The sequence below is a fragment of the Brevibacterium oceani genome (assembly GCF_013623835.1).
In the GTDB taxonomy this organism is placed as follows: Bacteria; Actinomycetota; Actinomycetes; order Actinomycetales; family Brevibacteriaceae; genus Brevibacterium; species Brevibacterium oceani.
Genome location: NZ_JABKDE010000015.1, coordinates 268 through 45,228 on the forward strand (window position 1 = coordinate 268; position 44,961 = coordinate 45,228).

46 protein-coding genes are annotated in these 44,961 nt (G+C 59.1%); 25 read left to right on the forward strand and 21 right to left on the reverse strand.

Annotation, left to right across the window (positions count from 1 at the left end):
• The 10 genes from HK401_RS20030 to HK401_RS20075 all read left to right on the forward strand — a co-directional run.
• A partial coding sequence (locus HK401_RS20030; RefSeq protein WP_181276445.1) for an LAVTG motif-containing sortase-dependent surface protein occupies positions 1–795 on the forward strand: 795 nt, incomplete at its 5' end.
• A 147-nt stretch (positions 796–942) separates the two neighbouring features.
• On the forward strand, positions 943–1,506 hold the full coding sequence (locus HK401_RS20035) for a hypothetical protein (protein ID WP_181276446.1): 564 nt from the start codon (positions 943–945) through the stop codon (positions 1,504–1,506).
• Positions 1,503–2,222: a hypothetical protein gene (locus tag HK401_RS20040; protein ID WP_181276447.1), complete on the forward strand. Its 720-nt coding sequence runs from the start codon at positions 1,503–1,505 to the stop codon at positions 2,220–2,222. Before HK401_RS20035 ends, HK401_RS20040 begins: the two co-directional genes overlap by 4 nt.
• A gap of 1,721 nt (positions 2,223–3,943) precedes the next feature.
• On the forward strand, positions 3,944–4,738 hold the full coding sequence (locus HK401_RS20045) for an alpha/beta fold hydrolase (RefSeq protein ID WP_181276448.1): 795 nt from the start codon (positions 3,944–3,946) through the stop codon (positions 4,736–4,738).
• Between the two features lie 267 nt (positions 4,739–5,005).
• Positions 5,006–5,176 (forward strand): antitoxin VbhA family protein, encoded by a 171-nt coding sequence (locus HK401_RS20050; RefSeq protein WP_258234376.1) that lies wholly within the window; start codon positions 5,006–5,008, stop codon positions 5,174–5,176.
• A 3-nt stretch (positions 5,177–5,179) separates the two neighbouring features.
• Positions 5,180–6,025 carry a Fic/DOC family protein gene (locus HK401_RS20055; protein ID WP_181276449.1) on the forward strand — a complete coding sequence of 282 codons (846 nt, stop codon included), beginning with the start codon at positions 5,180–5,182 and terminating at the stop codon, positions 6,023–6,025.
• A 564-nt stretch (positions 6,026–6,589) separates the two neighbouring features.
• On the forward strand, positions 6,590–8,038 hold the full coding sequence (locus HK401_RS20060) for an ATP-binding protein (RefSeq protein WP_181276487.1): 1,449 nt from the start codon (positions 6,590–6,592) through the stop codon (positions 8,036–8,038).
• 10 nt (positions 8,039–8,048) lie between these two features.
• Entirely contained in the window at positions 8,049–9,056 is a 1,008-nt protein-coding gene (locus tag HK401_RS20065; RefSeq protein ID WP_181276450.1) for a hypothetical protein, read from the forward strand.
• A 204-nt stretch (positions 9,057–9,260) separates the two neighbouring features.
• A complete protein-coding gene (locus HK401_RS20070) occupies positions 9,261–9,860 on the forward strand; it encodes a recombinase family protein (RefSeq protein WP_309136061.1) in 600 nt (199 codons plus the stop codon).
• A 278-nt stretch (positions 9,861–10,138) separates the two neighbouring features.
• Positions 10,139–10,363 carry a glutaredoxin domain-containing protein gene (locus HK401_RS20075; RefSeq protein ID WP_181276451.1) on the forward strand — a complete coding sequence of 75 codons (225 nt, stop codon included), beginning with the start codon at positions 10,139–10,141 and terminating at the stop codon, positions 10,361–10,363.
• A 59-nt stretch (positions 10,364–10,422) separates the two neighbouring features.
• Here HK401_RS20075 and HK401_RS20080 read toward each other — a convergent pair whose 3' ends face one another.
• A complete protein-coding gene (locus HK401_RS20080) occupies positions 10,423–10,719 on the reverse strand; it encodes a hypothetical protein (protein ID WP_181276452.1) in 297 nt (98 codons plus the stop codon).
• 250 nt (positions 10,720–10,969) lie between these two features.
• Here HK401_RS20080 and HK401_RS20085 point away from each other — a divergent pair, with 250 nt between their 5' ends.
• The 3 genes from HK401_RS20085 to HK401_RS20095 are packed head-to-tail and all read left to right on the forward strand — an operon-like array spanning position 10,970 to position 14,040.
• A complete protein-coding gene (locus HK401_RS20085; protein WP_181276453.1) occupies positions 10,970–11,353 on the forward strand; it encodes a MobC family plasmid mobilization relaxosome protein in 384 nt (127 codons plus the stop codon).
• Positions 11,353–12,969 carry a relaxase/mobilization nuclease domain-containing protein gene (locus HK401_RS20090; RefSeq protein ID WP_181276454.1) on the forward strand — a complete coding sequence of 539 codons (1,617 nt, stop codon included), beginning with the start codon at positions 11,353–11,355 and terminating at the stop codon, positions 12,967–12,969. The genes HK401_RS20085 and HK401_RS20090 overlap by 1 nt, the downstream gene beginning before the upstream one ends.
• Before the next feature lie 15 nt (positions 12,970–12,984).
• On the forward strand, positions 12,985–14,040 hold the full coding sequence (locus HK401_RS20095) for a hypothetical protein (protein WP_181276455.1): 1,056 nt from the start codon (positions 12,985–12,987) through the stop codon (positions 14,038–14,040).
• Positions 14,041–14,047: 7 nt separating this feature from the next.
• Here the strand turns inward: HK401_RS20095 and HK401_RS20100 are convergent, their stop codons facing one another.
• From HK401_RS20100 to HK401_RS20145, 10 genes are all read right to left on the reverse strand, one after another.
• The gene (locus HK401_RS20100; protein ID WP_181276456.1) at positions 14,048–15,268 is read right to left on the reverse strand and encodes a hypothetical protein; all 1,221 of its coding nucleotides are present in this window, start codon (positions 15,266–15,268) and stop codon (positions 14,048–14,050) included.
• A gap of 93 nt (positions 15,269–15,361) precedes the next feature.
• On the reverse strand, positions 15,362–15,964 hold the full coding sequence (locus HK401_RS20105; RefSeq protein WP_181276457.1) for a hypothetical protein: 603 nt from the start codon (positions 15,962–15,964) through the stop codon (positions 15,362–15,364).
• A 167-nt stretch (positions 15,965–16,131) separates the two neighbouring features.
• A complete protein-coding gene (locus HK401_RS20110; RefSeq protein ID WP_181276458.1) occupies positions 16,132–16,545 on the reverse strand; it encodes a DUF4913 domain-containing protein in 414 nt (137 codons plus the stop codon).
• The gene (locus tag HK401_RS20115; protein WP_181276459.1) at positions 16,538–18,265 is read right to left on the reverse strand and encodes a type IV secretory system conjugative DNA transfer family protein; all 1,728 of its coding nucleotides are present in this window, start codon (positions 18,263–18,265) and stop codon (positions 16,538–16,540) included. Before HK401_RS20115 ends, HK401_RS20110 begins: the two co-directional genes overlap by 8 nt.
• 2 nt (positions 18,266–18,267) lie before the next feature.
• Positions 18,268–19,899: a putative type IV secretion/conjugal transfer ATPase gene (locus HK401_RS20120; protein WP_181276460.1), complete on the reverse strand. Its 1,632-nt coding sequence runs from the start codon at positions 19,897–19,899 to the stop codon at positions 18,268–18,270.
• 7 nt (positions 19,900–19,906) lie between these two features.
• Positions 19,907–21,424, reverse strand: a complete 1,518-nt coding sequence (locus tag HK401_RS20125; protein ID WP_181276461.1) for an SCO6880 family protein — start codon at positions 21,422–21,424, stop codon at positions 19,907–19,909.
• 5 nt (positions 21,425–21,429) lie between these two features.
• The gene (locus HK401_RS20130; RefSeq protein WP_181276462.1) at positions 21,430–22,914 is read right to left on the reverse strand and encodes a hypothetical protein; all 1,485 of its coding nucleotides are present in this window, start codon (positions 22,912–22,914) and stop codon (positions 21,430–21,432) included.
• Positions 22,907–23,608 (reverse strand): DUF8175 domain-containg protein, encoded by a 702-nt coding sequence (locus HK401_RS20135; RefSeq protein ID WP_181276463.1) that lies wholly within the window; start codon positions 23,606–23,608, stop codon positions 22,907–22,909. Before HK401_RS20135 ends, HK401_RS20130 begins: the two co-directional genes overlap by 8 nt.
• Before the next feature lie 31 nt (positions 23,609–23,639).
• On the reverse strand, positions 23,640–23,918 hold the full coding sequence (locus HK401_RS20140; protein WP_181276464.1) for a hypothetical protein: 279 nt from the start codon (positions 23,916–23,918) through the stop codon (positions 23,640–23,642).
• Positions 23,918–24,538, reverse strand: coding sequence for a DUF6668 family protein (locus tag HK401_RS20145; protein ID WP_181276465.1), 621 nt, complete (start codon positions 24,536–24,538; stop codon positions 23,918–23,920). Before HK401_RS20145 ends, HK401_RS20140 begins: the two co-directional genes overlap by 1 nt.
• A gap of 263 nt (positions 24,539–24,801) precedes the next feature.
• Here HK401_RS20145 and HK401_RS20150 point away from each other — a divergent pair, with 263 nt between their 5' ends.
• The 5 genes from HK401_RS20150 to HK401_RS20170 all read left to right on the forward strand — a co-directional run bounded on the left by HK401_RS20150 (position 24,802) and on the right by HK401_RS20170 (position 29,998).
• Positions 24,802–25,173: a hypothetical protein gene (locus HK401_RS20150; RefSeq protein WP_181276466.1), complete on the forward strand. Its 372-nt coding sequence runs from the start codon at positions 24,802–24,804 to the stop codon at positions 25,171–25,173.
• Between the two features lie 179 nt (positions 25,174–25,352).
• Positions 25,353–26,783: a VldE C-terminal domain-containing protein gene (locus HK401_RS20155; RefSeq protein WP_181276467.1), complete on the forward strand. Its 1,431-nt coding sequence runs from the start codon at positions 25,353–25,355 to the stop codon at positions 26,781–26,783.
• Positions 26,780–28,240: a hypothetical protein gene (locus tag HK401_RS20160; protein ID WP_181276468.1), complete on the forward strand. Its 1,461-nt coding sequence runs from the start codon at positions 26,780–26,782 to the stop codon at positions 28,238–28,240. The genes HK401_RS20155 and HK401_RS20160 overlap by 4 nt, the downstream gene beginning before the upstream one ends.
• Entirely contained in the window at positions 28,237–29,664 is a 1,428-nt protein-coding gene (locus HK401_RS20500) for a MinD/ParA family ATP-binding protein (RefSeq protein ID WP_219922107.1), read from the forward strand. The genes HK401_RS20160 and HK401_RS20500 overlap by 4 nt, the downstream gene beginning before the upstream one ends.
• A gap of 31 nt (positions 29,665–29,695) precedes the next feature.
• On the forward strand, positions 29,696–29,998 hold the full coding sequence (locus HK401_RS20170; RefSeq protein WP_181276469.1) for an ArsR/SmtB family transcription factor: 303 nt from the start codon (positions 29,696–29,698) through the stop codon (positions 29,996–29,998).
• A gap of 197 nt (positions 29,999–30,195) precedes the next feature.
• Here the strand turns inward: HK401_RS20170 and HK401_RS20920 are convergent, their stop codons facing one another.
• On the reverse strand, positions 30,196–30,366 hold the full coding sequence (locus HK401_RS20920) for a hypothetical protein (RefSeq protein ID WP_258234374.1): 171 nt from the start codon (positions 30,364–30,366) through the stop codon (positions 30,196–30,198).
• On the opposite strand from HK401_RS20920, the gene HK401_RS21220 reads away from it, so the two are divergent.
• Positions 30,295–30,492, forward strand: a complete 198-nt coding sequence (locus tag HK401_RS21220) for a hypothetical protein (RefSeq protein WP_373563667.1) — start codon at positions 30,295–30,297, stop codon at positions 30,490–30,492. The two genes, HK401_RS20920 and HK401_RS21220, sit on opposite strands and share 72 nt — an antisense overlap.
• Before the next feature lie 354 nt (positions 30,493–30,846).
• Complete coding sequence (locus HK401_RS20180) at positions 30,847–32,700, forward strand: hypothetical protein (RefSeq protein WP_181276471.1); 1,854 nt, start codon at positions 30,847–30,849, stop codon at positions 32,698–32,700.
• A gap of 7 nt (positions 32,701–32,707) precedes the next feature.
• On the opposite strand, the gene HK401_RS20185 is transcribed toward HK401_RS20180, so the two are convergent.
• Positions 32,708–33,298 carry a hypothetical protein gene (locus HK401_RS20185; RefSeq protein WP_181276472.1) on the reverse strand — a complete coding sequence of 197 codons (591 nt, stop codon included), beginning with the start codon at positions 33,296–33,298 and terminating at the stop codon, positions 32,708–32,710.
• Positions 33,299–33,710: 412 nt separating this feature from the next.
• On the opposite strand from HK401_RS20185, the gene HK401_RS20190 reads away from it, so the two are divergent.
• From HK401_RS20190 to HK401_RS20210, 5 genes are all read left to right on the forward strand, one after another.
• Positions 33,711–34,346, forward strand: coding sequence for a nucleotide-binding protein (locus tag HK401_RS20190; protein WP_181276473.1), 636 nt, complete (start codon positions 33,711–33,713; stop codon positions 34,344–34,346).
• A complete protein-coding gene (locus HK401_RS20195; RefSeq protein ID WP_181276474.1) occupies positions 34,346–34,672 on the forward strand; it encodes a hypothetical protein in 327 nt (108 codons plus the stop codon). Before HK401_RS20190 ends, HK401_RS20195 begins: the two co-directional genes overlap by 1 nt.
• Positions 34,673–35,377: 705 nt before the next feature.
• Entirely contained in the window at positions 35,378–35,587 is a 210-nt protein-coding gene (locus HK401_RS20200; protein ID WP_181276475.1) for a type II toxin-antitoxin system HicA family toxin, read from the forward strand.
• Positions 35,587–35,994 carry an antitoxin HicB gene (locus tag HK401_RS20205; protein ID WP_181276476.1) on the forward strand — a complete coding sequence of 136 codons (408 nt, stop codon included), beginning with the start codon at positions 35,587–35,589 and terminating at the stop codon, positions 35,992–35,994. Before HK401_RS20200 ends, HK401_RS20205 begins: the two co-directional genes overlap by 1 nt.
• 19 nt (positions 35,995–36,013) lie before the next feature.
• Positions 36,014–36,460, forward strand: coding sequence for a hypothetical protein (locus HK401_RS20210; RefSeq protein WP_181276477.1), 447 nt, complete (start codon positions 36,014–36,016; stop codon positions 36,458–36,460).
• A 92-nt stretch (positions 36,461–36,552) separates the two neighbouring features.
• Here the strand turns inward: HK401_RS20210 and HK401_RS20215 are convergent, their stop codons facing one another.
• The 8 genes from HK401_RS20215 to HK401_RS20250 form a co-directional block, all read right to left on the reverse strand.
• Complete coding sequence (locus HK401_RS20215; protein ID WP_181276478.1) at positions 36,553–37,734, reverse strand: FAD-dependent monooxygenase; 1,182 nt, start codon at positions 37,732–37,734, stop codon at positions 36,553–36,555.
• Between the two features lie 379 nt (positions 37,735–38,113).
• A complete protein-coding gene (gene idi, locus HK401_RS20220; RefSeq protein WP_181276479.1) occupies positions 38,114–39,745 on the reverse strand; it encodes an isopentenyl-diphosphate Delta-isomerase in 1,632 nt (543 codons plus the stop codon).
• Entirely contained in the window at positions 39,732–39,911 is a 180-nt protein-coding gene (locus tag HK401_RS20225) for a hypothetical protein (RefSeq protein WP_181276480.1), read from the reverse strand. Before HK401_RS20225 ends, idi begins: the two co-directional genes overlap by 14 nt.
• 43 nt (positions 39,912–39,954) lie before the next feature.
• On the reverse strand, positions 39,955–41,007 hold the full coding sequence (locus HK401_RS20230; RefSeq protein WP_181276481.1) for a polyprenyl synthetase family protein: 1,053 nt from the start codon (positions 41,005–41,007) through the stop codon (positions 39,955–39,957).
• A gap of 46 nt (positions 41,008–41,053) precedes the next feature.
• Positions 41,054–41,974 carry a UbiA family prenyltransferase gene (locus HK401_RS20235; protein ID WP_181276482.1) on the reverse strand — a complete coding sequence of 307 codons (921 nt, stop codon included), beginning with the start codon at positions 41,972–41,974 and terminating at the stop codon, positions 41,054–41,056.
• 168 nt (positions 41,975–42,142) lie between these two features.
• The gene (locus tag HK401_RS20240; RefSeq protein ID WP_181276483.1) at positions 42,143–42,862 is read right to left on the reverse strand and encodes a hypothetical protein; all 720 of its coding nucleotides are present in this window, start codon (positions 42,860–42,862) and stop codon (positions 42,143–42,145) included.
• Positions 42,859–43,437 (reverse strand): hypothetical protein, encoded by a 579-nt coding sequence (locus tag HK401_RS20245; RefSeq protein WP_181276484.1) that lies wholly within the window; start codon positions 43,435–43,437, stop codon positions 42,859–42,861. Before HK401_RS20245 ends, HK401_RS20240 begins: the two co-directional genes overlap by 4 nt.
• Positions 43,438–43,618: 181 nt before the next feature.
• Positions 43,619–44,961: LPXTG cell wall anchor domain-containing protein (locus HK401_RS20250; RefSeq protein WP_219922108.1), on the reverse strand; the 1,343-nt coding region annotated here is incomplete at its 5' end.

A 44,961-nucleotide genomic window follows, 5' to 3' on the forward strand; every position in this document is an offset into this window, starting at 1 on the left:
GACTCGGCTACCGCTGATGACAACGGAACCGACACCGCGACTGCTGATGACTCGGCTACCGCTGATGACAACGGAACCGACACCGCGACTGCTGATGACTCGGCTACCGCTGATGACAACGGAACCGACACCGCGACTGCTGATGACTCGGCTACCGCTGATGACAACGCCGCGGGATCGGCCGACGATAACGGCAACGAGAATGTGAACGCTGCCGCCTCGGCCTCCGCCTCGGCAAATGCCGATGACGACTCGAACCCGGCTGCCCAGGCTGCTGCTCAGGCTGCTGCTGATGACGACGGAAACAACTCGACTTCAGCCAGTGCGAACGACAACGCCGAAGCTGCCGCGCAGTCGGCGGCCAACGAGAATGCATCCTCGGAGACATCGGCCGATGCCACCTCGGAGGCGAACGCTTCGGCCCAGCAGGCAGCGAACGCTGCCGCCAACGCTGACAATTCGGCTTCGACGAACGCTGACGCGTCGGCTGCTGCCGACGCTGATTCCGAAGCGGCTGCATCGTCGGCAGCTACTGCCGACTCTTCGGCCTCAGCCTCCTCGGAAGCCGATAACTCCGCATCCGGAAGCGCTGATAACAGTGGTTCAGACAATGGCAGTGCCAATGGCTCTGGCGCCTCGGCAAACGCCTCGGGTGATAGCGATGATAACAACGCTGGTGGGAACCTTCCGCGAACTGGTTCCGACGCCTCGGTGCCGTTGATCGGAGTTGGTGTAGCACTGCTGGCCGCTGGTGCGGCAGCTGTCTACTTCACCCGCCGACGCAGCTCGATCTGAGACTGCGCAGCCAGTAGACAAATCACACATTAGCGTGGTGGGAGCAAGTAGTGAGAACTACTTGCTCCCACCACGAATGTGTTCCTGCGCTGCACTGAACTGCGCACGAACAAGCCACGCCAGACTCTCGTTCGAGGGGAAGAACTTATGAAGCTCGCATCAATCAAACGACTCCTCGCCACCGTAGCCGTCTCCGCCATCTTTTTGACTGGTTGTCAGGCCAACCAACGACCTACCGCGGACTCATCGCCGGCACCCACAGATGCCGACATTGATGTACCCACTCAAACCGAACAGCCGCCTTCGTCACCAGCTACACCGACCTATACTGATCCATCACAAGCTGATACCTACTGTGATGCCATCAACGGCCTGGTGAAGTTGAGTGATGAAGCCAGCAAAGACGATGAGGAAACGACAGTCAACCAGATGGGTACAAGACTCGACCTCTTAGTCACAGGGACTTCACGAATCGGAGAGCTTGCACCCGATACGAAGACCGCCAAAGAATGGAAGAGGGTCAGTAACGGCTACAACGAAGCGACCGACCTTTTTAAAAGCAGCGGTGGTCAAGTTTCGAACACGGACTTTCTTCTGCTCTTGTCCGAAGCAACACAGACTGCGAACGAAACCTACAGGAGCCAATCCGACGCAGTTGATGAAGAGTGTGGGGTCGATATCACCAAACTCATCGCAGAGGAGAAGAAATGAAGCGCCTCACGCTGACCGCGACCATCACCGCACTCGCGCTGACGCTTGGCGCCTGTAGCTCTTCTGGAAGCGCTGACGCGCCCGTCAAGCCACTCGATGATGCCGGCGAAAAATTAGCAATGGAACGGTTCTCGACTTTCAAAGATGACCTGAAGTCACTTCGCTCTTACCACGCAACCGGGACCGTTGATGCTGACGACGGTACACAGACAACTGATTTCACCTTCGACCGTCAGAAGGACGCTTTCAAAGGTGCGGCCTCAATCGACTCTGGTTCTCTAGACCTCAGCATCGAACTGATCAGAACCTCAGGGCTCCTCTGGATCAAAGGCCCGGAAGAGTACTGGGAGTCATTCGGCTACGACGCAACGCCTGCCCTTGGAAAGTACGTAGTCTTCCAAGCCGCACAGGGGGACCAGATCGCAAAAACCTACGATTACGACCGGCTAGTCTCCACCGTGGAATCAATGAGCACAGGAGAAGTGACCGTGGAAGGTGAAGTCGAGGTCAAAGACAGTGAATCGATCCGATACATGCTCGGAGAGGAAGGCAGATCAACCCTTCTTGATCTTCCTGCAGGAGGAGATATCAGCACTGCGACGCTCGTCAGTCGTGCCGACGATGTGGACGCCACCATCGTCATCGATGAGTTCGACGTCGAAACAGACGTTTCGGCCCCGGACCCTGATGAAGTCACCCAACCTCAAGGGTCGTAAGCGACGACGTTTGGATTCCAGAAACAATGACCGACTTTCACGAACCGTTTGCACACGCCCCGCGTCCCCACACCCTCGCCCTTACCGACGATGAGCTTCTCATCCTGATCAACGCAGGGACAACCGGCGCATTCACCACCTTCTACGTCCGCCACGCCAGTGACGTCCAAAGCCGCGTTGCCGAGAGATTCGACTACCTTGCGCGGCACCAGGCTCAACATGTCACGGCTTCAGCATTCCTCGTTGTGTTGAAGGTTCTCATCGCTGGTACGGAAAAACTCGCCGCCGGCGATGTCTTGGACCTCGTAGACAGAGTCGCTGGCGAGGTCGCAACAGGTGAGAGCTGCGTTGAAGACGACGACGCTTACTTAGTGGCTGATCAGGGGTGGGGCCATTCGACGAGCCATGTAGGGAATACTCAAAACCTGGCCGAGGCTTTTGCTTCACTGCCTAATCACTGGCAACGAATCCTGTGGCTTAAGCATGTTGAAGGATTGCCTGTGGCTAGGGTCGCGTCGCAACTCGGGAACGAAACCCGTCAGGTCGAGCGATTAGCGCGACGCGCTACACGGGAGCTTTCTCAGCGTCGGCGTTCCCGAGTCGGACATGAGGGCCGTCGTACTCCTGGCGGTCTAAGCCTTGCAGAGCAAGCGCGCTCAACGAGTTTATCAGGCAGGGCTGATGTCATGCGCGCAAATCTGGGAACTGGTCTTATCCACATCGTCCTCAGTTCCCCAACTCTCCTCGAGCAACACGTAGATTTGATTACCGGAGGGCCGACGCTCGGCACGAGCGCTGGGGCAAATATGACAGCCACCGCCTCCACCCCGACTCACAAAGAAGAACCTGCTGGTGACGAGCGTGAAGACCACACGGTCCAGGCGAGTCATGTGAGGTTGGACAGTGCAACTGCGGGCCGAACTCGCAGGGGCGTGCCTGGCCCCGCCCTGGTGGCTGTATCGATTGCAGGAGCTGCTTTATGCACATGCGTGATCGGACTGATCTTTTCTCCGTGGAACACGTCTCAAGCGCCTATGAGCCCGGCAGGAACGCCCATTGGAGAGTCCTCTTCATCGTCCGAATCGTCTCATATTGAGAAACGCGGCACAGGTGCCGACTCGAGCACTGGGAACGAATCGGGGGCTACGCCGTCCGATGATGCGACGACTAACCACCAGGAGCCGGCGGAGGAGCATGCGTCTGAAAAGAACAGCAGGGGTTCAGCGACGGCTCCGCCGACAGATGCCAGTACCCCGTCGCAATCTCACCCCGATAGGCCAGCTTCAACGTCAACGAGCGAGCCATCACATCCAGTCTCGACAAGTCCCGCGGATCCTGACCCCACCTTGAGTGACGGCCCTGCCCCGTCTGCGCCAGAGAGCCCGGCGCCGCCAGAGACTCCCTCGGCGCCTACTACCCAAGACCCCAAACCGACTGATCCGCCAGATGATACGGGCAACCCGCAGTCTCCTTCGGCGGATGCGAATGATGATAGCGAATAATGCCCATGTATAGTGTGCCTCTGCCGTCCTAGATGTCATTGTTTTTTGTCATGAGTTGAGTCTCGCCGCTCGCTGCGACAACTGTGTGTCGGAGTTCGCCGCTGTTTTGCATGTCGACCGTTGTGCGCGGTCGGCCGTAAACGATCGATTACGGCGAGGGCCCAGGTTGATCAGTGAGGTCGTGAGTGCTGTCCCGCAGCTCGCTTGTATCTTTGACGGATGGATGAGCAACGACGATCAGTGGCAGCCTCGGACGGCACGAAGATCTCATATCTGGTTTGCGACGGCGCAGAACCGGCGGTTGTAATCCTGCACGGATTGGCTGGCAGTGGCCGCGAGATGATTCCGACAGCCCGTGCACTTTCTCCTCGAAAAGTGGTTCTGATCGATCAACGGGGGCACGGTCTCAGCACGACTGAGCCCGAAGACGTTTCGCGTGAAGCGTTCGTGAGTGACGTGGCCCGAGTTGCCGAGGCAGAAGAGGTGCAAACGGTGGACCTTGTCGGCCAGTCGATGGGAGCACACACCGCAATGCTCGTTGCCGCCGCATACCCACAGATGGTTCGTCGTCTCGTTCTACTCGAAGGCAACGAGGGCAGTGGCTCGGCAGAGGAACACGAAGCTCTCGGTAACTACTTCCGGTCTTGGGAAGCGCCCTTTGTTACTCGGCAAAGAGCACGAGAATACCTCGGCGATGGCCCCCTTGAGCAAGCATGGATCGCCGATCTGGAGGAGCGCGAAGACGGCTTCTATCCACGGTTCGATGCCGACACGATGGTCCGTACGATCTCAGCAGTTGCTGAGCCGCGATGGTCCGAATGGGAAAGTGTCATCGCGCCGACGCTCGTGCTCTACGCGGACGACGGCATGTTCACCGAAGAGCAAAAGACAGAGTTCGTAGCTCGCGGGAAAAACGTTAAGCGGGGCGACCTCATCAACGCATCCCACGATGCTCACCTAGACGCCTTCGCGCAATGGACCTGCGAGCTACGCGATTTTCTCCTGCAAGACTGAGCCCACGCAAGCCGCGCCGGAAACGAACGTCTACGGGACACTATGCGCGAGGGCGACTGTTCTGTGCCGAAATTAGTGTCCCGAATGGACTGTCCCGTATTCGCGTTTCCGCTGTCTATTTCGGCACATCGGCGGTAAAATAGTACTAATAGTACTAATAGTACTAACAGGTAGAACCGTTGAGAGAGGGTGTCGATCATGGCAATAACCCACGCCCCAGCGAAGGCGCTTGACCTCGAGGCGAAATGGCCGGAAATTTTCGAGGGCATGACTGCAAGTCAGGTGAGCGATGTCGTGGAGACCGTTGCGTCGAGCTGGCATGAGGGGCGGGAACCGGAGCGTGAACACACTGCTCGCTTGGCTGCCCTTGTCCGGGGGGATCTGTCCAGAGCAGAGTACCGCCGCCTCGAGGGACTGCCGCCGTCCCGCTCCCTCTGACGCATGTCGCCACTCACGCCCGAGGAGCAGGCCCGCTGGGATTCGTACTTCTCCTACGAAGACCGGCGGGTTCTGTCTAACATTCCGGGAATCACTGACTTTGAGGAGTGGAAGCGGGCGGAGTATTCGCACGTCGAGCAGAGGTTCTTCGATCTGAGATCCGGTGAAATCTCGGTCCCTGCGACTTTCGACGTTGATCATGCGCGGGCAGTGCATGGGGCATTGTTCGAAGGGTTCTATGAGTGGGCGGGGGAGTGCCGGCAGGTGCCCCTCAGCGACGGACTCATCGACTTCGCCCCGTATGACCAGATCGCGTTAACACTGTCTGAGGCAGGGGACTACTTCAAGCAGTATTTGGAGAGCGGAGGGGACCGCGAGGCATTCGTTACCGCGGCCTGCGAAGCGACGTCCCGATGGAACTACGCCCATCCGTTCCGGGAGGGCAACGGGCGGACCATGAAAGTTGTTCTCAATCAGTTCGCGGAGTCGACACCGTGGAAGTTCGAGTTTTCGAGAGTGACACCGGACCAGTGGAATACTGCCTCAATGTTGTCGATGCCGGCGGCGGATACGCAATGGCAGCCACAGCCACAGAACCTCTTCGCGGTGTTTGACCGGATCACTGTGGACCGAGTGCAGGAGAATCACACTGGTGGTGGTGACAGTCGTGAGGCTCGATTGGAGGCTTTGCGGGAGGTGGATCCACAAGCGGCCGAGGTGATCGACCAGGCAGCGAAAAATCGCGTTGTCGGGGCCCGTCGGCGGCACGGATACACGCCGCCAGAAGCGGCGGCGACACGTTACCGGCCACCACAGCAACGTTCAACCGACCGCGGGATGGAACGATAGATGCGTCAAAAAGGGCTCTATAAACTCTATAAACTGCTATAAACCGTGTTTGAGATTCCGAAAATGTGTTATCGGTGACCACCGGGGAGGCGGGCAGTGTGAGCGTGGATAGGCATCGGCAACGTGTCCGGTTCAGAGATTTGAAGCCATACGATGTCGTGGCGAGCCTCGACGAGTTGCGTGGGCCTGCACGAGGTCTCATCAGTCTTCCTCGGTGGGTTCGATGGCAGTCCGATGGGGACGTCGACGTCGGCGATCCGGGTGGGCTGCGTATGGCCTATCAGGCGCTGCTTTCAGAGGGTACTGCTGAAGTCCAAACTCGGCTATTGAACAGGAAGTTACTCATTGCTGTGTGGCCGGAACTGTCTCTCGAAGGCCGAGTCCGTGATTTATGGGAGAGCCGATTCGGTGAACTCCGACCCGCCGATGTCTAGCGACGAGCAGATGCAGCGCGCGGCCAGAGGTGGCCGGCCATGGGCAACAGAAATAATTCACTTTATAAACCTCTATAAACTCTATAAACTTGTATAAACAGTATTCATGAGTTTCAGGGAGTGATTGTTGATGAGTCTTCCGTTTGAGATCCCGCCGGTGCCTGACGAGTCTGCCAAGAAGTCACCGTTTACGCCGACGTTCGGTGCGATCCCGCCGTTGCTGGCTGACCGGCAGAGTCTGATCAACGACTTCGCTTATGCCCTTGATAGTGGACCTGGTGCGCGGGGGAGGGCAACCCTGGTGACCGGCACTCGTGGTGTGGGCAAGTCGGTGATGCTTCGCGTCTTCCGCGACGTCGCGGATTCCAGGCAGTGGCTGACGGTGAGTGCACGGGCCACTGCCGGCTTTGTCGATCGGCTCACGACTGCTCGCCTGCCGGAGGCTCTTACGCAGCTGGATACCGCGAATACGACGCGCACCCGTGTCAAGGGCGGCAGCTTCTCGGCGTTGGGGTTCGGTGGCAGTGTGGATACGGAGACGGAGAACACGGCTCCGGTGAAGCCGGATTTCCACCATCAGCTCATGCGCACTCTCGAGATCCTTGATGAGCACGGGACGGGGCTGTTGCTGACCTTGGATGAAGTGCACCGGTCGCACTTGGAAGAGCTGCAGGAAGTCACTGATGCTCTCTCCACTGCCGTCGCTGACGGTGCACCATTCGCATTCGCGGCTGCCGGATTGCCAGAGACGATCAACGGTCTCGTCAACGATGATGTCTCGACGTTCCTCCGCCGTGCCGAGAGGGTCAACCTTGGCAACCTCTCGCCCGAGGGTGCCGCTGCGGGTCTACGAGCTCCGATCGAGGCGGCCGGTAAGCATATTGGTGATGAAGCGTTGTCGGCGGCTGTGGAGTCGTCGTCGAACTACCCGTACCTGGTGCAGCTGATCGGTGACAATTCATGGCGGGCGGCGGGATCGGCGGAAGAGATCACGCTTGATCATGTGCGTGAGGCGGCAGCGTCGGCGACGGAGACAATGTTTCGCCAGATCCACGAACCGACGCTGGCGAACCTGCCGGAACGTGAGCGGGAGTATGTGGCGGCGATGGGTACCAGCGGCGGGCCGGTGAAGACTGCGACGGTGGCCGACCAAATGGGTGTCCCGACGTCTCATGCTGGTGTGTTCCGCGACAGTCTGATCAATCGAGGTGTGATCGTGTCACCGCGCCGCGGTGAGGTCGAGTTCAACATCCCCTACACCGCGGACTTCCTGGAAGCCGAGCAGACGAAAGCGCTCGAGACGTCGACGCGCGGGTTATGGTACTCGACCCAGTCGGAGCGTGCGTCCGCGATCGCTGAAACCCCGACACAAGATCGTGAGAGCACACGTGGTGGGCAGTCCTCGGCGGCCGCCGGCAGTGTCGATGATGCTCAAGCTGTCGAAGCGATCACTCACGCTCGGAAGAACCATGCTCCCGGCTCCGCCAACTCGGCGGCGCCGGCCACGCCGGAGACGCCATCGTCGTCGGCGTATCGACCACCACAGCAACGCTCAACCGATCAAGGCATTGAACGTTAGGAGCACGATCATGATCAGTCCGAGGACTCTTCATATTTTTGAGCTCGAGGCCGATGAGCTTCCGGTGGGGGACTGGACAGCTCACCGTGGCTTGGCGCAAGAAGCCGTGGAGTATGGTTATGCCGCTGAGCTGACTCAGGAGTATGACAACGACGCTGCCACCGAGACTCCGTTGACTCATTCTCTGCGGTTCCTGCCCCCGGAGGATGTGGAGGCCTTCGACGAGGGTATTGACGAGCAGGAGTCTCCGATGGGTGGGTCGGTGACGGTCGAGCAGTTCACTCTTAACCGGCCGCATGGGTTCTATGGGCAGCGCACACCGTTGGAGCATTCCCCGGTTGCTGCGGGTGGTCCAGGTGGCGTGTACCTCGATCATGGTGGGTGGCAGTCGGTGCACTCGACGTTGACGCAGGCGCTCGAGACTGTGCTCCACGAGCAGAATGATCTTGCGTGGATGCCGCCGAAGCATCATTCGGTGTTCAATGCTGATGGTGGTCTGTGTGCAGACAATGATGCGCCGCTTCTGCTCAATGTTGATGGTTCGGTTGCTGCTGAGCACGTTCTCGACGCGTTCCGGGCAGCCGCGGTCGCCGATGGGCGGCACATTAGTGTTGCGACGGGGCGTGAGGATCTTGGGTCTGTGTTCAAAGCGAATTTCACTCCGGATGGTCAGTGGAGTCTCGGCTCCTACAACGCCACGAGTCGCAACGAGGTTGAGGGCCGTGGACCAGTGCCGGCGAGCCAGGTGACCCAGGAGATTTCGGATGCGTTCGAGACGCATGTCGAACGTGTTGATCGAGAGTCACGCGGCGAGGAGCGACGAGCTTTTGGGCAGTCGCGTCCAGATGATCAGGCCTTGGGTGCTCTTGGTCAGGCGATGAAGAATCGGCCGCCGGGTGGGGTGAAGTCTGGTTTGAATGCCCGTACGCAGTCCGGGGGCAGCGCTGCAGACGCGGCGGGTGGGTTCTCTCGTGGCCATGATTCCGGGGTGCAACGCGAAACCAGATCCGATTGGTGACGATCAGCACCTCACTGCTGCTGATCGATGAAGAGTCGTCCCAACTGGGGGTAAGGACAGCTATCACGCGGATAGTTCACGGGCATGTGCAACTTGAGTGGATCGGTTGCCCCGTGACTGTCCGCGGTAGTTTTTCTTGTGAGGGCAACTGGATTCTAGCGAAGCGAATCCAGGCGGCAGATTGTTACGAGAGGGAGTGGCTTGGTGACGGCCTATGGTTACGTTCGGGTGTCCACGGTGGATCAGAATCCGGGGTTGCAGTTTGACGCGCTGCGCGCGTTAGGGATTGATGATGACCACATGTTCGTCGATCATATTTCCGGGTCGACGAAGACCCGTCCCGCTCTTGATCGACTTCTGGAGACGATCACCGAGGGTGATGAAGTTGTCGTGTGGAAGCTCGACCGGTTGGGTCGGTCGACTCAGCATCTGATCGAGACGATCGAGATGTTTAAGACCAGGGGAGTGGCGTTTAAGTCGGTGACTGATCCGGTCGATACGACGACGCCGGCAGGCAATCTCGTGTTCCAGATCTTCGCCGCTCTGGCGGAGTTTGAGCGTGCGCTCATCGTTGAGCGCACCCAGGCCGGCCTGGAGGCCGCGCGGGCCAATGGTCGGCACGGTGGCCGAAAGTCCAACATCAGTCCGGAGGCTGCCGAGCACATTCGTAAGCTTCGCGCAGAGCAGTGGACGGTCCGGCAGATCGCGAAAGTTGTGCGTGTGAGTCCGTCAGCGGTGAGCCGTTTGTTGCGTGGCGAGATCGAACCGAATCCCGAGGTGGGGAAGAAGAAACGTTCCGCCTAGTTCCCGTAGTTGTGGTGTTTACGCTGCGGCTGTCTTGGTCTTGATGTGGCTGAGACTCCTGTGCTGCGGGTGATTTCTTCCACGATGCTGAGGTAGGCGTGCCGGTGGTGTCAATGTCGGCACTGGGTGCCCTCCTACGCCGAGAACTTTTCTCCTTCACGCTCGTTCCTCGCTAGAGAAAACTTTTCGTCTCCGTCGGGTTCCCTCGGTGACACCACCGGCACGCCTACCTCCGGGCGCTTCGTGCAATCACCCACTTTGAAGCACAGGAGGACATCATGAACATCGAATTCTGGACCAAAACGAACTGCCCAAGGTGCCGAACCACCGAACGAGTTCTCGCCGGTCGGGACGTGACGATCACCTACCGTAGCTTCGATGACGAGCCCGGTCTCGTCGACGAGGCGAAGGCCCGAGGCTTCTTCGAAGCTCCCGTCGTCATTACTCCTGATGACGCTTGGTCAGGGCACCGGCCCGACAAACTGATCGGGCTGCCGAAGTGATTCGGCACCACGAAGGCCCGCACCAACTGGTGCGGGCCTTCGTGGTGTGAGGGTGTCGTCTACGCCGACACTTCTTGACCGTCGATCGGTGTCACCGACGCCGAGGTGTCCGACTTGGTCTTGGACTTGCGGGGACCACTCTTGCGAGTGAAGCCCATCTTCTTCAACTCCGATTGCGACCAACCGGAGGCCAATGCCAGTTCGTACGCGTCCGATTCCTGCTGCTCGATCTCGCTGATCTTCGTCTGCAGTGTCGCTTTCTCGTCACCGAGCTTCGCCAACGACTTCACCGTGTCGCGGCGTTCTTTCATCATTGCTTCGGCGACTGCCAACGGATCAGTCGTGTCGGTGCTCATGATCAACTCCTTCGGTGTTTGCTCAATGATCCCAGTGTCTCATGTGGTCAGAATCGTTTCAACGGAATCCGGAAGACCGAATCCTCGATTTACCCGGCTGAGCGAAAGCTCCGCCTCACCACCGAAAGGTGCCCCAGGCGGAGCGAGCTATACACTTATCCCGGGATAAGTAGCTCGGACCCTTGCGCTGCGCTTGGGCCGCTGTCACACTGAAAGTGTGTCGTTGCACTAGGCCAGGGAGGTGAAGTCAATGTCAGAGCGCAAGCGCCAAGCAAACGTGACCGGCGGCCGGCAGGTGCGCCGTGAGGTGACATTGACTCCCGTCCAGGATGGGCAGCTCGTCGTGGCCGCCGAGCGTGCCGGACGGACGGTGCCGGCGTTCCTGGTCGAGGCCGGCTTAAAGGCCGGCGGCTACCAGACGGAGACTGAACGACGCGAGAACATTTTCGCTTTGTTCCAGCTGCGCGAACAACTCGCCCGGATCGGTAACAACGTCAACCAGATGGCGAAGCTGCTCAACGCGGAGGGTGAAGTCGACACTGATCTGCGTGCGACTCTGGCCGCTGTGCGGGAGAAGATCAGCGCCGTCGACGAGGTTGTCACCTTGTTCGCTGCGGAGGCTGAAGAAGCATGATGCCCAACATCACCCGTGGCGGGAAGATGCCCGGACTCATCATGTACCTGGCCGGTCCGGGGCGGGCGAACGAGCACACGAACCCGCACATCGTGGCAGGGTCCGATCACGTGGCCGTGATGGTTGACGCTGGTGTGGAGCTCTCCCACGATGATGCCCTCGATATTGCCCGGACTCTCGACCAGCCGAGAAAGGCATTCGGGACGAAGGTGACCTCTCCGGTGAAGGAGTGGAACGAGGAAACGGGTAAGCGGGAGACGGTGGGTCGGAAGGACTCACACGTGTGGCACTGCTCCCTGTCACTGCGAGCCGATGAAGGTCAGCTGACTGATGCCGGGTGGGAGACGATCGCGAACGAGTTCGCAACCCGCATGGGCTTCGTCGACCCCGATGGGGCGAAGTCCTCCCGGTGGGTGGCCATCCACCATGGTGCGTCGAAGAACGGTAATGACCACATCCACTTCGTGGCGCAAATGGTCACCGAGGACGGGTCGAAGGCGCGGACTCACAACGACTTCAAACGCGCCCAGAAGATCTGCGGCGAGTTGGAGAAGGAACACGGCCTGGCAATCACTGAGGGCCGCGAGACCGGGCAGGTTCTCTCGGCCGAGAAGCCAGGAGAGAAGCGCCGGGCTGAGCGTGAGCAGGCGCCGTGGGTTGAGAAGATCGAGCTGCGCCGCCGACTCCGTGCCGCTCTGGCTGGGTCCAAGTCCGAGGCGAACTTCGTGGCCCGTGTGTATGAGGCGGGTGTGATCATCCGTCCCCGTTTCGCTGAGGGTCGCACGAACGAAGTCACCGGCTACAGTGTGGCCCTGCCGTCACCAGAGGGCAGCGACCGGGCACCGATCTTCTACGCACCCTCGAAGCTCGATAAGTCACTGTCACTACCGAAGGTCCGCGAGACTCTGGGTACCTATTCGAATGGTGACCCGCAGGCTCTGGGTGTGTGGCAAGAACACCATCGGTCAGCCCGTGCCTCCTCGAGCCCACGTATGGGGGCGATGGATCAGGGTCTACGCGAACGTGTGCAGGAAGGCCGGGTCACGCACGCCGATCTCGCGAAGATCTTCGCGGCTGGGTCGATGAAGTACGAGATCGACAAGCCGGGACCATTGGCGCAGATGAGTGAGACACACGCACAGGTCGCTGCGAATCCGCCGGCCTATGGATACATGGCCCGACAGATCAACCGCGCCGGATCGAAGAACGCCTCGGAAGGGTGGAACGCCATCCTCATGCAAGCAGCCAGGCTGTCTCGGGTCATGGCTGACACCCAGTTCGGTGGCGATCGCCCCCAGCTGGCGGCGACGAGTGTCGCACTCGGGGCCATGGTCGTCGCCGAAGCCCAGACCCGCCTCGATGAGGCAGCGGCACGCGGTGCCGCCAGACGTGAAGCCATGGCGGCGACGGAGTCTCAGACACAGGGCACTGGGGTGCCGGCGTCTGGTGGTGGCAGTGGCATGACCCAGCAGGAGCTGGATCGGATGCAGTCACTGTTGCGGGCCCAACGCGGGAACAAACCAACACCGAGCACCGGGCAGGCACCACCCGTAACACCGAAGCCGTACCAGCCACCGGGGCGAGATCGTGGACATGATCAAGGCCGCGAGAGATAGGGAAGGATGAGCACCATGAGTATCAACATGAACGAAGACGAATCCGAGGTCGCCGAGGGTTTCACTCGCGTCCTGCGCACCGCGATGATGGGCAGCATGCAGGTCCGGGAAGGCATGGAACGGCGCAAGCAACAGCAGGAACGCCAGGCTGAGAAGACCGCAGGGGAACAGCAAGTGGCAGCGCGCGAGACGTTCCAGCGCAACGAGAAGGTCGCCAGCGCAGTCCAGCGCGACGTGCAGTCACCGATGTTCTGGAACCACGCCACCAACAAGAGAGTTGCTGACCTGGTATCGGTGTCTCAGGAGCTCGCGGGCAAACACCCGCAAGCTGATGCCGCGTACATGACGGCATCGGACGTGCTGCGCGATAAGCACGGCATCAACCTCGAGGCGATCATGAACGGGTCCGGGAACGGCACCGAACGCCACAACGCCCTCCTGGCCGCCCTCGATGACCACAACGCTGCAGGCCGGCTCCGTGAGGAAGCCGAAGAGGCGGACCTCGCGGCGGCGAAGTCGAAGCAGGATGTGGAGAACTCGATACCGGCTGAGGAACAGAAGTATTCCGACCATCTCCTCACCGCGGCCACCAACGAAGCAGACGCCGCGAAGATGCCCGTGGAGACGTATCTCGACTCATTGACTGACGAGCAGCGCGAGACCCTGTCTGGTGAGGCTGATAGGGGCATCGAGGACTCACCAGAACGGGACGGGCGCATCGAGCACGCGAAGGCCCAGGCTGAGGCCTCTGAGGTTCCGGAGCGTACTTATGACACTGAAGCTGAGGTGGCGAAAGATGATGCGGCCATGGCGCAGAAGTCGGAAGGGGAAAATCTGACCCGGGCTGCACAAGCGTTGCCGGAGTCAGACCATCAGCAGGCGATGGATAAGCACCTCGCGGGTGTCGCCAAGAAGGATCCCCAGGCCGCGCACGCACGTGGCCAGGCGCTGAAGAACGTCCCCGGACCAGGCAAGGACTACGTGAAGCAGTCCATGGACTCCAAAGCCACCCCGCGCAAGGCCGCAGGGCAGAAGCAGAACGCTGCACGCGAGCAGGTTCACCAGCGCTGACCTTGTTCTACTCTTTCCCGGGGGATGCATCTTTTTCGATGGGTTTAACGAACAGCCTTCGAGCCGTCTCCATTTGAATGGCCTCCTGCATCTCCTCGGGAAGATGCACGATGAACGGATGGACCGCCGTGAGAATCAGTTCGTTCTCACGAGCCGCTCGCTCCTGTTTACGATGTTGCCCTGATTCACGTGCGCAAAAGGCACCCACGGCCGCGAACCCGCCTGGAGCTGCAACCTTCTGGCCGACGACCTCCCACCAGGACAAATCTGCGCCCAAGCCGGCAAATGACATTACGGTCATGCCGACGAAGATGATGGCGGCAAGACCGAACGCGCCCACAGCCAAGTTGCGCCAAAAGTCAGCCTTCCCAGCTTGGACATTCGCATATGAGCTGTAGTACGACGACGTGGAGTCTTTACTCAACGCGGAAAGAATACCTTGGGCTTCCTTATTGGTTTGTTCGAGGCTGGAGAAGAGGCCCTCGGCTTTCTTCTCCCGTTCTTTGACGTGTTGGTCCCAAGCTTGATCGCGGCTGGTTGCCTCCTTGTCGAATTTCTCCTGGATTGTATTCAGCGCGTCGTCCAGACGAGTTTTTTGCTTCTCAACTGTGTCTTCAACCCCCGCAGTCTGCTCGCGTAGGCTCTGAATATCAGCGCGGAACTCATCAGCGGCCTCGGCGGCGGTCTTCCGCGAAGATTCCACCACTTCTGCGGATTCCTTTCGAATGTCTTCCTGCGCAGCCCGGAGTTGGTCCAAGGTTGAATCGATGGTCTCGTACGCCGTTTGCCGATATTTCTCGATCTTCTCGCGGGTTTCATTCTCGGCCTCGATGACACGTTCGCCTAATGAGGTGGCAGCTGCTTCAGCGTGCTCGACCTCGCTGGAGAGTGAATCTATGCGAGCGCGGGCTGAATCCGGCCATGAGCGCACGCTCCGAGCCAGTTCGTCCATTAAGCTCGCGCGGTCGGAGCGGCCTGAATTTGCTGCAAAAATTCGATCCACGTCCGGAGTCTGTCCCTCAATGTCTCGCACCTTCTGCAGGACGATGTTCAACGCGTGCACAGTTAATGTCGGGTCAGGCTTCTTTCGGAAAGCACCGATGCGGGTGAGTAATGCCTTAAGTTGAGCCACTTCATCGGAAGGAGAATCAAGCTCTTCTAGAACAGCGAGAGTTTCCGCAGTCACGTCCCACAGTTCATGCTCACGATAGATGTCTTGCCAACTCATATGGCAGCTCCTTTGCAACCGTTTGCGGGCAGATCCGCACCTTAGTAAGTGACTGCATTCTAACGGTAAAACTGCAGGTGGTCCGGCTAGCTGTCACTTGTTTCGGTTCTGCCACGCGGTTCTGCTCGCACGCAGAATCAGATCGCGTTTGATCAAGACTCGCAACCGATGAGCGCGCTCTGGCCCCCGCACTGCGCGGCCCCACACTGACCGGGTGAAGCGACGGATTCCAGAGCCCCTTCGTTCTAGATACTGTTTGAACGTTCCGTTCATCAGATCTTTGCGGTCCGCATGCACACACTGATGAGAGATGGCCTCGGCAGGGTTAATTAGCAGTCGCGCGAGAACGTCATTCCCTACCGACTGGGCGACCAAGATTTCATCAATGGTGGCCAACGCCTTCTTGTTCCAGCGCGCGTCGAGGAACCCGCCGAACGCTCCGATCGGTGTCATCAGAAGAACCAAGTACCCGAAGTATGCGAACTGCTCTCTACTTCCAGCGATCTTCGGATCGTTAGCCAAAGCCAACATTAACGCTGCTCCGAGCGGATACACGATTAAGCAGGCCGCGAGAAACAGTCCGAATCTACGGCGCACTGCGTCGAACGCCTCTTCACGAATAGCCAGACGCTGCACACTATCGACGAAGGTGCCGCGATGAGCTTCAACACGTGCGGGCGGATCCGTCTTTCCCAAGCGAGTCAGCAGCTCCCACGCACGCTTACGACGACTTACGGGAATCGGTGCCCACCACCGAACGATTGCACGCCAGGCCAAAGGCCCAGCGGTCACTGCGAGCCCAGCAAGGGCTACCCACCCTCCCTGGGCTGATACCCATTCGTTGAATTCCACCAGCATCGCGTCTAGAGCAGCTCCATCAGCCCGGAAGGCATCTCTGAGTGAGGCAAGGGTTCAGGCAGGTGTTCCCGCGGACCATCTCGATCTTCTTTGTGCGGGTTGTACGTGTGGAAAGGCCCGTCGGGATCCATGATGGTGCGCATCATGGGGTCGAGGTAGTCGCGGAAGAACACCACGATCGCCGGCCCGCCCTCGAGGCGCATCTTCTCCCACGAGATCCACAGCGCCTCGAGGCGCATCACCACTTCTGAATAGCGCCACCATTGTGGATCCCACCGGAACTTCGCCACGTCATCGAGTGGCCGCGAGTACGAGGGCAACAGCCAGTCTGTGACCCATTCGCCCACGTTGTCGTACACGGTCTCCGGTTCGGTTGATTCCTCGCCCTCGAGGGACTCGGCGAAGTCGGCTTCATCCATGGGTGGTCTCTCCAATCACTGACTCGTAGTACTCCTGCGAGGCTTTCGCGTCATCGCCATACGGTTTCGTCGAGAAGTGCTGCAGCGCCAGCAGCAGCGCCGGGTTACCAGAGGCAGTCATGATTGCCCGCCCCCGTGGCAGCTGCGCAATATCGGAAGTATCGAAGATCCGCTCTCGCTGAATCGAGGTGGTCGTCGACCTGCCTCCCCGCTGCGTCGACGTCGTCCGCTTCGTCACGTCGCGATCGCCAATCAGCGAGGCCAGGAACGGCAGGAACTTATCTTCGGACAGACCACTGCCGGCCACACGCACGTTCGCGGCCGACCAGAGTTTGTTCATGCCTGACTCCCCGTAGGCTTCGATGCCTTGGGAGTAGGACTGGAAGAACGTGGAGACCACGATGCCGCGTGACCCGTAGTGCGAGTACACGTCGGGCAGTTCGTGCCAGCGCACGACGTTCGCCGCTTCGTCGAGAACTGCCATCAACGGTGTCGATAGCCGCCCGCCTCGCTGACGGGCCGCGATCTCTTCGGCCGTCGTGAGTAGAGCCATGACGAGGGCCGCGGTGATTGCACGGGCGCTGCCGCCGCCCTCGCGGGAGATGAGATAAAGCGTGTCCGTGGAGGCCACGAACCTCTCGAGGTCGAGCTCGGGACGTTTGCGCGCGTTCGGGCGCACCCACGCGGCAACCTTCGGGTTGCCGAGGATTCCCACCCAGGTGCGAATCTGTCCATACACACCGTCACGCTGTTTCTCAGTGACCATCTGGTCCTTCTCCAAGGCTTGGGCGATCGAGCCCTGGCCGGCCTCGCGGAGGATCCGCTCAGCCGTGAAGTCCTTCTCATCGTTGACCCACCGGTACACGTCCGTGATCGGCCGCTCACCGAGCGCGCAGGCGTAGATGTAGCGCGACAGGGCAGTCTTCGCTGTGGGCCCGAAATAGGCGTCCTCGCGTGCATCCTTGGCCGTGGCCGAGGTGCGGAAGACGTCAGCCATTTTCTCGGCGGTCTCCATGTCGCGGACGAACGTGAGCGGGTTCCAGAACCAGGAGGGTTCTTCACCGATAATGCCCTGCACATCGTGGACCCACACAGTGCCTTTGAGCGACCTCGGCCCGCGTGTGAGGTCGACGATGTCGCGCTTGTTCGAGGTGGCCAGTGCTGGGCCTTCGGTCTCGAGGATCTGGGGCACGCACACACACGAGGTCTTGCCGGCGCGTGGTCCCATGATCCAGATTTGTACCCACTCCCACGATGCGAACAACGGCTTCATGTTGTTGACCAGCTTGCCCAACGGAACCCCCAGGCTCGCGCCAGTGGCCCCGAGGCGTTCGGCGTCTTTTGACGCCTGCTTCTCGGTGAGCTCGTCGACGTCCTTGATCCGGGTCATGTCCCGGGCCCGGTCGTCAACGCGGCTGCTGGTGTGGCGGTTCTTCTTCCACGCGAACACGATCAGACCAGCCACAGCAGCGAGAACGAGCAACTGGGCGAGGAACACGAGAATCTGCAGCCCGGTGACCGGTACGTCCCCAGTGGCTTGGCCGATGCCCACGGCGAACGGGTTCGCGGAGCCGGCGGTCTCTCGAATCGTGGGGTCGACCATCACTGACACGCAGTACATGCCGAAGAGCACGGCTAGCAGGGCGATCAGTGCCCCGATGATCATCCACCCGGTGTCACCATCGAGTGGCTGGTTCTTTCGCCCTGCTTGCTGCGCCATGGTCAGGCCGCCTTTCTCCACGCCTTGTTGGTATCACCAACACCGCTATCCATCTCCACGCTCGTCATCACCGTCCGGAACGGAACTCCCGGTTTCTTACCGATCTTGAGCAGGAACTTCCCCAACCCGGGCGGTTCGGCAGCGGTTCCTGTGTCGGGGTTGATCATGGCCTCCGCCGACCAGTCGGTGATCATCGACTTCTCCTTGGCCGTCATCGCGAACACCTCCTCGAGGTTGCCCATCTCGCGCTCGGCGAGACCACCGAGGAAGACTTGAGCGGAACGCTCCACGAAGCCCCACGCGATCTCCGTCAGGTGCGGAGAGGACAGCTTCAAGTCGCTCATCGTGTGAGTGCACATCATCTGCGCCAGACCACGCTGACGGTTCAGGCGGGTCAGCGAGTCAAGGAAGTGGACCATGACCTCGGCGGCTTTGAGCATCCTCCACAGCTCATCCATGATGAGCAGGTAGTGAGTCTGTTCTCGGCCTTCGGCATCAGCCAGGTGCTTCTCGGCCGAGACAACCGCGGATCCGTGTGCCCAGCACACCGACTGCACCGCTGCGCCGAGCTTCGCGTCAGCGTCATCAATGCCGGAAATGTCGAAGCACATGGGCCGACCGGTCTCGATGTGTTCATCGGTGTGTTCCGAGAACAGATCACCGAACTGCCCGTTGGCCGACAAGGCAATGAGACCATCGAGCAACCCACCAACACGCTCGTCGTACTTCTCATCGCTATCTGTGGCCAGAGCGATCGACCGCAGTGCGGCCGGACGGGAGGCAATGTAGTCGCGCAGCTCGTCGACGCGTCGCGTCGTGGTGAAGTCTGGATCGAGCTGGCGCAGAGTCTCTGAGAGGATCGTGCTCTCGTGCGCTTTCAGCTTGCGGTCGAGGACGAGTTCCAGGAGTCCCGAAATCGTGGTCAACCGACGGCCACGCATTTCTTCGAGAGCCTGCCGACGGCGATCGGGATCCTCGATTCCACGCAGACGAGTGATGACCGGGCCAAGATCCAACGGATTCCGATGGCCACGCCCGCGTGCCATCTTAATGACCTGCCCATCCATGGCCTCGATCAGCTCGGCATAGTCAGGCTTCGTATCCGAGAGCACCATGGGGATGACACCCCAGGCCGCGAGGATCGTGACCATGCGCCGCATGAGCGAGGACTTCCCGAGACCGGGCCGGCCGAGAACGAACCCGGAGGGGTTGAGGATGAGGTTCGCGAGGAACCAGAAGATCGGATCGGCACACACAATCGTCTGCCGCTCGAGGTGGTAGCCCAGTGGCGCACCCACGACCGGGTTGGACGAGCCGGCGATGAATGGCCACAGCCCACACACCTGCACCGAGGTGCCCTGGTACTCGACCGGGGCTTCGATGTAGTTCACATGCCCGCCGCCGGCTGTGTTCCACCCGCGCGGGCCGGGCCTCTCACGAGTTGTCGATCGGGCGTCGCGAACATTGTTCAGCCACTGCTGTATCGGGCCCGCGGTCTTGTCGGCGTTCCTCTGCTCTTTCGCTGCCTGTCGGTTCATGGCACGCAGCTCTCGCCGGGAGAGAGTCAGTTTCAGGTCGTCGTGGGCCGCGTCTACCTTGTTCTTGTCGCTTCGGCTCATCATCTGACGCATCATGATCTCATCACATCCAATCCCGTAGCTGGTCCGGCAGCATCATGTGGTCGGGAACCACCAGGCCCAGAGGCAGACCCGCCTGGAACGTCACCGCCTGGTTGCCCAGAGCCTCGCGGATCTTCAACCTCGCAGGAGTGAGCAGACCGGGAATGCGCTTCTCGAGCTGCTTGAACCGACTGGTGTCCGCGCAGCTGACGGTCACGATCATCCCGAACCGTGTCACACCAGCACCGGCGGCCTCTTCATCGGCAGACTTCTTGGCCGCGGCTCGACGCATCTGCGCCCGCGCGGTCGGACGCCGCTGCTGAGAGCCGGCGAACTGAGCATCGTTGATGTCCTGCTCGACGACGTTCGTGGTTTTATCAGAGGGAATGGGCCGGTAGAGCATCGTAATGCGCTTGCGCAACATCCCGTCCTTCGGTGGCTCCATTGCCCGCCGCAGGGACTCTTTGTAGAACAGGCCGCGCGGGCCCTCATACATCGTCCACGACTTTGAGAACGCCCGATCGTGACGGTAGTGATCGAACGCATCGAGAGCGAACGTCGGCCCCGCATCCTCCCAGTCTAGGCCCGTTCCACTGTCGGCGCGGGCCTCTTCGATCTGGGTCGATACTGTTGGGTCATAGGCAGTGCGCGTGTAGTCGATGATGTCTTGGGCCGTGGCTGCGCGCACCGCGGTGCCGGCACCGGTGTCTGAGAGGCCACTGATGATCATTCCGAGGCGGTTGCCGATCTCTTCGGCCATATCGGCCGTGCCCCGGTCTTTGCCGGACCCGTCGATCGCGCGCCCGTCAAAGGTCACGGAAATGTATGTCGAGATCTGCGGGGATCCATGCGAGTACTCAGACTCGATCGCTTCTGCGACCTGAGAAGAAAACTCGGGAGCAGAATCGACATGATTCCGCCGCATCATCCGACGAAGCCTCAGACCGGAATCGGGTGCAATCTCGACTGTGACCTGGGCACCCCGCACGCCCTCGTCCGTTCCTCGTTGCGCCAACCATGCTCCCCAGTGCGCGACCATGGAGTCCACACGTTCTTTGGCCTGCAGCTCGTCACCGTCCGCGTGGGCAATGAGCACGATCGAGTAGTTCTTCACGCCCTGCCCGACGACTCGGATGAGGCCGAATGGGTTGTCGTATGCGTCTGTGTGCTCGCTCAGCTCTGAGGGGGCCAGTAGGCCCGGCAGGCGACAACGCCCATCTCGCGTCTTGCCAGCAGGGCCAGCCAAATAGACATGCTTGCCTGCTTTCTCTTTGCGACGTTGTGCGATTTTCAACATTCTCCGTCCATAGAGTGATCGCCCGTGTTTGCGGGTCACAACCATAAGTACTGCGGACACGATGCCCACGAGCGCCACAATCAGCGCTTGCCAGAACCACTGGCGGGTCATCATGAGCACAATGATGATGATGAAAGGAACACCGGCGAAAGAAACTCCTAGCGGGAGTCCGAGAATCCCCGAACGACCAGGCTTAGAGATATTGCCGAACGTTCCAGGCTGTGGCTTCGTCTCTGTGCTCATACTGCTCACTCGTCCTCAATTGCCTTTTCGACGTTCGCTCCGGCACCACTTGTGCCGTCCGAGATCAGGCCAGCTGCGTTTGCGGCATCACCGATGGATGATGAACCGCTCGACGAACCTGCGCCGGATGCACTGCTACCGCCGCTCGGCTCAGCTCCAGCAGATTCGGCACCTGCCGCCGCTCCACTCGAACCGGCAGAACTGCCTCCGCTATCGCCCGACGCCGAAGCTCCTTCGGAGCCTCCAGAACCCTCGGATGACTTGTCGGATGCAGAACCTGCTCCGTCCGGCTGACCGCCGGCCCGTGGCTCTGATCCACCTGAACCCGCAGATTCTCCAGCACCGCCCGATGTGCCGCCGCTCCCGGCGGCGCCAGCGCTTCCTGAGGAACCAGACGCTGCCGCACCACCACCTGCCGGGGCCGACGACGCGCCCGCTGCCGCACCACCGCCGCCACCCGCTGCCGCGCCGCTACCCGAAGCGACTGCGCCGCCTCCAGCGGCAGCGCCCGCTCCGCCCGTAGCGGCGATCACTGCTGCGCCCGCCGCTACTGTCGCGGCACCAGCCATGGCCGCACCTCCGCTGAATGCGCCTGCCCCTTTCGAAGCAACAGGCACAACAAATTTGATGAGGGCCGGGAGGGCTAAAGCTGCGAGGATCATGATCCCGGTGCCCATGCACACTCCAACTACTGCCTCGGCAAGATCCTCGACCTTAGCCCCCTCCTTGCCGACACCACTGACCACAGGGGTGTTCATGAACCACAAGCCCAACGCGTAGATGACTGCGGCAACAGGTTTGAAACAGATGAAGGCGATGAGATAACCGTTCGCCTTTGTGAACGCTTGTTTACCTGCCTCGGTGCCGCTTGCTGCAGCCAGTGTCGGAAGAAAAACCATCAACACGGGCAGGAGAATATTTCGGAACAACATGAACGCGAAGTTGACTACTGACCCGAGCAACTCAATCAGCGCAAATATCAGCCATCCGCCACTGCCGAGCACGCTGCCGAACGTTGTCACTACAGCCAGCGCGGAAATGTCGCCTTCACTGTTTCCCGCCGAGGCGGCTCGATCCAGCAACCACGTTGACAGTTCGTCGCCTGCAGTTAGCAGCAGTGTGATGCCTGTTGCATAACATGCGGTGACCATGATCAAGTTAACGACGGGTTGGACTCCACCAATCATGGTTTTGAAGTCCTGCGATAACACCATTTTCCCCAGCGCGAACAGGAAACCCAGAATCGCGAAAGCGGCTGTGTACCACGTCAAGTCGCCGATGACCTGGTTGACTGGGTCAGCTTTAAGGTCCGGTTGAGGAGCTTCCATCCACCAGGTGTTCAGCCACTTCATCATTGCCGCTGCCGCGTCGCTGATCGATTTTGCCGCTGTCGCCACTGCGTCATTGGCGAGGTCCTTGATTCCCTCTCCGGCCTTGCACCCGGCAAAGCCGAGCGGATCAGAGAGGAAATCGCAATCTTTGTCAGCCATTGCGGGGGCTCCAGGAAGTGTAAGCGGACGTGTCTTCCACAGCCTCTGGCGGAGAGACGGTTCCCGCGTCCCAGCGCCAATCGTCCTCTGCTTCATCCCACACTAGATCGATGACCAGGCTTGCGTTGGCGTCGGAGCCGCGAAGCAACAAATCCACACTGGCCGTGTCATCTTCGTACGAGACGATTTGGAATCCTGCAAGCTCCACCATCGTCTTGTCCTCGGACGAAACCGAGCTCTCCTCATCGAAGAACTCTTTGGCTTCCGGCGAGTCGACTGCCGCTTCATAAACACCGCCATTCAGGAACGCCTGTGACAGGTTGAACGCCGCAAAGAGCGCCCCCGTGGGGGAATGCGCATAGCATTTCCAAAAATTGCCGTCTCGTTTGGTCGGGCCATATGTCTGAGAGGTCGGTACGGTAATGCCATTCTTGTAGGCTTCCCACTTTGACTCTGGTGCCTCGACCGGGTAGTCCTGGTCGTCTGCCGGCACCCCGCAAGCACCACCGGCTTTGGACGTATCGGTATCTGCCGCTTCGGAGGACTCTGGCTGTGATTCTCCCTGGTCATCCTCATGGTTGCGTCCAGCGAAGAAGCCGAGAGCGATTCCACCGACTAATACGAGGGCTACCAGCGCGGCGGATAGAACCCACCACACGTTGAATTTCGTACTGAATGGTTCTTCTCTTGCCATGACCTACTCCCTCGGTCCCAGTGGGTGTTGCTTAGACGAATACTGCGATGATCGTTCCGGCAGCCGTGGCGAGAATACAGACGATGATGCAGATGACCAGGCCCTTGAACCCGTTGATCTCGCGGCCAGTGAACGAGGCAAAAGCGAGGTAGCCGGCAGAGGCGAGGAAGCCTGCCAGGCCGAGGACGATGACGCCCCAGGCAATCCAGTTCAGCAGTGTTGTGAACCCATCTGTGCCGGGGGGCTGCTCCGGGTTGGGGTTTGGCAGAGCTGCAATCGTGTCAGCGCTCGAGGCGATGAGGTCGAACATTACTTCTTCTCCTTAATTTCTGTCAGCGACAGGATCTTCTTCACGGTCTGCTTGATGCGGCGCGGGAGCCGCTGAGTATCGGGAGGGCTGATCCGCCATTCCTCGATCCAGGGCACATGCCATCCATGTGGAGTCATCTGCCCAAGTCGTTTGGTCGCCTTCTTCTGTGCCTCGAGCAACTTCGGACCGTCATCGACGATCACGATCCCAAGGAGGCGTGAATCTTGCAGTGACCCGCTCGCCCACTGTTTGGCGAATTCCATCCCCGCTTCAATTCCTGCGCGGTGATTACGGCACACGGCCACCACGTTCAGTTCGGGCCTCGGCCGTGTCCAACCTCCCGCGATCGGCCACCCGAGTCCCACGTCTGTGGCCTGGTCTCCGAAGAAGCTCGCCACAGTCGAAGTTCCGGCCCCGCCGTGGAGGCCCATGACAACAACCGGTGCCCAATCGGTGACCTCTTGACGAGGCCACGGCTCCGTTGCAGGAGTAGTCGCGTTGATGGCCTCAGGGGTTTCCGGTCCACTCATGGTGATGCGGTCACCGAACAGATCGTCGGCGACATCCACCTCCTGCGGTGGCGCTTCCGCCGGCTGCGGAATGAACGGATTGCTGGGCATTCGAACCTGATTTCTCTAGTCGACTTCCAGTCCCAGTCTACGGGAACGCGGCCTAGTGTCAATAGATACTGCGCGTTCTTTGGATACGTTCATTCATGTTTAAACTATTGACGGTTGAGGCGCTTTCCGCGTACTGTTGCACCATGCGCACATACTGGAACAGGCAGGCAACCACTGTTGTGGTTATCCTCACACTCGGACTTACGATAACGGGATGCACTGACGCAGGGAAATCACAGGATGCTGCGTCGTCAACACCCACCGTGTCTGTCACTGATCCGCCCACAACTCCCGCCCCACGTCAGAGTGCGTATGACGACGCAGCGAAGACCGTCACAACGGTGATGACGGAATATTTCGACACCAAACGTTCATCTGACGAATGGTTCGCGGCACTCGAACCGCATCTGAGCATGGAGGCTCAGTACCTCTACGAGGATGCAAATATCAAGAACATTCCTAACGGGAACGTCACCGGCACTCCCCAATTGGTGTCTGACGATGCCACGGGGCTGCGCTACTTCGTCGACACGAGCATCGGCCAGTTTACGGTGATCCTTGTCCTTGAAGGCGATTCCGGCGGGGCATACGTCGTCGACGAAATACAGTCCCCAGGATCGGGAAAGTACGACTGATGAAGAAAGCGGTCGTCGGGGTCGTCGCGATCATCCTCGTCATCCCCCTGCTCGTCGTCATCCTCTTCAGCGGTGGCGGCTGCGCCGACGGTGCCGAGCCTGGACCATCTGACCCTGGGCTCAAAGACGATGCCATCGGCAACGGTGCCGACCAGATCCCAGAAAAGGCAGTCCCATGGGTGGAAAAGGCCGCGAACTCGGGAAAGTATCGCTACCCTGTCGCGTTTGTCGCCGCCGATATTTTCGCGGAGTCCGGATTCGACCCGGCGGCGGCAGTCGGGGACTCCAACGGGGGCACAAAAGGTCTGACGCAGATCAACAACGCCAACTGGAAGCACATCTATGGGCACGATTGGAACGCTGACGAAGATGGCAACGGCACCCCAGACATCGAAGATCCGCTGATCCACGCCGAATACGCAGCGAAACTCTGGGACGAACAGATCGATCAAATTCACAAGTTCAAGAAAGACAACCCCGATTCCGGTGCGGCGGAAGCCTCGGACCTCGAGCTGCTCCTCGTCGCCCACAACGCCGGTTTCAGTCGAGTGGAGAGTTACCCCGACATTCCGGACTCCACCCGCAATACATACATTCCCAAGATCACGAAGTGGGCGAAACGGTGGGGTGGCCTCGATATCAAGAAGACCAACGTCGGCGGGCAGCCGAAAGGTGTTGATGCACAGGCCGGTGGTGACGTTGTTCGACCGCACAAGAACAGCGATCTGAACCTCGGGCCGGTCAAGCCACACGTCCAAGAAGCCGCCGAGGTCATCTCGGAAGAATTCGGGATCACCGACATTGGAGGCTACCGCTCCAGCGGCTCCCGCGACCCCAATGGTCACCCTGCCGGCCTGGCGATCGACGTCATGGTCCCCCTCGACGACAAGGGCAAGAAGCAAGGCGACGAGGTCGCCAAGTACGTCATCGACAACCACAAAGAACTCAACGTCAAATACCTCATCTGGTACCAGCGGATCATGAACGTCGACCGTGGAGAGACGAAGTGGCGAGGCATGGATGACCGTGGGTCCGATACCCAGAACCACAAGGACCACGTTCACATCTCCTTCAACGCTAGTGACGATGGAGACCCTGGAGAAGCCAAGGGCGGAGGAAGCGTTGACCTGCCCGACGAATGCCCGGCAGGCGGCGGTGACGATGCGCCCAAAGGCGGGAAGAACAAGCCCGGACCCTGGGGTGGACACGACAACGGCCGCATCCCCACCGACGAGCTCAAAGCAATCCCTTGGGCTAAGGATGAGTATCTGCGCTCCGATGCCACAGACGCATTGATCAAAATGAACAACGACTTCAAAAAGAAGTTCGGTACCGACATGGGCATTACCGACGCCTACCGTGACTATGAGGAACAGGAATACCTCTACAAGACCAAACCGCCGGGCATGGCCGCCACACCCGGCAAATCAAACCATGGTTGGGCGCTGGCCGTTGACTACGGAACCGGAATCAACCGGTTCGGCACGCCTCAGCACAAGTGGATGAAAGACAACGCCGGGAAGTACGGGTGGCAGCACCCGGAATGGGCACGTGAGGGGCAGAAGAACGCTGAAGCCTGGCACTGGGAATACTACGGACTGGACAAATGAGCACACTGAATCCTGAAGACGTCCCCCCGTTCCCCGTCTACGCACTCGAATACGACGGGGACACGGTTCTGCTGGACAAAGTCATCGTCGAACCCGCCGTCGGTCAGGAGCTGACCGAGGCAGGTTTACAGGCAGTCGCCCGCAAAGCGAGCGACGCGGGCCTCGACGCGGTACGTGTCCGAGTGGTGACCCCGGACGGCACTCACCTGATGATCGTCAACTCCGAGGGCGACGCAGAGGACATCACGCCCTCAGACGAGCCGACTACGCCGTCACGGCGTAAACGCGGTCTCATCATCGGGGCCGCAGTTCTCACCCTCGCTCTTCTCGCCGGAGGCGGCATCGCTGTCGGCAAGGCCATCAAGGCCGCCAACACTGAACCTGTGGCGGCGGCCCCTCCGCCGATCCCTGGCGAGCACGCCGCTATCCCAATCGGGCTGCCGGCTGGTTTCGACAGCACTGCCGACTGGTCCCTACCTGTCGCCGATGGCCGACCGCCCGTTGTGATGAACAACGGCCAGGTGCTTCTGACGACACCCGATGATCGCCTCGAGATTCATGAGACGAAGCGCGCTCAAACCGTCTGGTCGTCCTCGACGGTGCCGAATGGAACCACACCAATTGTCGAGACCACGTGGACCGACCGGCCAGTCCTCGCGTCGGCCACCGGCCGTGCGCTGACCCTCTGGCCCCTTGATCTCGATGACAACAGCAACGTTCCAGCGGTCGAGGTCGACCTCAACGCACAAGCCGACGTCACCTATGCAGGCACAGCTCCGCTCATCGACCTCGGCGACTACACCGTCGCCGTGCCCGCCGAGAACGGGGTCCAACGCGTCTCCGTTCCACCTGGCACGCACCCTGTGGCTGCAGGAAACGACATCATCGTCTCCGTGGGTGACAACACCATCGCTAAGACCGCGTTCACGTCCAAGGCGACCTCGACAACGACCGATTTCGAGCGACCGAAAGGCACCAAAGGTGCCCCCACCTCGGCCATTGGCCTGACTCCGACACGCGCGGTCGTGACGTGGAAGGCCGAGAAAACGGAGACCACGGCCTTAGTCGATACCGAGAAGGGCAAGGTCCTCGCCACGACCGACGGGCGTGCCCCCCGTGTCGAAGAACTCCCGCAGATCGACGAGACGGCCGGCACCGCACTCGCTGGTTCCTACTTCATTCGCTACGACGAGGACAAGCCCAAGATCGTCGACCTCGACGTGGCCTCCAGGGACGCTGTTCTCGATGGAAACCACGTCTACACCACCAACCAGGACGGACCACTTGACCTGAAAGTCAGCGGCGACAAAGTAGTTCCATCCGCGTGGGAACCACTTGCCCCGGACGATCCACCTCCGGCCGCTGTTGCCCCCGACGCGGCCTATGTTCTTGCAGAGAAAGTCGACCAATCCATTCTTTACCGCGCACCCCGCCAGGAAGAGGAAACAACACCATGATCGCCATCGAGCTCGACACCGAAGGCAACGGGCACATCCAGCTCCCGACCGGGACGCGCAGGATCACTGCGGACTCTCTGTCCGAGGCCCGCAGTCAGGTCATCACCATTCTCACCAACCATGCTCAAACGAACGGGCGGATCCTGAACGCCTCAGTGACGACGGCCACCGAGGGAACCGTGATCCTCGAGGTCCAGCCCAACGGGACCATCAACGAACTCGATGCACCACCACAGGAGGAACCGATCATGCACCGTGCTGAAGAAGCCCCGGCAACTCACAGCAACGTGGACACGGCCCCGCAGACCGTGGCCGCCACTCCCCCGAGGCCGTCAGCACCACCGCCGCAGGCGGCATCCGTAATGCCCTCACACGAACCCGCTGAAGAACCCCTGCAGGAGACTGTTTTCCAGGCGCCGGCCGCCCACTCCCCGAGTTCTGGACTCATTCTTGGCGACGGTAGCCCGGTCGGCACCGGCGCTCGTGCCGTTGAGGCCCCAATTGGGCGCAGCTTCGTCAAAGAGGCAAAAGACGTACCTGCCGAAGGATTCCGCGGCGTCGTTTATAAAGCCACCGGCGGACTCCTCAACACCGGTCCCAGCCGCCGCGAAATCCACCGACGGGAGCTTCACGGTCGAGTCGCGAAACCAATCTCAGGGACTCGCAACATCGTTTATATGTGTCTTAAAGGTGGAATCTCGAAGACGTCGACGACGAGCGGGGTCGGCCTTACCCTGGCTGAATACCGTCCTGACTCGGTCCTCGCGATTGATACCAACCCCGATGCCGGCGACCTCGCTGACCGACTGCTCGGCCACGACCAGGTCGAATCAACCAGTCCCCGGACAATCACCGATCTGGTGTCTGCCCTCGACGCTAACCAGATCGACAACCTCACCGACCTCAACCGCTACACGCAGACATCAGGGCGGTTGCACTTCATCGCTGGAGAGCAAGATCCCGACGTGTCGGAATCACTCACCGCCGATCAGTACCATGCCGTCCGCGACACCGTCGACCGGTTCTACCCGATCACGCTCACCGACTGTGGCACCGGAGTCACCCATCCGGCGATGAAAGGCATCCTTGAACGGGCCGATCAGATCGTCGTGGCTTCAGGGTGGGCCGTGACTGGAGCCAAGCGAGCACAACGCACCCTGACCTGGCTCCACGAAGCCCACGACGGGGCTTACAAGAGCCTGGCCGAGAACGCTATCGTAGTCCTCACCGATACCGGAGCCACCAGCAAGGACGTGGATAGAGACGCCATCATCGAAACGCTGCAGCACCTATGCCGCGACGTCCACATCGTCCCCTTCGACGCTGAAATCGGCAAGGGCGATCTCATCTCACTCGACGAACTCCGCCCCGCTACGCGCCAGGCCTTCCTGGAAATCGGAGCATCCATCGTGGATGCTCTCTGAAACCCCGTCCGCCACCACGAAAGCAGGATTAATGCCCACCGACGAATGGCTACATTCCGTCCGCAGCCTCACCTCATCCAAGGAACGCCTCATCATCATGCAGTTCCTCAGCCAACAAGATGCCGGTGTGTTCTCATCGACGATCGCTGAGAAGACTGGAATCAAAGCAACCACGCTCTCCCGGATGCTCCGAGACCTCGAAGACCTCGGATTCATTCACGGGGATCTCGCTCCGACTGAGCGACGCGGCCGCGCAGTCAGGTACACGCTCAACCCGGCGAGGATCCGCACGGTCCTTAAAGACACCGCGAAGCACCTCAACGTGAAGCTGTAGGAGCGAGGCGGACGCAATAGAGCGGGGTCGGACACATTGGCAGATGTGTCCGACCCCGCTCCTTTTGCTTCGTTGCCACCACGCAACGGTTCCATACTAGCGAATAGTTAAACTACCCGCTAGAGTTGATCGAGAAGAAACGACGCGCAGATTCAGGCAAGATGGGACACATGCCAAAATATGCGCGCCCCGCACACTCAGAGCCAGTGGAGGCTGCCATTGAAGCATTCGGAAACCGCGTTCGCGTCGCTATCCTTGGCTCCCTGCAAAAGGACGGATCCGGGACTCGCGGAGAAATCGCCAAGCGCCTCGACGCTGTTGAAGGCACCGTGCAAATGCATCTTCGAACCCTTGAGCGGCTGGGCCACGTCTCTTCGGATCCACCACCCGACTCTCGAAAGAGTGGGCAGCGTGTTCGGTACTCCGCGAATGCGGCGTCGATTGAGCGAAGCATCGAAGCACTCGCCACCGCAGTTCGAGGACAAACCGAATAGCCCGAAAGAAGTCTGCCGACACGCGAGTGAATTTCTAGAAACGAATGTGCTGGACAGATATGTTGTCTGTATGACTATCGGACGCCCTGTCGTGCCCAACCGGGCCGAGAAATCAATCTCTACGCGCCTGCGCAAGCCAGTCGACAAGATTGTCCGTGCTCAGGCTGACGAACTCGGGATGCCATACGGCGAGTACGTGTCATATCTCGTGGCGCAGCAGCTCGGTATGCCCGATGACGCCCCCAAGCTCCCGGAAGCTTCCCATCCACAGGGGGTGCTCTCGCTCAAATCTGCATAGCAACAAGTAAAAAGCTCCCCGGTTGCCGCCGAGGAGCCTTCTAATCAAATATTTGGTTGAGTTACCAGCTCAACCTGAATCCGTTAGGACTCAACTTGCTCAATAAGTCGAGTTCAGGATACCGCACACCCAAATCGGAATTCAATATTTCAGTTGCGTGTCCTGACGAACTCCCAGACTTCCACGACCGGCAAGCGGCGCAGGTCGAATGGAAAGCCCTAGCACCACTAATCTCTCACTCCCCCGTCGTGCGCGTTTCCCGCGACGGAGGCAAAACCTATCCCCACAAATGGGTCCGCGAGCTCCAGCCCGACTCTCTCCCGCTGATGCCGGCCGCCGTTCACCTCCATGACAAACACGGATGCGGCCACGTTCTCGTCCTCGACCTCGACCAGGCCGCCGGCAACGTCGACGACGACTACACGGCACTGACGAAGACCCTCGACGACACGGGCGCACTGTGGTTCGCTGACGCCTCACCGTCTGGCGGCCGCCACATCTACATCCCCCTCAACGATGACGTTCCGCACACGGTTCTCGCCGACGTCGCACGACGCTTAGCCACCCGGCACCCGAGTGTCGATCCCAACCCTCATTACTCGGCTGACACGGGGTGCATCCGGCCTCCAGGGAGCGTGTGGAAGCGCGGCGGCCACCAGCGTCTCATCACCGACCTTAAAGAGGCGATTGCTGCCGCAACCCTGCGCAACCCCACAAGCATGATCGACGCCCTCCTCGCTGGAATCCCAGCCTCACCACCGCCCTCGGCCGAGAACGACGTCGACGTCGACGTCGACGTCGACGTCTCCGCATACGTTCCTGACACTCAGCACCAGGTGTCCCCCAGGATCGCCAGAATCGCTCGTACCGGCATGTACGACACCACCCGATATGCCAGCGACTCTGAGGCCCGTCAGGCCGTCGTCACGGCCTGTGTACGGGCTGGACTCACCCAGGTCGAAGTCATTCGCCGCATCGAAACCGGCATATGGCCAGGACTCGCGTCAAAATACGCCCGCTACAGGCAACGTCGCACTGCGCTACTCCGCGACTGGAAGAAAGCTCGAACATGGCTCAGCACGCACGGGAAATCGAGTGTCCAGTCTGGCACCACTAGCCCTCAAGTCACAGGGGGGGTCCCCCACCCTGCAACCAAACTGCCCCTGGCGCACGAGGAACTGCGCCGCCTTGAACACCACCTCGCCCACACCGAGCCGGCGCCCGACTCGGCAGCCGCACGCCGCCGCTACTTCCTCCTTCGGGCTCTCCTCGCGGCCGCCCACCAGGATAGGTCCCTGACAATCGCTCGTGGCTGCCGGAACCTTGCGCTCACTAGCGGCATCGACCGCACCAAGATCCCGGCAGTGCTGGACTCCCTCTGTGCTGAGCCCCGTCCCCTCATCCGAAAGGTCACTGACGCTCATGGCAAACAGGCCGCCGCCTACACGCTCCTCCCCCCGGACGCGGCGACTCCAGACCGCTCTCCCTGGAAGATCGGCCAACCCGTGCAAATCCTCCGCCCTGCCTTTAGGGTGCTGGGACTTACGGCGGCAGCCGTTTATGAAGCGCTCGAGCTTCACGGGGCTAACTCAGGCCGCGGCGTCGCAGCCATCACTGGACTATCACCCACCACAGTGCTCGAAGCACTCGGGCTTCTCTACACCCACGGTCTGACAAAGACATCTCACCACGGGGGAAACACTTTTTGGTCGGTTACCACGAGTCAGGATCTCGTCGATGCCGCTGAACGACTCGGAGCCACAGCTATCGTGGCCGCGCTTATTCTCCGCTATCGGACCGAGCGCCTTGCCTGGTGGGCATGGTTGGCCGAACGGGCCCTCTTGGCTCAGATTCAGAGCGCCGCCCACCAAGCCGTTGGACCAGGTCTCTGGCCACCAGGCTGCGAATAGTTGTGTTCTAGTCGAGATGTTCGTCTGGAATCATCAGCTGGTACTGGGCCGGAACACCTATTTCGCGACCGCTCCCGTTCGTATCACTCACGCCTTCAGGAAGGCACTCTTCTAGTTCGGAAAGTTCTAAGGTCAGAAGGTCAGTTGCGTACTGACTGATGTGTTCTGCGTCCGGGTAGCAGCGATTCACTCGCTCGACAATATCCATCACATCCACTATCGCGCCATTCCGTGCGAATTCAACCGCCTCGAACCTCACGCTGGGCTCGGAGACTAGAACGTTGGTGCTCACGCTTCGCTCCCCTGCTGAGGTTTCAGCTCCCCAGAGGATTCCTTCGTGGCTCACCAAATCCAGTTTCCATCCGCTATCACTGAGAACATCACGCAATCGCTGAACCTGTTCCACTGCGCGCTCAGTTTCAGTATTGCCTTGCATCTTGTAGGACTCGATGAGTGCTGATAATTGCTGATCGGGGCTAAAGGACGGATCGTAGACTCGTTCTTCTAGCATCGCGACGTCAGCCTGAGCATTTTTCTGTCGTCGCTTCTCAATCAACCGTTCCCGTGCGGCCTCAGACTTGCGATTTTTCTTTCCCATACTGCCTTCCATAGGTTTCACAGTTGCATGGAACCTTACCGAGTGGAATGGCTCTTCTGTCAGTATCGACAGCAACTATCGCTGAACTGACATCGTGCGTGGCGCCAGACTGGCTGAACGTCCTCACCCCCGCTGGAACACGTACACCGAAGCAGTCGACGAACGAGCAAAACCCGGATGAGGCGCGGTCATCGATACATAATAGCGATATGCTAGCGAATGCGTATCGTTACGCTACCTACATGGTATCGGTACGCGACCGGCAGCTAATCGAACCAGGATTGCAGCGTTTAGCGACTGATAGCACATCGGTAGCACGTCGACACCGGACCGATAGCACACTGCTTATGAGCCGATATGCTAGCGGTTGTGTAGTGTTGCCATACCGCTTACGGTTCGATAACGTATTAGTATGATTATTACAGTTGGGCAAGGAAAAGGCGGTGTCGGCAAGTCCACTCTCGCCATGAATCTCGCCATTGACATACAGCAGCGCGGCAAGAATGTCGTTGTCCTCGACGCGGACCGCACCCTTGCAACAGCACGCCTCTGGGCGGACGATCGAGCCAACGCAGGCCTCCCCGTCCTGCCCGTTGTCAGCGGCGAAGGCAACCTCGTCAAACTTATTCAATCCCTCGCTGACCAGTACGACCACGTCATTATCGACGTCAAAGGCGGAGATACCACCGAGCTTCGCACCGCAGCGGTCTCAAGCGACCTCCTCGTAGCGCCCACCTCCGGTCAGCAGGCTGACCTGGACAGCCTCGAAAAGCTCGCGTCTTCCGTCGCCGCGGCGCGAGACCTCAATGACGGACTCCACGTCCTTGTCGTTTTGAACCGAGTCTCACCCCAAGGCAAAGCCAACGAGGTCGCTGATGCCAAGGCCTATATCGCGGACTACCCCGAATTCGACCTCGCTGGAACTGTCCTAGTCACAGCGAAAGCATGGGACAAAGCACGATCAGAAGGCAGGGGAGTGGTCGAAATCCCCGGCAAAGCCAAAGCCGCCATGCAAGTATTGACCAACGAGATCCTGGGAGACGACTAATGGGCAAGATCAGCCGCCGCAACACCACCCGCGAAATGGACCCCAAGGCCGTTGAAGAATTCGCTGCGGCAGCAGCCGAAAACACCGTGGCCACGCCCGAAGAGCCACTAGTCTCCACTGCGCGACCTGATCTACCCAGGCACCGTCTGCGAGCGAAGACCGGCACCAAGGGGCCGGGAACCAGCTTCCGCTACAACAAGAGTCAGGGTCGTCTCCTCGACTATGCAGTCGAAATGGAAGACATGAAAAAGCAGGAACTGCTCGAATCGCTCATTTGGCCCATCCTCGAAGAGAAGTACGGCGACCAAGTACCGCTCGACAGCTGACACGGACTGACTAAAAGGAGAGGGCTCATTAAAGGGATATGGGCAATGACACGACCTCACCGCGCCCGGGAGCGCCGCGACCCTGCAGGGGAAGACCTCAACTACTCGCAGGCCCTCGTTGTGTTTGTCAAGGACAATAACCACTGGTGCGGATTAAGCACCAGTCGCCGAGCGTCGAACAGCGACGATCCTTGATCTCGACATAGACCGAACCATCGAACACTCTTCACGTAGCAGTGGCTTCGACCCATTCCTCACCATCGTTCTCCCACTCGACGCGAACACGCACTGCAACAGCGGGACGGTCTGGAACGAGGGCCGTGCCGGCTCCTGATTGCGGATCCGTTGCCAATACCGCCAGGTGCCGGTCTCCAATCATCAAATTAGTTCATGAGTTCTATTATGTGCTTGAGAGGGGGCAGCCCGACTGCCGCCCAAAATCCCTCCGCTTTGCTCCGGAATTTCGGTTGCCCTGAAAAGAACAACTGCCGCACCGGAGGGAGTGGTTGCGGTCTGCGCGACGTTCACAAAGCAGTGACCAGCAGAGGGCTGCCATGCGTGATGACCAGTAGCCGGCGGCGCAATTTCTGGCAGATGAGCAGAATAAGGGCAGATGGACACTCCTCAGCAGGTGCCTTAGAAGAATTATCCCAAATATGCCAGGGGGGATTGCGTAGACACTGCTAGAGGGGGTAGCATATAATTATGAAACCGCAGAAGACCAAGGCAGTGAAGAAGTTCCTCAAGTCTCAGGGTTGGGAGTTTCTGCGAGACGGGAAAGGCTCACATGAGCTGTGGGGGGACCCGCAGACGGGCGACCGGCTCAGCATTCCGGCTGGACATGGGGAAGTCAGCCCCGGTGTTCTTCGTCAGTTGGAGGCGGTTCTACCGAATATCCCGAGGGAGTGGAAGTAATGACTAGGAAGATCAGCGTTAAGGCCTACCGCGAGGGCAAATGGTGGACCTTCGAGATTCCCGAGCTGGGGGCGCCTGCCCCCAGCGGCAACGGGGCATTCATGATGCCCGTTGGTCAGACTCGCGCGGCCGCGAAAGTGGCCGAAGAAGCCCGCGGCCTCGCCGCTCTCTGGGAGGACGGCGACGCCGAGGACTTCGAGGTTTCGGTGACGTTCGTTCTACCCGAGGAGATCACTACCGCGCAGCACACCGCTGAGGAGCTGGAAGCGAGAGGACGGGCAGAACTCGATGAAGCTGCACAGCTTCGCCGCAAGGTCGTGCGCGCACTCTTAGCCGATGACGTGTCGCAAGTTGACGCGGCCGCCGTTCTCGGCATTTCTCGGCAGCGCGTCCAGCAGCTCGCCTAAGCACGTTCAGGAGGACACCATGCCCAAGCTCAACGAAGAAGCCCGCCAGCATCTCGAAGTGGCAGAAATCAGTGTCGCCGCATGGGCGAGACGCCACAGTGGTAGCAGTGCATGGAGCGGCGACAAGTGCGGTTGCCCTGACGGTCGTTGCATCGGCTACCATCATGAAGTCTCGGAGCCGTGCCAATGCCTGCCAACGCTCATCCGAGCGTACGAGACCGAGCAGCAAGCGAACGTCGAGGCTAAGGAAATTTGGGACGAGTACCAATCGGGACGCGACAACAACGATGCTGCCGCCGTCGCCCATGCCTTGAAACAGGCTGAGCAGTGGGTTAACACCTACGAAGGTGTAAGCGTCACGTCCTGGTCTCTTGATGAGGTGGTGGACGGCCGCGCAGGAATCAGCGTCACCAATTCCATTAACGATCAGCGGTGGCTTGTCTGGGCAGCAGACAGCGCTGCGTAACCCTCACTGCCGGCCCCTTGTGGAAATGCCAGCTACCCGTCCAGGCAAGTTCCGATAACGGTCATATCCACGGGCTCGATGAAACATCGAAGCTAGAGCACACCGAGGTCGGTGTGCTTCGTCGCAAGAGTCGTATTTCTACTCATGGCCTGGCCTATGACCTTGGCAGCGGCCTGGTGAGACATGAGGCGAATCATCATGTGCTGCTTAATAAGCTCTTTCCGGTAGCCCGCCACAATAAGAGCGCGTGACTGCTCGATTCTCCGATGCTGATAGTCCACGAAAGGGTGCATCCTGGTGTTCCAATCGGAAAGAGCACTGCTTACGTCGTCTCCGTGTGCAGTTAGGGTACGGACAAGAAGCTCGGCTCCTGCAATACTGGCTGATGCCCCGAGCCCGGTGTAGGGAGTCATGCACCAGGCAGCGTCACCGACTAATGCTACTCGCCCGTAGTGCCACTGTTTCATCCGTACTTGCTGAGCGATATCGAGCCACTGATGGCCGGCACTCGCGTATCCTTCTAGGAGCTCGTTGAGCACGTGTCCGAACGGTTTGGGGCCGAAAGCAGCCTGGACAGCCTCACTGGGACGTTTATTCAGTTCTGCTTGAGCGTCGACTGTGCGATAAGAGAACAGGACAGTTGGGCCACAGTTGGCGTACGCGACAGTCATAGCGGTGCGTCCCAGCTCAGTCAACATGACCGAATCGCTGCAGGGATAGCTGGTGACATTGGTGTTCATCTGGGCGGCCCCGATCATGTAGCCGAGGTTATGCACGAAGTTTGCGTCGGGACCGAAGACTAGACGTCGGACGGTCGAGCGGACGCCGTCTGCCCCCAGAACCAGGTCAAATCTTTCTGTTGTGGTCTTGTCAGTGGCTGAGGCCAATGTGACCTCAGCACCTTTAGAGAACTGTATGATTCGTTCCGGCGTGGTGGAGAACCGTATATCCATGGATTCCGGTAGCGCGTTGAAGAGCGCTTTTTCGACGTCACTGCGTAACAGCATCCGAGGTGCACCAGGGAGGGTAGCGAGATTCAATCCCGGCCTGCCCTGGCCCTTGCGATTGACCTGCCAGGTTGAGCTCCCACTTCCAGCACGAGAGGGCAGAGCATCCAGAATTCCGATACGTTCGGCGGACCTACAGCCAGTAGGAAACAGGGCAACGACATGGCCGCCCTGGCGGCGTGCTGGCGAACGCTCGACAATTGTGACGGCCCAACCGCTTTCTGCAAGTTGTTTTGCGGCAGTCATTCCGGCGATACCCAGGCCCACGATGAGAGCTTTCCTAGTGAGTGATGGCCCCATGCCTTTAATCCCCAAACCTTCTACTAGTAGGTGTTCATGCCTCGACCGAAACGAATGCTTAACCGGGGTGGACGCGCCGTAGACGGCGACGCCTCCTGGGCACGGTTTACGATTATGGCTGCGTTGGCCCGAATGGAACACGTGATTGAGCGTGAACGAGTCACTGATACGAGCAGGAGACGACGCGATACTGGATCGAATCCCGATGGGTAGTCCCGCCGGGCCGCGAATAGCCATACCCACTAGGTGCACGAGACCTCGCCTGATCGGCGAGGTCTCGCAGGGTCGAACACATTACACACTGGGCAAGGGTAGGGACATCACCCTAACGCTTGAGCCGTGTCGATTAGTGATCACGCCATGCAACTTTGCTGGCGATAGATCGTAGTCCCGTAATCCCCTCCTGAGTCAGGGCACCAAAGTCAAGAGCAGCGCAAGCATCATTGACCAGCGAGGCGATTTCGTCTTCAACCATCGCCGCTATTCCTGCCTGGTCCATTGCGTCGCGCAGTTCTTCGACGTCCGAATCGGACAGATTCCCTGCTTCGAGCCGCTCGAGCAGAAGCCGACTTCTACCTTGTAGATGAATCCCGGCAAGTGACAAGATTCTCGTGGATTTTCCGAGCTTCAAGTCATCACCGCTCGGTTTACCTGTGAGTTCAGGATCTCCCCAGATACCAAGGAAGTCATCGCGTAGTTGAAACGCTTGGCCAAGCTTTTCTCCATACCGTCGCAGAACCGCCACAGTTTCCGATGGTGCGCCGGCGGCGAGTGCTCCAAGTTCGAGCGGTCGCGTGATGGTGTAGGAACCAGATTTGAGTCTGCCTATTTCTTGAGCGTCCGAAGCTCCTCGGGTTGGATCAGCTGCGGCCTTCAGGTCGATACTCTGTCCGAGAAGGAGTTCTATGAGCATTGTTGTCCACACAGAATGCATATTCGATGGCAGGCCAGATGCCAATCGAGCAGCTTCGGTCAGGGCAAGGTCGCCCAAAAGAATTGCAGTGTTTTTCCCGAACTCGGCAGAATCCCCTAGACCTTTCGCCAAGCGGTGAGTCTGCGCGGCTTCAGCATGTGCCGACAATACTCCGCGACGATGCAACGAATTGTCCATGACATCGTCGTGAAGTATTGCGAAAGCATGGACCAGCTGAATTGCAGACGCAACTTGCACCAGCTGTTCGTAGGCGACTCTGGAATGGCTCTCCGCCGGACCTGCTACGAATCCCCAGTAGGCCATCTGGGGTCGAAAGTTCTTGCCCCCACTGAGCCCAGCTCGGGCGAGCCATGTTGGGAAAGCATCGGGCAAGACTTCTGCCTTAACCGCGCTGCGCGATAGGTTCTTCCACAGTTGCTCGAGTGCAACAATGCAGTCAGACAGACAGTCGTTGACGTCAGACAGTAACCTCTCGAGTGAATAGTCGGTGTGGAGGGGCTCTTGTCTGCCATTGCTCAAATCACTGACCGTCATCAGTCGGAGTTGCTTGACTGACCACGGACTCAAGAGAACGGGAACAATCTCCGCACCTTCCATTACGGCTGCGGGATCGACCAAAAAATACTCTTCGACCTCCTCTGGATCGGGACTGAGATCTCTGGAGTCGATGGTCCCGCGGTAGACCGGGCAGATCTCTCGTTCAACTATGCCGGAGGCATCTGTTGCCGAATAGCGAAAATCTGGAAGTATCGGAGAGATGTTACGAACTTCCACGCCGAGTTCTTCCTTAGCGCGACGATAAACTGCATCGACGTCATCCTCGCCGGGCCGGGGATGCCCACAGCACGAATTTGTCCAGACGCCTGGCCAACTCCTTTTAGACAGAGCACGACGCGTGAGCAACAGTCGTCCTTCTTCATCGATTAAATACAGAGAAAAGGCGCGATGCAGCGGGGTTTCAGCGGTGTGCACGCTTGCTCGATCAGCGACGCCGATATCCGCTCCATCGTTATCTACCAACACCACTTGGTCATCTACCTTCATACGAGTCCTCCATTGGATCAAATGAAAACTGGCACTGCACTGCAACAGTCGAAAACTGCGAAGGCCAGCAACCGGCTTCTCCGCCACGATCACGATGATCTTGAGTCTTCTCTTCGAAGCGCTTGTCGAGTTTATGCTCGTAACGATTTCTGATGAGCTCTGTCATTTTCTCTCCTTAAGAGTTGGGACACCGATTTCTTCGACTGTGCTCATCTCAGCAATCGATCTGGCAAGTACTTGGCCTGGCTTTGACGTACGATCCACTGGAGCAATGTGGCCAGGTCGCTCTGGTCGTAGCCGAGGAAATCAATTTCCTCTGAGGCGGCAAGCGCCATATCTAGCTCACGGTCGCTGAACTCAATGGTTCTATTGCGAATCTCTATGCTTCGACTGTGGTCAAGGACCTGTTCGAAGGGCACTCTTGCATGAGTAGTAGGGGATGTGCTTCCGGACTCTTCGGTAGCAAAGATCACTGGAAGTGTGGATTTACCTTGTTGCGAGTCAGAGCCACTCAATTTCCCTGTCTGCGTCGAGTCGCACCAGATGTCTTCTAGGTCGTTACTTGCCTGCCACGACAGTCCTAAGTGGTGTCCTGCGCGTGTCGCTGCCTCGACAGCATCGTCGTCACCTCCTTGCAGCGCGACACCGAGTGCCAAAGAGGTAGAGAGAAGAGCTCCTGTTTTGGACGCTGCTACTCCAATGTATTTGTCTATGTCGGTACTCTCGGCCCCTTGCGCGACAACCAGTTCGCGTGCTTGACCAGATACCAGCTTCAGTATTGTCTCGAGGAGGATCTCTACAGGGGTGCTGCTGCGGAGTCTCATAAGCATTCGCACCATCTGAGCCTGGATAGCATCAGCTGTCAGTAACGTCAGTGGAACGCCGTGTATCGCCCAGGTAGACGGTCGCCCTCGTCTGACAGAGTCACCGTCGATGATGTCGTCTTCCATTAACGACCACTGATGGACCATTTCCACAGCCGCTGCGGTGACACTTACACCTTCTCGAACCTCCGCGGGCAGGGCGCTGAGGGGCCGTCCAAGTGTAACTAGTGCTGGGCGAAGCGCCTTTCCTTGGATGGATACCTTTATCTGGTCTTGATCTGACTCGATTCCCCCAAAGTGATAGCGGGCCACTTTGGCTAATGCCGGGTCGAGTTGGGTTATAGAAGTATCGATGATGGGAGTGATCGCGTCTCGGATTTCGGCCAGGCAGTCGTGAGTGCGGGCAACGCCAGTAGGTGCGTTGGGATCGTTTATCAAGACAGGATCCTTCTCCAGGAGACTAGATTCTTATTCAGCAATTTGTTCACCATAGGATTGCGCAATAGAACGTGGTAAAAATAATGTGGACTAGGCAAAAGAGTTGAAATAGGCGCCGATATGCTTTGTTTGATTTTGATTTAAAAGAAATAAACGTGACGAACCAAGCCAACCCGCAAACTATTAACAGCAGGATTGCAGGGCCAGTCGAGTATGCAGAATTGCGCCACAAAACTATAGCCGCAACCACGGGGACTAACGATACAGTTGAGGCGAAAAACAGTGCTACAAAGCGCGCTCCAAACAATGTCGCTAGAGTCACTCGACCTTGCTTTATGTCTCCAGCGACATCACGCGCATCCTCTATCTGCCCTGGTATCGCCCAAACGCAAGCGCATACAATTGATACATAAAAGATTTGCTCATTAAATTGCCCTGCAATAGCCCAGGCCCCATTGACTTGGCATGAAATTGCGATTCCATTTGCGATTGGCTTCCAGGCCCAATACCATTTTTTGGGCGCAACAAGATAGACCCACAGAACGGTTGCTATATATAGAATAGAAACGATAGTCGAGATGGTTCCGCCCGTAAATCCAAGTACCATGAACAAGAAGCTGGAAATGAAAGTGCGAAACCACATCCCCCTTGGCGTCGCCATGCCGCTTGGGATTGGTCGATAGGGCTTGTTTATGCGGTCTTCTTCTGCCCCGACTGCCTGATTGGCGGCATCGAACAAGTAGGCCAGCAAAAGAGCCCATGCTATTGCGAAGATGAGGCTTAGCGCAGAAGCGTTGTAGATTTGCGAGGCATGTGCAGCAGTGACCGCCATAATAATGACTGGGCTAGCCATTATCCAGACGTTATCTGACAGCATTCGAAGGGTAAGTGAGAGCTCGTTCTGAATATTATGCGCGATCGTATTCCGCGCATTTTTAGGTTGAACGTTTCTTACTGTCTTGTTCACCGTTGGATCCTCGTCGTTGAGTCGGGTAGCTGCTCCAGATGCGAATCCTCTACGCAGCCTCGATTTGACATAAATGCACCTTTTAGCCTTCGCTCTGACTTTTGATATTCCAGATATTGATAACTGCTTTTAGTGGGATTCTAAGATGTAATTGCAGTGTCATTCTGATTAATCTTGAGGCTGAGCGACGTCACTTGGATTGGGTGCAGAGATATCCACGTCAGCGTCGAAGTCGTTGATGGCGACGGTCGCATCGATGCCCTCGGCGCGACTAACGAGAGTGGCACTGTCAATCTCACCTGATATGGGAATGTCGAGAGAGGTCGACTTTTTCTTTTCTCCGAGCTTGTAGCGCATGTATTCGACGTCGTTCTGTTCGACTTCGCCTTCCACGGTTACTTCATCCAGTCCGATCGTTTCGACTGTTGACACAAGTCGGTCGTAATCGTAGGTCTTGGCGATGCTGTCGCCTTGAGCTGCTTTGAACACGACGTATTTGCCGATCGCTGGTGTCGCGTCGTAGCCGAATGACTCCCAGTACTCTTTCGGGCCCTTGATCCACAGCAGACTCGAGGCCCGGACCAACTCGATGCTGAGGTCGACGGAGCCTGATTCGATAGATGCCTGGCCTTCGAAAGCGTCCGCTTTCCGATCAAAAATGAAGTCGGTGCTTTGCGTGCCGTCTTCGGCTTTCACTGTTCCCTGAGCATGATAGCTGTGGATCGACTTCAAATCGTCTTTGAAGGTCGAGAACCTGTCCATTGCTGCGGCTTCAGCGTCAGCATCAACTGAAGTGACGTGAGCGTCTACTGCGCTGTCAGAATTTGAGCACGCACTGAGACTCAGGGCGGTGACCGCGGCGATGGTGAAGGTCGTGAGTTTCTTCATTTCTCCTCCACGATGAGCTGTGTGATATCGACGCCGCAGTCTTGCTCGACCTGTTTGGACTGATGTCTGTATGTTGTGTTCGCGGTCGTTGTTGCTTCGGAGAGAAGAAGCAGAAAATCCGTGTTGGAGACTTGGTTACCGCTGCTCTTGTACAAGTCGGCGGCCTTCTTGTAGTCGGTGCTCATCGATTCCCAGTCGTGTTCCGCGTCGTTGTTGGGAGCGAGTTTGCTGATGTTTTGAGTGCCCGATACAAGCAGGTCGAGGCGAGTTCCTAACGCTGTGACTGTCGTCTTCTCGTCTTCTTTGCTGGCCTCGTCGTTGAGGGTGATGAGATCTTCGATGGCTGTGCAGTACGTGTCAGCTTTCGACGGGTCGGTATAAGAAGCCTGTGCGGCTTCTGTCGCAGTCGGGGCTTCTGACGGTTCCGTGGGTTGGGTGGGGGTATCAGTTGATGCCTCTGTGGGAGCAGGAACTTCCCTTTCGTCTGAGTGGGGAGCGGCCTGGCAACCAGTTAAGACGAAGGCAGATACCGTCATTGCGAGCACGGTGAAACGGACTGAAGTGGTGGATGACATTTGAGCGGATCCTCCCCACCTGTCAATGGAAACGTAGACAGGTAGCCGACAAAGAGTAGTGTGGTGGGAGCCAGAGCTGCCCAAGCTTGGCCCCCACCACGGGGCCTGCTACCGCGCGGGCACTGCGGCGCGTGGAGAAAACGCCGTTGTGCCCGCGAGTAGCAGGAGTTATTACCTTTGTTTACTTCGTGGCACGACGGCGCGTGAAGTAAGTTGCTGCTGCACCAGCAGCCAGCAGGACTGCTGCAGCTCCGAGCAGCGGTGCCGTTGCATCTGAACCGGTACGAGGCAGATCTCCGCCTGCGTTAGCTCCGTCGCTATTGCCGGTAGCCGCGCTACCTGCTCCTGCAGCGGATGTGTCGGTTCCGTTGGCGTCAGTCGATGCTTCGGAGGACGAATCGGCAGTCGCTGCAGACGATGCTGCTGCGCTTGGATCGGCATCGGCTGCCGACGAGGCATCAGCGTTGGTCGAATCCGAGTTGTCACCATTGGCTGCAGCGTTGGCTGCCTGCTGAGCCGAGGCGTTCGGGTCCGAGGTGGCATCTGCGGAGGTCTCCGAAGATGCATCCTCAGCGCCTGCGGATTCAGCTGCTGCTTCAGCATTGTTGTCAGCCGCGGCCGATGCGGTGGTGTTGGCATCGTTGTCAGCTGCTGCTTCTGCTGCTGCTTCGGCGGCGGGGTTGCCGTCGTCGTCGGCATTTGCAGATGCCGAAGCCGATGCTGCTGCGTTCACGTTTCCGTTGTCATCAGCCGATGCCGAGTCATCAGCGGATGCCGTGTCGGTTCCGTTGGCGTCAGCTGAAGCTTCGGACGAAGAATCAGCAGTTGCTGCAGACGATGCTGCTGCGGTCGGGTCTGCATCGGCTGCAGACGAGGCATCAGCGTTGGTCGAATCCGAGTTATCACCATTGGCTGCAGCGTTGGCTGCCTGCTGGGCCGAGGCGTTCGGGTCCGAGGTGGCATCTGCGGAGGTCTCCGAGGATGCATCCTCAGCGCCTGCGGACTCAGCTGCTGCTTCAGCGTTGTTGTCAGCTGCTGCCGATGCGGTGGTGTTGGCATCGTTGTCAGCTGCTGCTTCTGCTGCTGCTTCAGCGGCGGGGTTGCCGTCGTCGTCGGCATTTGCAGATGCCGAAGCCGATGCTGCTGCGTTCACGTTTCCGTTGTCATCAGCCGAAGCCGAGTCATCAGCGGATGCCGTGTCGGTTCCATCAGCGTCAGCCGAAGCGGTGGCACCGGCTGCGTCAGCGTCGGTCGAAGCGTCGGCAGTGTCGGTGCCGTTGTCGTCAGCCGTGGCTTCAGCGGCATCCGTGCCGTCGGCGTCGGTGTCGGCGGAGGCTGTGTCGGTGCCGTTGTCGTCAGCAGAGGCTGAGTCGTCTCCGCCGTCGTCGGTGCAGTTGATTCCGCCTTCAGAGATGTCCGCGAAGACATCGGCGCGTTCGAATCCGAGTTCGAGGCTTCCGAGACCATCAGGTGCCACGACAGGGACTGCAGCAAGTGCCAGGTCGGCCTGGAGGCCTCCCATGG

Coding starts and splice junctions, on each gene's coding strand:
- HK401_RS20200 (WP_181276475.1), top strand. CDS start 35,378: ATGAAACCGCAGAAGACCAAGGCAGTGAAGAAGTTCCTCAAGTCTCAG.
- HK401_RS20075 (WP_181276451.1), top strand. CDS start 10,139: ATGAACATCGAATTCTGGACCAAAACGAACTGCCCAAGGTGCCGAACC.
- HK401_RS20135 (WP_181276463.1), bottom strand. CDS start 23,608: ATGGCAAGAGAAGAACCATTCAGTACGAAATTCAACGTGTGGTGGGTT.
- HK401_RS20120 (WP_181276460.1), bottom strand. CDS start 19,899: ATGATGCGTCAGATGATGAGCCGAAGCGACAAGAACAAGGTAGACGCG.
- HK401_RS20050 (WP_258234376.1), top strand. CDS start 5,006: ATGACTGCAAGTCAGGTGAGCGATGTCGTGGAGACCGTTGCGTCGAGC.
- HK401_RS20100 (WP_181276456.1), bottom strand. CDS start 15,268: ATGAGTTGGCAAGACATCTATCGTGAGCATGAACTGTGGGACGTGACT.
- HK401_RS20110 (WP_181276458.1), bottom strand. CDS start 16,545: ATGGATGAAGCCGACTTCGCCGAGTCCCTCGAGGGCGAGGAATCAACC.
- HK401_RS20130 (WP_181276462.1), bottom strand. CDS start 22,914: ATGGCTGACAAAGATTGCGATTTCCTCTCTGATCCGCTCGGCTTTGCC.
- HK401_RS20205 (WP_181276476.1), top strand. CDS start 35,587: ATGACTAGGAAGATCAGCGTTAAGGCCTACCGCGAGGGCAAATGGTGG.
- HK401_RS20170 (WP_181276469.1), top strand. CDS start 29,696: ATGCCCACCGACGAATGGCTACATTCCGTCCGCAGCCTCACCTCATCC.
- HK401_RS20055 (WP_181276449.1), top strand. CDS start 5,180: ATGTCGCCACTCACGCCCGAGGAGCAGGCCCGCTGGGATTCGTACTTC.
- HK401_RS20065 (WP_181276450.1), top strand. CDS start 8,049: ATGATCAGTCCGAGGACTCTTCATATTTTTGAGCTCGAGGCCGATGAG.
- HK401_RS20140 (WP_181276464.1), bottom strand. CDS start 23,918: ATGTTCGACCTCATCGCCTCGAGCGCTGACACGATTGCAGCTCTGCCA.
- HK401_RS20045 (WP_181276448.1), top strand. CDS start 3,944: ATGGATGAGCAACGACGATCAGTGGCAGCCTCGGACGGCACGAAGATC.
- HK401_RS20040 (WP_181276447.1), top strand. CDS start 1,503: ATGAAGCGCCTCACGCTGACCGCGACCATCACCGCACTCGCGCTGACG.
- HK401_RS20210 (WP_181276477.1), top strand. CDS start 36,014: ATGCCCAAGCTCAACGAAGAAGCCCGCCAGCATCTCGAAGTGGCAGAA.
- HK401_RS20080 (WP_181276452.1), bottom strand. CDS start 10,719: ATGAGCACCGACACGACTGATCCGTTGGCAGTCGCCGAAGCAATGATG.
- HK401_RS20095 (WP_181276455.1), top strand. CDS start 12,985: ATGAGTATCAACATGAACGAAGACGAATCCGAGGTCGCCGAGGGTTTC.
- HK401_RS20060 (WP_181276487.1), top strand. CDS start 6,590: ATGAGTCTTCCGTTTGAGATCCCGCCGGTGCCTGACGAGTCTGCCAAG.
- HK401_RS20195 (WP_181276474.1), top strand. CDS start 34,346: ATGGGCAAGATCAGCCGCCGCAACACCACCCGCGAAATGGACCCCAAG.
- HK401_RS20240 (WP_181276483.1), bottom strand. CDS start 42,862: ATGAAGAAACTCACGACCTTCACCATCGCCGCGGTCACCGCCCTGAGT.
- idi (WP_181276479.1), bottom strand. CDS start 39,745: ATGAAGGTAGATGACCAAGTGGTGTTGGTAGATAACGATGGAGCGGAT.
- HK401_RS20225 (WP_181276480.1), bottom strand. CDS start 39,911: ATGACAGAGCTCATCAGAAATCGTTACGAGCATAAACTCGACAAGCGC.
- HK401_RS20125 (WP_181276461.1), bottom strand. CDS start 21,424: ATGAGCACAGAGACGAAGCCACAGCCTGGAACGTTCGGCAATATCTCT.
- HK401_RS20115 (WP_181276459.1), bottom strand. CDS start 18,265: ATGGCGCAGCAAGCAGGGCGAAAGAACCAGCCACTCGATGGTGACACC.
- HK401_RS20085 (WP_181276453.1), top strand. CDS start 10,970: ATGTCAGAGCGCAAGCGCCAAGCAAACGTGACCGGCGGCCGGCAGGTG.
- HK401_RS20035 (WP_181276446.1), top strand. CDS start 943: ATGAAGCTCGCATCAATCAAACGACTCCTCGCCACCGTAGCCGTCTCC.
- HK401_RS20500 (WP_219922107.1), top strand. CDS start 28,237: ATGATCGCCATCGAGCTCGACACCGAAGGCAACGGGCACATCCAGCTC.
- HK401_RS20160 (WP_181276468.1), top strand. CDS start 26,780: ATGAGCACACTGAATCCTGAAGACGTCCCCCCGTTCCCCGTCTACGCA.
- HK401_RS20090 (WP_181276454.1), top strand. CDS start 11,353: ATGCCCAACATCACCCGTGGCGGGAAGATGCCCGGACTCATCATGTAC.
- HK401_RS20145 (WP_181276465.1), bottom strand. CDS start 24,538: ATGCCCAGCAATCCGTTCATTCCGCAGCCGGCGGAAGCGCCACCGCAG.
- HK401_RS20185 (WP_181276472.1), bottom strand. CDS start 33,298: ATGGGAAAGAAAAATCGCAAGTCTGAGGCCGCACGGGAACGGTTGATT.
- HK401_RS20245 (WP_181276484.1), bottom strand. CDS start 43,437: ATGTCATCCACCACTTCAGTCCGTTTCACCGTGCTCGCAATGACGGTA.
- HK401_RS20190 (WP_181276473.1), top strand. CDS start 33,711: ATGATTATTACAGTTGGGCAAGGAAAAGGCGGTGTCGGCAAGTCCACT.